The sequence below is a fragment of the Rhodococcus sp. TAF43 genome (assembly GCF_052113525.1).
Taxonomy (GTDB): domain Bacteria; phylum Actinomycetota; class Actinomycetes; order Mycobacteriales; family Mycobacteriaceae; genus Prescottella.
In genome coordinates this window covers 171,526-228,367 of the sequence record NZ_JBFRDL010000006.1, presented here as the reverse complement: position 1 = coordinate 228,367, position 56,842 = coordinate 171,526, and the positions used below count along the sequence as shown (strand labels likewise).

Below are 56,842 nucleotides of genomic sequence, written 5' to 3'. Positions count from 1 at the left end.
GCGATGATGTTCGCCCTCGCCCTCGGCATCGACTACGCACTGTTCCTGGTGGTCCGCTTCCGGGAGGCGCTGCGCGCCAAGGCCGACGCGCGGCTCGCCGTCGCGGAGACGATGGACACTGCCGGCAAGGCCGTGCTGCTGTCCGGGCTGACCGTGCTGGTGAGTCTGTCGGCGGTGCTGCTGGTGCCCGCACCGGCGGTGCGGACGATGGCGGTCGGCATCATGCTCGCGGTCGTGTTCGTCCTCGCCGCGACGCTGACGCTGCTGCCCGCGGTCCTGGCCAAGCTGGGCCGCAAGGTCAACGCCGGTTCGCTGCCGTACGCCAAGAAGCAGCAGACCCAGAATGACGGCTCGCCGCTGTTCGCGAAGTGGGGACGACTGCTGGACCGGCGCCCGTGGCCGTTCGCGGTCGGTGCCGTCGCGATCCTGATCGGACTCGCGATTCCGCTGGGTGGGCTCGAGGTCGCGATGCCGTCGATCCAGGTGGTGCCCGAGGACGCCCCCGTCCGTCAGGGCTACGAACTGGTGCAGGAACAGATGGGCATCGGCGCACCGGGTGCGCTGCAGATCGTCGTGCCCGCGTCCGACGCCCCGGCAGCCGCCGAAGCGGCCGCGGCCGTCGACGGTGTCGCCGCGGTGACACCCGCGATGCCCGCGATGGACGGCTCCGACCTGATGATGATGCAGGCGCTGCCGACAGTGGATCCGTCCGATCCCGCGCTCGGCGGAACGCTCGACCAGCTCCGTGCCGAGCTGCCCGACAGCGCTCTCGTCGGCGGTGCGCCGGCGGAGAACCTGGACCTGCAGCAGGCGCTCAACGACTACCTGCCGCTGGTGATCGGCGTGATCCTGGCGCTCGGCTTCCTGCTGCTGCTGGTCGCGCTGCAGGCCCCGCTGGTGTCGCTGATCGGCACCGTGGTGAGCCTGCTCTCGACTGCCGCCGCGTTCGGTGTCTCGAAGCTGATCTTCCAGGACGGCCACCTGTCCGGGCTGCTCGGTTTCGAACCGCAGGGCTTCCTCGACGGCTGGGGTCCGGTGTTCTTCTTCGCGATGATCTTCGCGATCGCGATGGACTACACGGTGTTCCTGCTGTCGACGGTCAAGGAACAGTACGAGAAGACCGGTGACGCCCGTCGCGCCCAGATCGGGGGCATGGCGCACTCGGGCCGGGTCATCTTCGCGGCGGCCGCCGTCATGGTGGGCGTGTTCTTCAGCTTCGCGCTGGCCGAGCCGCTGCCGCCGAAGGAGATGGGCATCCTGCTCGGTGTCGCGGTGCTGCTCGACGCGGTGCTGATCCGCCTGGTGCTGCTGCCGGTGCTGCTGCGCCTGACCGGCAACGCCGCCTGGTGGTCCCCGCGCTGGCTGCGCCGGGCGCTGCCGAACATCACGTTCTCGCACGGGTGACTCCGGCGCCGGATCCGGCTGATGATCGTTGTCACAGCCGGATCCGGTCGGATACCCCTGTGGGTAATCTGGAAGTAGAACTAGGAGGTCCCATGACCGGAGACGAAGAGAGCATCGCCCTGGTGCTCAACCGACTGCGCCGCGCGCAGGGGCAGCTGGCGGGCGTCATCTCGATGATCGAGAACGGCCGCGAGTGCAAGGACGTCGTGACCCAGCTGGCCGCGGTGTCGCGGGCCCTGGACCGGGCCGGATTCAAGATCGTCGCCACCGGTCTGCGTGAGTGCCTGGCCGGCGACGGGAAGGCGTCCGAGCCGCTGACCGAGGCCGAACTGGAGAAGCTGTTCCTGGCACTGGCGTGATCGCCGGGAAACCGAACCGACAACCGTGAGGAGTCCGTCATGGATCTGGGAATCTCGACCCGCTTGAACACCGAGTTCGACGACGCGATCGCCAAGACGCGGGCCGCGTTGCAGGAGCAGGGTTTCGGTGTCCTCACCGAGATCGACATGCAGGCCACGCTGAAGACGAAGATCGGCGCCGAGATGGAGCAGTACGTCATCCTCGGAGCCTGCAATCCGCAGCTCGCGCACCGCGCGGTCGGGGTGGATCGTCAGATCGGCCTGCTGCTGCCGTGCAACGTCGTCGTCCGCGCCGACGGTGACGGCGTGATCGTCGAGGCCATGAACCCCGCGCTGATGGTCGAGGTGACCAAGGAGCCCGGACTCGAGTCCGTCGCCGACGAGGCCACGATCCGACTCCAGGCTGCCATCGACGCCCTCGCCTGACCGACGGTTCGGCCCGGCTCAGGCCGGGGCCGGAAGCGCCCTGGTCCGAACCTTGTGTGCGGTGTGCACTGCCACCACGCACCAGGCGACGACCAGGGCGCACAGCAGTCCGGCCGACAACACTCGCGGGATCTCGAAGTCACCCGCGACACCGAATGCTCCCATCCCGACCGCGCAGGCACCGACCGGGAAGGTGAAGCTCCACCAGCTCATCGTGAAGGTCAGACCGTTGCGGAACGCGCGGGCCGTGACCACGCCGACCGCGGTCAGCGCGACGATCATGATGGTGCCCATCAGCAGTCCGTACCCGAGCCCGAAGATGTGCAGGGCGTCGGCGACGTCGTGACCGACGGCCCCCTCCGCCGCCGTGCCCAGCAGGTTCGCCGCCGCGATCGACTGTCCGACGATGCCGAGCGGAATCCACATGGTCGGCAGGGCCTGCAGCGGCGGGAGTCCCCGCTCGCCGAACTCGCGTCCGACCATCGTGGCGATGACCAGCGCGAAGACCAGGGCGACCGTGAACAGCGCATAGCAGCCGGTCAGCATCGCCACACGCGGCCAGCCCTCCGGCAGGTGGTTCACCAGGGCGGCGCCGGTCGCGGCCGACACCATCGGCGGCACCACCGGCATGAGCCAAGYGGGCACCGGAGTGCCGCGATCGGCGACCGACCGCAACCGCATCCCCATCACCGCGCTCGTCACGAGTCCTCCCGCGGTGCCGATTGCCCAGAGCGTGCCCGCGATGGCGAAGGCCGCATCGGCGTTGATCACGGTGGACCCGACGGCCGCGGTCCCGGCTCCCACGGTGAGCACGGCCATCGGCAGCGCGCCGTAGAAGGGGAACATGGTGGCGCTGCGGGCGTAACCGCGGGCGTGCTCGGTGTGGCGGACCCAGTGGATGACGAACGCGGTCACCAGCACGACCAGCAGGGCCGTCGCCAGCAGCCAGAACGCGAGCGCGATTCCGCGCCGTCCGGGGAGGTCGACCGGGAGCGACGACGTGGCGACGGCGATGATTCCCGTGCCCATCACCATGGCGAACCAATTGGGGGTCAGGTGTGCCAGACGTGAAGCTGTGAGCATGACACCAACTCTCCCGTCTGGTCGTTGTCCCCGGTAGAAGCCTTGGGGTAGATGGGGTACAAACGCGCTTTGTGGGGCTAGCCTTGGTGGTATGCCGCTTTCGAACCGCGTACCCGAACTCGCCGCGCTGGACGTGCTGGTCGCGGTGGGTCGGCTCGGGAGCATGGGGGCCGCGGGGCGCGAGCACGGACTCAGCCAGCAGGCCGTCAGCGCGCGCGTGCGCTCCGCGGAACGCCAGCTCGGGATCCGCGTGTTCGACCGCGGCTCCGGCGGCGTCCAGCCCACCGCCGAGGGCGCACTGATCCTGGAATGGGCGTCCGCGATCCTCGACTCCGCGGAGGAGCTCGCGTCCGGAGTCGCCGCGCTGCGCGGCGAGATGGAGGCCAACCTCACCGTCGCGGCCAGCATGACCATCGCCGAGTACCTCGTGCCCGCCTGGACGGTCACGATGCGGCGCAAGCACCCGAACGTCGTCACCTCGATTCGGCTGCTCAACTCCACCGACGTCGCCGCGCAGGTACGGGCGGGGGAGGCCGACCTCGGTTTCGTCGAGGGGCCCGTGGTCCCGGACGGCCTCCGGTCGGTCGAGGTGGCCCGGGACGAACTGGTCGTGATCGTCCCGCCCGGCCATACCTGGATCTCACGCGCACCGATCGCCGCGAGTGAACTCGCGGCCACGGCACTGATCCAGCGGGAATCGGGGTCCGRCACCCGAACGACACTCGAGCACGCGGTGCCCGGATGCGTCGAGCCGCTGCTGGAACTGACGTCGTGCACGGCGGTCAAGGCGGCCGTCGTGGCCGGCAACGCTCCAGCCGTCGTGTCGTCGCTCGCGGTCGAAGCGGACCTCAACGACGGTCGGCTCTCGTCCGTCGAGGTGGAGGGTCTGCGGATGCCGCGACGGCTGCTCGCGGTGTGGGACGAGTCCCGCGGACTGCGCGGAGCCGCCCGCGACTTCCTCGAGATCGCCCGCACGGGAAGCTGACCACAGGCCCGGAATCCGGGCGGGAGTCAGATCCCCATCGCACGCGCCAACAGCGGCCACGACTGGTGCAGATCGTCCTGCCAGTACAACCACGAATGCGAGCCCGAGGGTGCGAAATCGAAGGTGGCCGGAATGTCGAGCTGCTGCAAGCGATTCGCGAGGTTGTGCGTGCACATGTTGGTGGCGGCCTCGATGACGCCGCCGACGGCGACCTGCCGCGCGAAGGCAACCAGGTCGCCTTCCACTCCGGGGGCGCCGAGGTGGTCGTACTGTCCCGGCAGCCCCGAGCCGGACGAGACGAACAGGGCGGTGCCCCGGAGTTTCTCGGCGTTCACCACGGGATCGTTGGCGATCCAGCCCGGCCCGCCGACGGGCCCCCACATGTTCGTCGGGTCGGCACCCTTCGCCGATCGGACGACCAGGTCGACGAACGCGCTACCGGCGGGGCTGCTCGTTTCGGCGCAACCGCTGTACGACCCGACACCCTTGTACAGGCCGGGAGCGGCGATGGCCAGGTTCAGGACCGACGTCGCGGTCATCGAGATGGCGGCGATCGAATTGTTTCCGTTGCCACCGAACTCGGCGTCGATGATCGGGGGCAGCTCGCGGGTCAGGAACGTCTGCCACTTGTTGCGGCCCAGGATCGGATCGTCGCGCTCCCAGTCGGTGTAGTAGCTCGCGGCGCCGTCCATCGGGGTGACCACGTTGACGTGCTTGTGGGCGAAGAACTCGGTGACGTCGGTGTTCTCCTGCCACGTCGCGTCCGTATTCCCGCCGCCGGCGCCGTTGAGCAGGTAGAGCGTCGGGCGAGGAGTCGAGGTCTCCGCGGGCAGCAGCACACGAACGGGGATCACCCGGTCCATCGACGGGGAGTAGACCTGTGCGGTGACCGCACGTGAGCCGTCGTCGTCCACTCGGGTCACGCGCGGTGCGGGTTCGGCGCTCGCCGCGGGTGCCTGGGCAAGGAGCCCGGTCACGACGAGTGCCGTCACGGACAGTACCGCGGCGCAGGCGTTCCGCAGACGGTGCACTGCTTCAGTACGCATGGTGACCCCTCAGCCACTCCGAGGGGTGGCACCCGACATACCTGCGACGCGCGCTAACACGCATTCCCCCTGCTAATTCAGGTTTTCGAGGGCACTGTAGCGCGTGTGACCCGGTCGTCGTACACCGGATCGGTCAAGTGTCCAACTCGGGACTCAGACGCCTCCGGCGAATCCGTGCTGACGCCACGCCTCGTACGTCACGACGGCGGCGGCGTTGGACAGATTCAGCGACCGCCTGCCCGGAACCATCGGGATCCGCACGTGTGCGGTCACGTGCGGATCGGCGAGAACCTCCTCCGACAGGCCCGTCGGCTCGGGACCGAACAGCAGGACGTCGCCCGGCTGGTACGCGATGTCGGCGTACGACGTCGACGCGTGCGCGGTGAACGCGAACACCCGGTCCGGATTCAGCGCCGCCCACGCCGCATCGAGATCCTCGTGCACGGTGACCGAGGCCAGGTCGTGGTAGTCGAGGCCGGCGCGGCGAAGCTTCGGCTCCGACAGGTCGAACCCGAGCGGTCCCACGAGGTGCAGTTCGCAGCCGGTACCGGCGACCATCCGGATCGCGTTGCCGGTATTGGGGGGAATGCGGGGCTCGTGGAACATCACTCGGAACACGGCGTTCAGCTTGCCAGGCGCCGGAGGTGCTCCGATACTCGGGCGCGGCGGCCTCGAGTACCGTTTCGGGGATGCGGCCGTGGCGCTCGATCGGGCCGCCGCCGCAAAGGACGCCGACACTGCCTGGGACTTCTATTCGCAGCGATGCCAGGCGGAGATCGGGGACGTCGAGTCTTACCGTCGTCTGCTCGACGCCTTCTATGCAGGCCGGGACCCGCGGCCGACCAGCTGGACCGTTCGCGTGATCGGATCGTCGGGCCAGGTGGTCACGGTGGACGCGGACCCGAACGCACCCGCGCACGCGATGGAGCCGCGCACCTGGACGCTGATCGACGATCGCTGGCAGTTCGACAACTTCTAGAGGACCGGTCGTAATTGTCGGTACCCGAGGGCAGCATGGACGTATGACGGGAGAACTCGTGGAGATCGTCGCGGAGGACTTCTCCGACGCCCGCATGTCGCGGGAGAACTGGAACCGGCAGCACTACACCGCGTGCTCGTTCCGGGACGCCGACCTGTCCGAGCTGCACACCGAGTTCGCCGTCTTCACCGAATGCGACTTCACCGGTGCCGATCTCACCGACTCTCATCATCACGGCAGTGCGTTCCGGTCGTGCATGTTCGCGCGGACCACCATGTGGCACAGCAGCTTCCGTAATTGCAGCCTGCTCGGATCGGTGTTCGTCGACTGTCAGCTGCGGCCGCTGCTGATCGACGAGGTGGACTTCACGCTGGTCTCGATGGGCGGCGCCGACCTGCGCGGGCTCGACTTCACCGACTCCCGGTTCCGCGAGGCCAACCTGGTGCAGGCGGACCTGCGCGGCGCGATCCTGCGGTCAGTGGACCTGCTCGGAGCCCGCGTCGAGGGTGCGCGACTCGAGGGCGCCGACCTGCGGGGAGCCCACGTCGACGCCGGGCTGTGGACCACCGCGAAGCTCGACAAGACCCAGGTGGAACTCACCCAGGCGGTGGCCTACGCGACCGCGATGGGACTCGTCGTCGAGCCGTGGTGACCGCGAAGATTCGGAGCCGGTGACGCGGAGTCACTCCAGCCTGGAACAATGGTCGCCGTGACTGCAACGATCCTGGATGGCAAAGCAACCCGCGACGAGATTTTCGAGGACCTCGAGGCCAGGGTGGCGGCCCTGAAGGAGAGGGGCATCACGCCCGGACTCGGTACCGTCCTCGTCGGTGACGACCCCGGCTCGGCGGCCTACGTTCGTGGCAAGCACAACGACTGCGCCAAGGTCGGAATCACCTCCATCCGCCGCGACCTGCCCGCCGATATCACCCAGGCCGACCTCGAGGCCACCATCGACGAACTCAACGCCAACCCCGAGTGCACCGGCTACATCGTGCAGCTCCCGCTGCCCAAGCACCTCGACGAGAACGCGGCCCTCGAGCGCATCGACCCCGAGAAGGACGCCGACGGTCTGCACCCGGTGAACCTGGGTCGTCTGGTCCTCGGCAAGGAGGCCCCGCTGCCGTGCACCCCGCGCGGCATCGTCCACCTGCTGCGCCGCTACGAGGTCCCGATCGCCGGCGCGCACGTCGCCGTCGTCGGTCGTGGCGTCACGGTCGGCCGTCCCATCGGCCTGCTGCTCACCCGCCGATCGGAGAACGCGACGGTCACCCTGTGCCACACCGGAACCCGCGATCTCGCGGCGCAGGTGCGCCAGGCGGACATCGTCATCGCCGCCGCGGGCGTGCCGGGACTGATCACCGCCGACATGGTCAAGCCGGGTGCCGCGGTGCTCGACGTGGGTGTCAGCCGCACCGCCGACGGACTCAAGGGTGACGTCGCCCCCGACGTCCGCGAGGTCGCCGGATTCATCTCCCCGAACCCCGGTGGCGTCGGACCCCTGACCCGTGCATTCCTGCTCACCAACGTCGTGGAGCGCGCCGAGCAGCTCGCCGGTCTGCGCGACTAGGCTCGCCCAGTGTCCCAGCCTGTGACGCGGTTCGTGCGACAGAACCTCCCGATGCTGGCCGTCCTCCTCGTGGTGGCGGCCGCATTCGTGCTGGTCCTCGCCGACCGCTGGCGGCGTGGCGCCTTCGTGCTCGGAGGCGCCATGCTGCTCGCGGCGTTCCTGCGCGGCATCCTCTCGCCCGACCGGGTCGGGCTGCTGGCCGTGCGGGGCAAGGGGTTCGACGTCGCGGCCATGGCGGTCGTCGGCGTCACGATCCTCGCGCTGGCGGTCTCGATCGATCCGCTCGGCACCGACTGACGCGCCGAGCGGACCGCCGGGACCTGCTCTACCGGATCAGCGCGCCGCGCGCGCCAACTCCATCGTTTCCTTCAGCAGTTCGGCCACCGCGTCGGCCTCGGTGAGGAAGCCGTCGTGGCCGTCCTTCGACTCGAGGACCCGCAGCCGGTCGCAGCCGGGCAGGCCGTCCGCGAGCTCCTTCTGCAGCCGCAGCGGGTACAGCCGATCCGAGTCGACGCCACCGACGATCACCGGAACGTCGGTCGACGCGAGCGCCGCCTCGATACCGCCGCGTCCGCGTCCGACGTCGTGCCGGTTCATGGCCTCGGTCAGCAGCACGTACGTGCTCGGGTCGAACCGGGAGACCAGCTTGTCGGCCTGGTGTTCGAGGTAGCTCTGGACTGCGTAACGTCCGCCGTCCCAAGGGTTCTCGTCGCCCTGGCCGTCGTTCGCGAAGCGCGAGTCCAGCTCGTTCTCCGTGCGGTACGTCAGGTGTGCAATCCGGCGGGCGAGGCGCAGTCCGGTCGCCGGGACGCGGCCGGTGCCGTGATAGTTGCCGCCCTGCCAGTCGGGGTCGGCCTCGATGGCCGCGATCTGGGTGGTCTGGGTGCCGATCTGGTCGGCGGTCGCACGCGCGCCCACCGCGAGGATCAGCGCCGAATCGACCCGATCGGGGCGCCCGACGACCCATTCGAGTGCGCGCATGCCACCCATCGACCCGCCGACGACGGAGGACAGGCGCTCGATGCCGAGCAGGTCCGCGAGCGCGATCTCGGCGGTCACCTGATCGCGGATGGAGATCGCGGGGAACCGTGAACCCCACGGCGACCCGTCGGCCGCGAGTGAACCCGGGCCGGTGGTGCCGCGGCAGCCGCCCAGCACGTTGGTGGCGAGCACGCACCACTCGTTGGTGTCGATCGGCGCGCCGGGCCCGACCATGCCGTCCCACCAGCCGGGGGAGGGGTGTTCGGCGTCCGCCGGCCCGGTCACGTGCGAATCGCCGGTCAGGGCGTGCTCGACCAGGATCACGTTGTCGCGGTTGGGCGCCAGTTCACCCCACCGCTGGACGGCCAGCGTGACGTCGGGCAGCACCGCACCGCTCTCGAGTTCGATCGAGCCGATGTGGACAGTGCCCAACTGCCCGTCCGGCGGAGGGAATCCGGCCGGACGGGCGTTGCGAACGGGGCTGACGGTCAAGATGCCGCCGCCGCAAACCCGGCATCTAGGTCGGCGAGGATGTCGTCGAGGCCTTCGATCCCGACGGCGAGGCGGACGAGACCCGGGGTGACGCCGGAGGCGAGCTGCTCTGCGGGAGTCAGCTGCGAGTGCGTCGTCGAGGCGGGGTGGATCACCAGCGACCGCACGTCACCGATGTTGGCGACATGGCTGTGCAGGGTGAGGGCGTTGACGAACTTCTTGCCCGCGTCCACGCCACCGGCGAGCTCGAACGCCACGATGGCGCCGGTGCCGCGGGGGGCCAGCGTCTTGCCGCGCTCGTGCCACGGCGACGACGGCAGACCGGCGTACGACACCGAGGTCACCTCGGGGCGGGCCTCGAGGTACTCGGCGACGGCCTTCGCGTTCGCGACGTGGCGCTCCATGCGCAGGCTCAGCGTCTCGATGCCCTGCGAGATGAGGAACGCGTTGAACGGCGAGATGGCCGCACCCAGGTCGCGCAGCAGCTGCACGCGGGCCTTGAGCGCGAATGCCGGTGCGCCGAGATCCGCGTAGACGACGCCGTGGTAGCTCGGGTCGGCGGTGGTGAAGTTGGTGTGGCGGCCCTGTGTCCAGTCGAAGTTGCCGCCGTCGACGATCACGCCGGCGACCGCGGTGCCGTGGCCGCCGAGGTACTTGGTGGCCGAGTGGACGACGATGTCCGCGCCGAACTCGAGCGGACGGATCAGGTACGGGGTCGCGACCGTGTTGTCGACGATCAGCGGGATGCCGTTCTCGTGCGCGACCTTCGAGATGCCGGGGATGTCCAGCACGTCGTTGCGCGGGTTCGAGATGGACTCACCGTAGAACGCCTTGGTGTTCGGGCGGATGGCGGCGCGCCACTGCTCGATGTCGTCGGGATCCTCGACGAACGAGACCTCGATGCCCAGCTTGCGCAGCGAGTAGTGGAACAGGTTGTACGTGCCGCCGTACAGGCGCGGGCTCGACACGATGTGGTCGCCGGCCTCGGCGAGGTTGAGGATCGCGAACGTCTCGGCGGCCTGACCGGACGCGAGCAGCAGCGCTGCCACGCCACCCTCGAGCGCGGCGATCCGCTGCTCGACGGCGTCCTGCGTCGGGTTCATGATGCGGGTGTAGATGTTGCCCGGCTCTGCCAGCCCGAACAGTGCGGCGGCGTGGTCGGTGCTGTTGAACGTGTACGAGGTGGTCTGGTAGATCGGCAACGCGCGCGCGTTGGTGGTGCCGTCCGGCAACTGGCCAGCGTGGATCTGCTTGGTCTCGAAGCTCCAGTCGGCCGTCGGATCGGTCGCGGCGTCCGTGATGTCGGTCATGAGTCGTCTACTCCAGGTTGGGGAGGTGATGAGTCGGCGCTGCGGCGTCCGCGCGCCGGAATGACTGGGCTATCTGCGACAACAACACATGAGAAACCTCCGGTGGGGCATGGCCCGGTCAGTGGGTCCGTCCCAGCGGACCCGCGCTTGTCACCCGACTCTCGCCGGGAAACCTGGTCATCACCCGGGGCACCCCACCGCGGTTGGAGGGTTGCCGACCAGCGAGCCGGGGCTTGACGCTGGCACTCATGACCTGCCGCCGATAGTAGCGGTATCGACCGCGCGGTTGGAAGGAGGGCGGGCAAGCGCGTCGAGAAGGGAAAGTGACGAGCCCCACTTGACTTAGCTGTATATACAGGACTAAACATGTGCCGCAGGTTGTGACGCAGGGCACAAAACTCGCACAAAACTGTGGGTTTCCGATCCGCGCTGCGTCCGCCGATAACGCCACCGTCCAGGGAGTTCGATTGTGACAGACACTGCCCCGGCGCTGACCCGAGGTCTCACAGCGCGCCATATCCGCTTCATCGCCCTCGGTTCCGCCATAGGCACCGGCCTCTTCTACGGCTCCGCGGAGGCGATAAGCCAGGCGGGGCCGTCCGTCTTGCTGGCCTACTTGATCGGCGGCGCGGTGATCTACATCGTGCTCCGTGCGCTCGGCGAGATGGCGGTGAGCAACCCGGTCTCGGGTTCGTTCGGCGAGTACGCGAGCAAGTATCTGGGTCCGCTCGCGGGATTCGCGACCGGCTGGACCTACACGTTCGAGATGATCGTGGTCTGTCTGGCCGACGTGACGGCCTTCGGCGTCTACATGGGTTTCTGGTTTCCGGATGTCCCGCGGTGGATCTGGGTGTTGTCGGTCATCTTCTTCATCGGCGCGATCAACCTGCTCAGCGTCAAGGTCTTCGGTGAGGTGGAGTTCTGGTTCACGATCGTCAAGATCGTGGCGATCGTGGCGATGATCGCCGGAGGTATCGCGGTTCTGATCTTCGGGTTCGGTCTTCACGACACCAGCGAGGGAGTGTCGAACCTGTGGAACGAGGGCGGGTTCTTCGCCACTGGGCTCGGCGGGTTCCTCGGCTGCTTCGCGATCGTGATGTTCGCATTCGGTGGCACCGAGATCATCGGCATCACAGCGGGCGAGGCCGAGGACCCGAAGAAGACCATTCCGCGAGCGATCAACACCGTGCCCATCCGGATCATCGTCTTCTACGTGCTCACACTCGCCGTGATCATGGCGATCACCCCGTGGCAGAACATCGGGTCCGAGGGCAGCCCCTTCGTGCAGATCTTCCAGGGACTCGGCATCGGTCCGGCCGCGACGGTGCTGAACGTCGTGGTGATCACCGCTGCGCTGTCCGCGATCAACAGCGACATTTTCGGCGCCGGCCGCATGATGTACGGAATGGCGCAGCGTGGGTACGCGCCGAAGGTGATGAGCCGGGTCTCCCGCAACGGGGTCCCGTGGATGACGGTGGTGATCATGGTCGCCGCACTGTTGGTCGGCGTCTTGCTGAACTACACGATGCCGGACCGGGTCTTCCTCGTCATCGCGTCGATCGCGACCTTCGCGACGGTCTTCGTCTGGCTGATGATCCTGTTCGCCCAGTACCGCTCGCGGAAGCAGATGAGCGCGGACGAGGTTGCGGCACTGAAGTTCCCGGTGCCGTTCTGGCCGTACGGGCAGCTGATCGCGATCGGCTTCCTGGTCTTCGTCATCGCCGTGCTGGCCTTCGACGCCGACTCTCGAGTGGCACTCGTGGTCGGCGCGGTGTGGCTGGTGCTGCTCGCCCTGGCCTACCGCCGCTGGGCGCGCCCGGAGCCCGTAGTCGAGGACGAGATCCTCGTCGATCCCGTCTGACACCGACCACAACTTCGAGCACGACCCTTACTTTTCGAAACGGAGAACAAAGATGAGCACGAACACCCTCCCGCGTACCGCAGACCAGGCAGCGAAGGAGATCGCACCTGTCGTTGTCGGTGTCGGCGCGGTGACGCCCGAGGAAGTCGTGCGCGTCGCACGATTCGGTGCGACGGTGCAACTGTCCGAGGAGGCCCTGTCGGCCATCGGCGAGAGCCGCGCCCGTATCCGGGCACTCGCCGAGGATCCGAAGCCGGTCTACGGAGTGTCCACCGGTTTCGGTGCCCTGGCCACCCGGCACATTCCGCTGGAGTTGCGGGCACAGTTGCAGCGCAGCCTGATCCGCTCGCACGCCGCCGGGTCCGGTCCCGAGGTGGAGCGTGAGGTGGTCCGGGCGCTGATGCTGCTGCGACTGTCGACGCTCGCGACCGGCCGCACCGGGGTTCGCCCGGAGGTGGCGCAGGTCTACGCGGCGCTGCTGTCGTCCGGCATCACCCCGGTGGTCCACGAGTACGGCAGCCTCGGCTGTTCCGGCGACCTCGCGCCGCTGGCGCACGTCGCGCTCGTCGTCATCGGGGAAGGCACCGTGCGGAACGCCGACGGCGAGCTGATGCCCACCGCCGAGGCGCTGGCCGCGGCCGGGATCGAGCCCGTCCAGCTCGAGGAGAAGGAGGGCCTCGCCCTCATCAACGGCACCGACGGCATGCTGGGCCAGCTGGTCCTCGCCTGCCACGATCTGCACAAGCTGCTCTCGCTCGCCGACATCACCGCGGCGATGAGCGTCGAGGGCCTGCTCGGAACGGACAAGGTCTTCGCCGCGGACCTCCAGGCGCTGCGCCCGCAGCCCGGGCAGGCGGTCGCGGCCGCAAACATGACCCGGATCCTCGCCGGCTCGGAGATCGTCGCCAGCCACGCCAACCCGGACTGCACCGTCGTCCAGGATGCCTACTCCCTGCGATGCGCGCCCCAGGTCGCGGGCGGTGCGCGCGACACCCTCGCCCACGCGGAGCGGATCGCGTCCTACGAGCTGGCGAGTGCGGTCGACAATCCGGTCGTCACCCTCGACGGCCGAGTCGAGTCGAACGGCAACTTCCACGGTGCGCCCGTGGCCTACGTACTGGACTTCCTGGCGATCGTCGTCGCCGACGTGGCGAGCATGAGTGAGCGCCGGACGGACCGGTTCCTGGACAAGGCGCGCAACCACGGGCTGCCGCCGTTCCTGGCCGACGATCCGGGCGTCGACAGTGGACACATGATCGCTCAGTACACCCAGGCTGCGATCGTCTCCGAGCTCAAGCGCCTCGCCGCGCCGTCGAGCGTGGACTCGATTCCGTCCTCGGCGATGCAGGAGGATCACGTGTCGATGGGTTGGTCGGGGGCGCGCAAGCTGCGCCGCGCGATCGACGGACTCACCCGGGTGCTGGCCATCGAGGCTCTCACCTCGGCGCGTGGTCTCGACCTGCGGGCGCCCCTGCAGCCGTCGCCGGCGACCGGTGCCGTGCGCGACACCCTCCGCGAGCACGTCGAGGGTCCCGGCACGGACCGCTACCTGGCCCCCGAAATCGAGGCTGCGGTGCAGTTGGTTGCGTCGGGTGCGCTGCTCGGTAGCGCCGAGGCCGTCGTCGGCGAACTCGGCTGATCGGCCGACGGAGGGTCGCCGCGCGCAATCGCGGCGGCCCTCTGCGGAAGTCTGGTTACTGAACGGTAGGGTGTGCGGCTTTCGGCCCGGTGGTTGCGGTCCGGGCGGATAGCAGTACGCTCGTCATGTTTGGATCGGCCCTCACGCGGGAGATCCGGACCGTATACGTTTGATAATTGAACCGTTGGCGGACCCGCCCACAAAGTGGTCCGTGCACGTGGAACCAGGGAAACTTCCTAGGAGGACACGAAGCCCCCATGTCCAAGATCAAGGTCGAAGGTAAGGTCGTCGAACTCGACGGCGACGAGATGACTCGCATCATCTGGCAGTTCATCAAAGACAAGCTGGTCCATCCCTACCTGGATGTCGACCTGGAGTACTACGACCTGGGGATCGAGCATCGCGATGCGACCGACGACCAGGTGACGATCGACGCTGCAGAAGCGATCAAGAAGCACGGCGTCGGCGTCAAGTGCGCGACGATCACCCCGGACGAGGCCCGGGTCGAGGAATTCGGCCTGAAGAAGATGTGGCGTTCCCCGAACGGCACCATCCGTAACATCCTGGGCGGCACCATCTTCCGTGCGCCGATCCTGATCTCCAACGTCCCGCGTCTGGTCCCGGGTTGGACCAAGCCGGTCATCGTCGGACGTCACGCGTTCGGTGACCAGTACCGCGCCACGGACTTCAAGGTCCCCGGCGCCGGCACCGTCACCATCACCTACACCCCCGAGGACGGCTCCGAGCCGATCCAGCACGAGGTGTGCAAGATTCCCGAGGACGGCGGCGTCGTCATGGGGATGTACAACTACAAGAAGTCCATCCAGGACTTCGCCCGCGCCTCGCTCGCGTACGGCCTGCAGCAGAACTACCCGGTGTACCTCTCCACGAAGAACACCATCCTCAAGGCCTACGACGGCATGTTCAAGGACGAGTTCCAGAACATCTACGAGACCGAGTTCAAGGCCGAGTTCGATGCCGCAGGTCTGACCTACGAGCACCGCCTCATCGACGACATGGTCGCCTCCTCGCTCAAGTGGGAGGGTGGCTACGTCTGGGCCTGCAAGAACTACGACGGCGATGTGCAGTCGGACACGGTTGCGCAGGGCTACGGCTCGCTGGGTCTGATGACCTCCGTGCTGATGACCCCGGACGGCCGCACGGTCGAGGCGGAGGCCGCACACGGCACCGTCACGCGCCACTACCGTCAGCACCAGCAGGGCAAGCCCACCTCGACGAACCCGATCGCGTCCATCTTCGCGTGGACCCGGGGCCTCGAGCACCGCGGCAAGCTGGACAACACCCCCGAGGTCATCGACTTCGCGCAGCAGCTCGAGGACGTCGTCATCAAGACCGTCGAGAACGGTCAGATGACGAAGGACCTCGCTCTGCTGATCGGACCCGACCAGGGTTGGCAGACCACCGAGGAGTTCCTCTCCACGCTGGACGAGAACCTGCAGAAGGCTCGCGCGTCACGCTGATGCGTCGCTCACTTCAGCTGAAACGGGACGTTCCCCTCGTGGGAACGTCCCGTTTTCTTTCGGTCGGTACCGTCGAACGTCTGCTGTTTTCACCGTGCCCCGAAAGGCATCTCTTCTTGACCATCTCGGCCCCCGCCCAGACGTCCACGGACGTGTTCCTCTCACCCACCGGCCGCCGCCGCGCGATGCTGGCGCTCGCGATGGGTGGCTTCGGCATCGGCACCACCGAGTTCGTGGCGATGGGCCTGCTGCCGCAGATCGCCGGCGGCCTGGGCGTCTCCGAGCCCACCGCCGGGCACGTCATCACCGCGTACGCGCTGGGTGTCGTGGTGGGCGCGCCGCTGATCGCGGCGCTCACCGCGCGGATGCCGCGCCGGGCGCTGCTCATCGGCCTGATGATCGCCTTCACCGTCGGGAACGCGGCCGCGATCGTGGCCCCGAACTACGGCGGGCTGATGGTCGCGCGTTTCGTCGCCGGTCTGCCACACGGCGCCTACTTCGGTGTGGCCTCGCTCGTGGCCGCCCACCTGGCGGGACCCGGCCACCGCGCGAAGGCGGTGGCGATGGTGATGTCGGGTCTCGCGGTCGCCAACGTCGTCGGCGTGCCGGCCGCCACCTGGATCGGGCAGGGCTTGGGCTGGCGCAGCGCATTCGCGGTGGTCGCCGTCATCGGCGCCGTCACCGTCGCCGCGATCACCGTGTGGGTTCCGCCACTGCACGCGATCCGCACCAGCAACCCGGCCACCGAACTCGGCGCACTGTGGCGGGGCCAGGTGTGGCTGACCCTGGTGGTGGGCATGGTCGGCTTCGGCGGCATGTTCGCCGTCTACACCTACGTGAGCTCGACGATGACGGAGGTCGCCGGGCTGCCGATGTCCCTGGTGCCGCTCGCGCTGATGGTCTACGGGCTCGGCATGGTCGCCGGAAACCTCCTCGGCGGCCGGCTCGCGGACCGTGCCCTCACCCGCGGACTGTTCGTCATGATGGGCGCGTTGGTGGTGCTGCTCGCGCTCTTCRCCGTCGCCGCGCACAACCCGTACACGGCGATGATCGTGCTGTTCCTCGTCGCCGCCGCCGGATCGGCGCTGGTGCCCGGACTCCAGACCCGGCTGATGGACGTCGCCGCGGACGCACAGACCCTCGCAGCGGCCCTCAACCACTCCGCGTTGAACATCGCGAACGCGTTCGGCGCGTGGATCGGTGGTGTCGTCATCGCGGCCGGATTCGGCTACACCGCCCCCGCCCTGGTGGGTTCGCTGCTGGCCCTGACGGGCATCGCGGTCCTCGCCGTCGCGGTGGTGACGGCCCGCCGATAGCGTCGGCCCGTTCGGCTACGGTTCTTCGCGTGCCACATATCATCACCACGGTCAATGTCAACGGCGTCCGCGCTGCCGCCCGCAAGGGGTTGCTCGAGTGGCTCGAGGGCTCGCAGGCGGACGTCGTGTGCCTGCAGGAGACCCGCGCGTCGGACAAGCAGCTCCACGAGACCCTCGCGCCGGCGCTCGATGCCGGCTGGCACCTCGCCTCCGCGGAGCCGTCCGCGAAGGGTCGCAACGGTGTCGCGGTGCTGTCCCGTCGCGCCGCCGACGCCGTGCGGATCGGGTTCGGTGACGACGAGTTCGCCGACGCCGGGCGCTACATCGAGGCCGACTTCGACACCCTGACCGTCGGCAGCCTGTATCTGCCCACCGGTGAGGCCGAGACGCCCAAGCAGGAGCAGAAGGAACGCTTCATGGCGTCGTTCGCGGCGCACCTGAACCGCAGCGCCGAGTCGTCCGCCGCGGCGGGACGCGACGTTCTCGTGTGCGGTGACTGGAACATCGCCCACACCGAGCGGGACATCAAGAGCTGGAAGGGCAACGTCAAGAAGTCCGGTTTCCTGCCGGGCGAGCGTGCCTGGGTCGACGCCCTCCTCGCCGACGGGGCCTGGGTCGACGTTGTGAGGACGCTGCACCCCGAGGTCGACGGCCCGTACTCGTGGTGGTCGTACCGCGGCAAGGCGTTCGACACCGACGCGGGCTGGCGCATCGACTACCACCTGACTACGCCGGGCCTGGCGGAGCGGGCGAAGGAGGCCCGTGTCGAGCGGGCCGCCACGTACGCCGAGCGCTGGTCGGACCACGCGCCCGTCACGGTCCAGTTCCGCTGATGGCGTCACCGAAGTCCAAGAACTCGCTGCTGGCGCTGCTCGTGGCGATCGTCGGCCTCGCCGTGGCGATCGTCCTCGGGACGCAGAGCGGGGGAGACGACACGGCACCGGCCGCAGCCTCGGTCACGTCGGTGACGAGCGGCGTCGCCGCGTCCGGCACCAAGACCACCCCTACCACCAGTACCAGGACCACCACCAGCCCGACCGCCACCACGAGCCCGGCGAAGAAGGCCGCGAACAGCGCCGTCCCCGAGTACGTGTGGACCACGCTGGCCGCGATCGACGCCGGCAGCTGGCCGCCCGCCGACGCACCCGGCACGCAGGGCGGGCGGGTGTTCGGCAATCACGAGGGCCGGCTGCCCGGCAAGTCCGACAGCGGTCAGAAGGTCCGCTACCAGGAGTGGGACGTCAACCGGAAGCAGAGCGGCCGGGGTCGCGACGCCGAACGCATCATCACCGGTGACGACGGCTCCGCGTGGTACACCTCGGACCATTACGAAACATTCGTGAGGATGCGCTGATGACGAGGACGCTGTGATGACACCCGGGTTCCCGCGCGGACTGTCCCTGCTGGTGACGGATCGGGGCCGGGCGGCGGGTATCGAGGAGGACCTGCGCGCGGCCGGGCGTCCGGTGCGGCACGTGCGCGGACGACGGATGTCGACCGTGCCGGCCCTGTTCGACGAGTTCGCGGCCGCACTGCAGTTCCCGTACTACTTCGGCCGCAACAAGGACGCGTTCGACGAGTGCCTCGGCGAGATCGGCGACACCGTCGGACCCGACCCCGTGGTGTTCGTCCTCGACGCCGACGCGTTGCTGGGCGAGCAGGTCTCGGAGCTGGCCTGGTTCGCCGAAGCCGTGGGCGATGTGCCGGGGTCGATCGTGTTGCAGGTGCGGCCCGGCCACGCCGACACTGTGGTCGACCGATGCCTGGCCGTCGGCGTGCACCTCCCTCGCATCGCCGATCCGGACGCGTGAAAGTATCGGGGATTATGTCGAGCACTGCAGAGAACACCGCGACCCCTCCGACCGCGAAGCCTCGCGTCCTGTCGGGCATCCAGCCGACCGCCGACTCGTTCCACCTCGGCAATTTCCTCGGTGCGCTGCAGCAGTGGGTGCCCCTGCAGGACGAGTTCGATGCGTTCTACTTCATCCCCGACATGCACGCGATCACCGTGCCGCAGGACCCCAAGGAACTGCGCATGCGCACCCTGCGGGCCGTCGCGCAGCTGCTGGCCGTGGGCATCGACCCCGAGCGGTCGACGCTGTTCGTGCAGAGCCAGGTGCCGCAGCACGCCGAGCTGGCGTGGGTGCTCAACTGCATCACCGGTTTCGGTGAGGCCAGCCGCATGACGCAGTTCAAGGACAAGTCGGCGCGGCAGGGCAGCGACCACGCGAGCGTGGGTCTGTTCACGTACCCGGTCCTGATGGCCGCCGACATCCTGCTCTACCGCCCGCAGCGCGTGCCGGTGGGCGAGGACCAGCGTCAGCACCTCGAACTCGCGCGCGACCTCGCCGGCCGCTTCAACACCCGCTTCGGCAAGACGTTCGTGATTCCGGAGCCGCAGATCATCAAGGGCACCGCGAAGATCTACGACCTGCAGGACCCGACGTCGAAGATGAGCAAGTCCGGCCCCACCCCGGCCGGCCTGATCAACCTGCTCGACGACCCCAAGGTCTCGGCCAAGAAGATCAAGTCCGCGGTCACCGACAACGAGCGCGAGATCCGCTTCGATAGGGCGAACAAGCCGGGCGTGAGCAATCTGCTCACCATCCAGTCGGCGTTGTCAGGCAAGAGCATCGACGATCTGGTGGCCGGGTACGAGGGCAAAGGCTACGGCGACCTCAAGTCCGACACCGCCGAGGTCCTCGCCGACTTCGTCACCCCGCTGCGCGCGAAGGTCGACGGGTACCTGTCCGACCGGACCGAGCTGGATCGGATCCTCGCCGCCGGCGCCGATCGGGCCCGTGAAGTTGCTGCCCGGACACTCGGCCAGGTCTATGAGAAGGTGGGATTCCTGACCAGTAAGGGGTAGATCTGCACATGACGGACGAGGCGCCGAGCTTTCTCGACAGGCAGCGAGCGGCGCGGCCGTGGCTCGATCACCTCGTTCGCGCGGGCGGGCGCTATCAGCAGCAGAAGGGCGACTACTACGCCGCCGGGATCACGTACTTCACGATCCTTGCGATCGTGCCGATCCTGATGGTGGCGTTCGCCGTCGCGGGCTTCGTGCTCGCCGGCAATCCCGACTGGATCACCGACATCCAGGACCAGGTCAGCAAAAACATGCCGGGTGGGCTCGGCGACACCGTCAACTCCCTGATCGACTCGGCCATCTCGGCGCGTACCGGTGTCGGTGTGCTCGGTCTGCTCGGTGCCGCCTACGCGGGACTCGGGTGGATGGCGAACCTGCGCGACGCGCTGACCGCGATGTGGGAGACCACTCACGAGTCCGGGAACTTCATCGTCACCAAGTTGAAGGATCTCGCTGCCCTCCTCGGGCTGGGCCTGACGATGCTGGTGTCGTTCGGACTGTCCGCTCTCAGCAACGGGCCCCTGTCCGGCAAGGTCGTCGCATGGCTCGGCGCGGAGAACATCACCGGCGTCGGGGTGGCGGTGCGGATCGTGTCGCTCGTGATCGGTCTGCTCGCGACGTGGGCCGTGCTGACCTGGGTGATCGCGCGCCTGCCCCGCGAACCGGTGACGCTGCGCAGCGCCGCCCGGGCCGCCTTCGCCGCCGCGATCGTGTTCGAGATCTTCCGTCAGGTCGGAGCGCTCTATCTGGCGGCCGTCAGTCGGGGGCCCGCCGGTATCGCGTTCGGACCGATCCTCGGCCTGCTCGTGTTCAGCAACCTCACCGCGCGCCTGATCCTCTTCGCGACCGCGTGGGCGGCGACCGCGCGGGAGAACCTCGATAACGCGTTCGTGCCGCCCCCGGACTCGGCGGTCATCCGCCCGCGCGTGCAACTGCGCGCGGGGCCGTCCGTGAAGGAGGCGCTCGCGTTCACCGGCGCCGGCGCGCTCGCGGCCATCGGACTGGCCGGCCTGTGGAAGCGCCGGGGGGACTGACCGACGCTCAGCGACGACGGCGGCGGCGGGTGAGCGCGCGGGCCCAGACGAGGAGCCCGACGATCACGCCCGATCCGACGATTCCCACCGCGACTCGCCCGGCGACGTCCTTGTTCGGCAGATCCGATCCGGACGCCAGATCCATACCGCCGGCATCGGAGCTGCCCGGTCCCGCGACGGCCACCGCCGACCCGTCGGTCGCGGACATCGGATCCACGAGTGCGCCCACGGCAGTGTCGGGATCGAGGGCATAGCCGTAGTCGAGCAGCCGTGCGGCCTGCTCCCACGGACGGATGGGCAGCACGTCGGCGGCCATCAGCGTGACCGCCAGCCGCCGCCCGTCGCGATCGGCGCCGCCCACGAACGTCTGGCGGGCGTCGTCGGTGTAACCGGTCTTGCCGCCGAGTGCCCCCGCGTAGTTGGCGAGCAGCAGGTTGTCGTTGTAGATCGGGTAGGGCTCGACCGGCTTGCTGTCGGGCACAGTCGGGTCCGCCGGGTGCCCGGGGAACATCACCTCGTCGGTGGAGATCAGCTGCGCGAACGTCGGGTTCTGCATCGCCGCACGGAAGAACAGCGCGAGGTCGTACGGCGACGTCGACATGCCTGGACCGTCCAGGCCCGAGACCGACGCCGTCCGGGTGTCCAACGCGCCCAGGGACTGTGCCTTGGCGTTCATCTTGGCGACGGTGGCCTCGTCGCCCCCGAGCTGTGCAGCGAGGGCGTGGGCGGCATCGTTGCCGGAGCGCATCACGAGGCCCTGCATCAGCTGGTGGTTCGTGTAGGTGCCGCCGGCGCCGAGGCCCACCGAGCTGCCCTCCGTAGCGGCAGCGGTCGCGTCCGCGACGACGGTCTTGTCGAGATCGAGTTCGTCGAGGGCGACCAGCGACAACAGGATCTTGATCGTGCTCGCCGGCCGGTAGCGGCCGTGCGGGTCCTTCGCGGCGAGTACCTGGCCGGTGTCGAGGTCCGACAGGATCCAGCCGGTCGCGGACAGGTCCGCGGGCAGAGGCGGGGTGCCCGGGGCGGTGACGATGCCGCAGTTGCCGAGCGCGTCGCCGCCGACGGGGTCGTCCGGCACCGGGACGGGAGCGGGCGCCGACTCGCCGGGGCGCGGCACCTCGGACAGATCGATCGCCGGCGGTGGTGACTGCCGGTGCGGGCAGCTGTCGGTGCTCGGGGTGCTGAACGGGGGAGTGGTGGTGGGCGAGGGGTCCACGTCGGCTGCCAACGGTTGCTGCGCTGCCACGGGAAGGGCGGCGGCGGGGGCGGCCCCGGCGCCGAAGGCGAGCGTGGCGGCTGTGGCGGTCAGCAGCAGACGCCGTCGCGCAGTCTTGTCGAGAGCAGTCATAACGAGAGTCCAGGGTATGCCCTGAAACGCGTTCTGCGCACTCACCGCTGCCCCGAACTGGTCGGGAACAGCGGCAAGTGCGCAGAACGGGTGGTGCGTGGCTTACCGGAACATCACTGGCGGGCGAACAGCAGTGCGCGCTTGACTTCCTGGATGGCCTTCGTCACCTGGATGCCACGGGGGCACGCGTCGGTGCAGTTGAAGGTGGTGCGGCAGCGCCACACGCCTTCCTTGTCGTTCAGGATGTCGAGACGCTCGGCGGCGCCCTCGTCACGGCTGTCGAAGATGAAGCGGTGCGCGTTCACGATCGCGGCCGGGCCGAAGTAGCTGCCGTCGCTCCAGTACACCGGGCACGACGTGGTGCAGCAGGCACACAGGATGCACTTGGTGGTGTCATCGAAGCGTGCACGGTCCGCCTGCGACTGGATGCGCTCGCGGGTCGGCTCGTTGCCCGAGGTCATGAGGAACGGCTTCACGGCGCGGAACGCGTCGAAGAAGGGCTCCATGTCGACCAGTAGATCCTTCTCCACCGGCAGACCCTTGATGGGCTCGACGGTGATCGTGATCGGCGAGCCGTCMTTGGGCAGCATGTCGCGCATCAGGACCTTGCAGGCCAGACGGTTGACGCCGTTGATCCGCATCGCGTCCGAACCGCACACGCCGTGCGCGCAGGAGCGACGGAACGTCAGGGTGCCGTCCAGGTAGCCCTTCACGTACAGCAGCAGGTTCAGCAGACGATCGGTCGGCAGAGTGGGGACCTGGAAGCTCTCCCAGCGCTGGCCTTCGCCGTCCTCCGGGTTGAACCGGGCGATCTTGAGGGTGACCATGACGGCGCCCTCGGGAACGGGCGGCAGCGCGGGTGCGTCCTTGTCCATGACAGGTGCGGACATCAGTACTTACGCTCCATGGGCTCGTAGCGGGTCTGGACCACTGGCTTGTAGTCGAGACGGATGTCGGAGAGCAGACCGTCGCCCACCTTGTAGGCCATGGTGTGCTGCATGTACTCGGCGTCGTTGCGATCCGGGTAGTCCTCGCGGGCGTGTCCGCCGCGCGATTCCTTGCGGTTGAGTGCACCGACGACGGTGACCTCGGCCATCTCGAGCAGGAAGCCGAGCTCGACGGCCTCGAGCAGGTCGCTGTTGTAGCGCTTGCCCTTGTCCTGGACCGTGATGTGGTTGTAGCGCTCCTTGAGAGCACGCACATCCTGCAGCGCCTGGGTCAGCGTGGCCTCGGTGCGGAACACCGACGCGTTGTTGTCCATGGTCTGCTGCAGCTCGGTCCGGATGTCCGCGACACGCTCGTGGCCGTGGTCGGACAGGATGACCTCGAGCCACTCCTCGACCATCTTCGCCGGGTTCTCCGGCAGCGGCACGAAGTCGCTGTTCTCGGCGTGCTCCGCGGCGGCGATGCCGGCGCGGCGACCGAAGACGTTGATGTCGAGCAGCGAGTTGGTGCCCAGACGGTTCGCGCCGTGCACCGAGACGCAGGCGCACTCGCCAGCGGCGTACAGGCCGGGGACGACATCCTCGTTGTTGCGCAGCACCTCACCGCGGATCTTGGTGGGGATGCCACCCATCACATAGTGGCACGTCGGGTACACCGGGACGAGCTCGGTGACCGGGTCGACGCCCAGGTAGGTGCGGGCGAACTCGGTGATGTCGGGGAGCTTCTCCTCGAGCACGTCCTCGCCGAGGTGCGTGACGTCGATGTAGACGTAGTCCTTGTTCGGACCGGCACCGCGACCCTCGAGCACCTCGAGCACCATCGAGCGGGCGACGATGTCGCGCGGCGCGAGGTCCTTGATGGTGGGGGCGTAGCGCTCCATGAAGCGTTCGCCGTCGGCGTTGCGGAGGATGCCGCCCTCGCCTCGGACGGCCTCGGAGATGAGGATGCCGAGACCCGCCAGACCTGTCGGATGGAACTGGTGGAATTCCATGTCCTCGAGCGGCAGGCCCTTGCGGAAGATGATGCCCATGCCGTCACCGGTGAGGGTGTGCGCGTTGGACGTCGTCTTGTACATGCGGCCCGAGCCACCGGTGGCGAACACGATCGACTTCGCGTGGAAGACGTGGATCTCGCCGGTCGCGAGCTCGTAGGCGATGACACCGGTGGCGACGGGGCCCTCGGGGGTCTCGGTCAGCGCGAGGTCGAGCGCGTAGAACTCGTTGAAGAACTCGACGTCGTGCTTGACGCAGTTCTGGTAGAGCGTCTGCAGGATCATGTGACCGGTGCGGTCGGCGGCGTAGCACGCGCGGCGAACCGGGGCCTTACCGTGATCGCGGGTGTGACCACCGAAACGACGCTGGTCGATCTTGCCCTCGGGGGTGCGGTTGAACGGGAGACCCATCTTCTCGAGGTCCAGCACCGCGTCGATGGCTTCCTTGGCCATGATCTCGACGGCGTCCTGGTCGGCGAGGTAGTCGCCGCCCTTGACGGTGTCGAAGGTGTGCCACTCCCAGTTGTCTTCCTCGACGTTGGCCAGCGCGGCGCACATGCCACCCTGTGCGGCACCGGTGTGGCTGCGAGTGGGGTACAGCTTGGTCAGGACCGCGGTGCGGGCGCGGGGCCCGGCCTCGATGGCTGCGCGCATGCCTGCGCCGCCGGCGCCGACGATGACGACGTCATAACGATGTTCCTGCATGAAGTGTCTGCTCCCCTAGCTCGCCGAGATGTTGGGGTCGAAAGTGAAGATGACGTAGGTACCCAGGCCCATGATCAGGATCATCGACACGACCAGGATCGTGTTGAGCCAGAACCGGGTGGAGTCCTTACGCGAGTAGTCCGCGATGACCGTGCGCAGACCGTTACCGCCGTGCAGCTGGGCGAGCCAGAGCATGGTGAGGTCCCAGAACTGCCAGAACGGGCTGGACCAGCGACCCGCGACGAACGCGAAGTTGATGCGGTGCACGCCGTCGTCGAGCATCAGCATGATGAACAGGTGGCCCAGGACCAGCACGATGAGTGCCAGGCCGGAGAACCGCATGAACAGCCATGCGTAGAGCTCGAAGTTGTTCTTCGCGGCGCGACGCGGCGAGCGGGGGTTGTCCAGGCTGGCAGGGCGGTCGTACGCCGTGCCCAGAGACTTGGCTTCTGTCGTCATGTCAGTGCCCCGCAAACATGTTGTAGAAGATGCGACCTGCGCCCGGAATCATCACCACGAACCAGATGGCGAGGATGACCCAGAGCATGATGCGCTGGTACTGGGGGCCCTTCGACCAGAAGTCCACCAGCATCACCCGGATGCCGTTCAGTGCGTGGTACAGCACCATGGCAACGAGCGCGAGCTCCATGAGACCGACAAGGGGGTTCTTGTAGGTCTCGATGACGCGGTCGTAGGTGTCCGGGTTGACGCGCACGAGCGCGGTGTCCAGGACGTGGACGAAGAGAAAGAAGAATGTTGCGACGCCGGTGATCCGGTGTAGAACCCAGGACCACATTCCGGGGTCGCCCCGGTATAGCGACCGGGTGCGCTCCTTCGTGGGAGCGGCTTCCGTCGTGCTGCTCATCGAGTGCTGTGCCTCCAACGTCTTTGGTGGGCGCGTCGAGCCTGCAACACTGTTCGGGAGTACCGCAGCTCGGGCTCGACGAGAACCTAAACCGACTTCTGTGAACTCTAAACCCAACCGAATCCGGGAACTAATTCTCTGTGCGGTTCGTACGGCGTCGAAAATGCTTGTTAGGTTTGCCTTCCCATGGCAAGTTTGGGGGCGCCTGTCGATTCTCTGCATCCATTCAGCCCGTGTGATCGGGTGAGGACCTTCGGCCCTGTTTCGGCGGAAGTTGTTGCGCGACACTGTTGATCGGGTGCGTGGGCGTTTCGTCGGGTTGCATCCGGGGTGGACTGGCGAGTGGCGGCGACGGTGAACGACGGGTATAACGCCGCCATATGCAATGTGGAAAATGTCTCACGCGGGTGAACATTGCGTGTCGATAACCTACTCGCCGGTAACTTTATTTCGCCATGCTTCTGTCACTTCACGTTCCGACATCTGGCATGTCGATGCCACGCGATCGCCGGGATCCGCGGCTACCGTCTAGCCATGACAGCGCCGTTGGATCTGGACTACCTGAGCCGAGCGCCGAAGGTGCTGCTGCACGACCACCTCGACGGTGGTCTGCGGCCCGCGACCGTCGCGGAACTGGCCACCGAGTGCGGCTACACCGAACTTCCCGCGCACACGCCCGACGAACTCGCCGAATGGTTCCGTGACGCCGCCGACAGCGGATCGCTCGAGCGCTACCTCGAAACCTTCGCTCACACCGTCGCGGTGATGCAGACACCGGCGGGTCTGCGCCGGGTCGCGCGCGAGTGCGCCGAGGACCTCGCCGCCGACGGCGTCGTCTACGCCGAGGTGCGCTTCGCGCCCGAACAACATCTCGACGCGGGATTGACCCTCGACGAGGTGGTCGAGCACGTCCTGGCCGGCTTCGAGGAGGGCACGGCGGTGGCCCGGGCCGCCGGGACCGACATCCGCATCGGGTGCCTGCTCACCGCGATGCGGCACGCGGCGCGCTCGCGCGAGRTCGCGGAACTGGCGGTCCGGTTCCGGGACTGCGGCGTGGTCGGCTTCGACATCGCGGGCGCCGAGGCCGGCTACCCGCCGAGTCGGCACCTCGATGCCTTCGAATACATGCGGACCTGCAACGCCCATTTCACGATCCATGCCGGTGAGGCGTTCGGTCTGCCGTCCATCCACGAGGCCATCGCGTTCTGCGGCACCGACCGGTTGGGGCACGGAGTCCGGATCACCGACGACATCACGATCGGACCGGAAGGCGACGTCACACTCGGACTGCTCGCCGACTACGTGCGCGACAAGAGGATTCCGTTGGAGCTGTGCCCCAGCTCCAACGTCCAGACCGGGGCAGTGGCGACTCTCGAGGAGCACCCCTTCGATCTGCTCGCGCGCCTGCGGTTCCGCGTCACCGTCAACACCGACAACCGGCTGATGAGCGACACCTCCATGAGCCGCGAGATGCTGGCGCTGGTGAACACGTTCGGGTACGGCTGGAGTGACCTCGAACGTTTCACCATCAATGCGATGAAGTCCGCCTTCATCCCGTTCGACCAGCGGCTGGCGCTGATCGACGACGTCATCAAGCCCGGCTACGCAGTCCTCATCGGCTGAGCCGGGCCGATTCCGGCCTACTCGGGACGCAGCCGGTTCTCGAACTCGTTCTCGAGCGCCCGCCACGATTCGGACTCAGCCTGGAACGGCGGATTGGGCGTCATCCGGCTCGGGGTGGGCTCGATGATGTACGAGACGTACCAGCCCAGCGGGGTCGACGGTGCCAGCGCGGCGTCGGTCGCGTCGTCCTTCGCGAAGTCCGCCGCATCGGTGAACAGCTCGACGGCGAGTTCGAGCTGATCGGCATCGACGGTGTCGGGGCCCGCGGCGAGGTCGTCGGCCAGGCCCGGCAGCACGTAGACGTTCTCGTCGGTGACCTCGACGTCGAGCGATCCGTCCACCGCGGCGTTCTGCACCTGCTCGTACGTGCTGACCCGAGCCAGCTCGTGGTCGTGGTTGTCGGCGAGGTAGCGGGCGAGCGCGCGCTCGGAACCGAACACCGAGATCCGGCCGCCGTGTCCGAGGAACACCGCGTGATCGTTCAGGTAGCAGCGGAGCGAGTAGTACGTGGTCTCCGACGTGATGATCTTGATCGGGTCGATTCCGACGAGAGTCCAGAAGGTCTCTTCTTCTTCCTCCTCGGTCTCGTCGGTGTCGTACTCCTCGTAGTCCTCGTCCGATTCGGCGTCGTCGTCGGCGTCGACCACGTTCTCCTCCGCCGCGAGGACCTCCGCCTCCGCGATCGACAGGGCGTCGGCGTCGATGTCGGGGGCGGTGACGATCGAATCGATCGCGTCGAGCACGGCGTCCCAGTCCTCGGCGACCGCGGTGCCGATCCGGTCCCACAGCGCCTCGCCCTCGCGGCCGACGAACTCGTCGGCGCCGCCGCGCAGGTAGGCGAGTTCGGGGTGGTTCTCGAAGAACTTGATCACCGGCTCGAGATCGCACACCTCACCGATGTTGCGCACCATCGCCAGCGTGCTCTCGAGCTCCGAGATGGTCAGGCCTTCCGGATCGCCGGCGGCCAGTTCGGGAACGCCGATCAGATCGAACGCAAAGTTCTCGTCCGGCTCGAGCTCGGGCGCGGCCAGCTTGGAGACGACCGGCCACGACGGGTGCTCGACGAGGTCGTTGTCGTTGTTCGTGCGGATGAACGCGGCGAGTTCGGCGACGGAGGGGAAACCGTACAGGTCCTCCTCGTGACCGAGGAACGCCTCCCACTCGTCGTCGCCCTCGCGCCAGCGAGGAGCCCACAGCGTGACGAGGTCGCCTCGGGTGAGACCGAGTTCGATCGGGACGATGTCTCCAGCCATGGCCGGAAGCCTAGCCAGCTCACGCGCAAAGATATAGCCGGACACAGGTCAGCTGTTCGTGAAGTCGGTGAACAGGGCCGCGGTGATCCGGTTCCGTTCCTCGGCGGCGACGGCCGCCGCCCGGTGCGCGGTGTGTGTGATCGTCCGGCCGAGGGCACGGGCGTCGAGCCCGAGCAGGGAATCGCTGAGCCACAGCCCGGTCGGGCTGCCGTTCCCGTCGACCTCGACACGCACCCTGCCGTCGTCGCTGACCGCGTGCGCCCGGATGGATCGCAGCCCCGACAGCGCGTCGTCGAACATATTCAATTGCGCCGACGCCCGCCGCACGATGGCGTCCATGTCGTGTCCGCTCATACCCGTCGCATCCAGCTCGTCGGGGCCTGGTTCTCGTCCTCGGCCTGTTGGGCGACCGCGACCTGCTCACGGGTCGGTAGCCCGAGCCGGTCGAGGACGTCTTCGGGCATGCCGTCGTGCGCGAGCTGCTCGCGTCGGCGGCTGCCGGCCTCCCGCGCGGCCTCTCGGCAGAGCCGGAGGATCTCGTCAGCCAGACGCTCGCCGCCGTAGCGCAGTTCGCGCTCGTCGATCCGAATGTCGAGTGGCAGGCCGGCTTCGGTGGCGCGCACCGCGACGGTCCGCGCGCGGTTGACCGCGGTCGCGACCTCGGGGGCCGGCGGGGACGGTGGTTCGAGGGTCATGTTCCTCCGGTCACTCGGTGGGGCGGTAGAAGCCGTAGAAGCCCATGCCGCTGTTCGTTGTACGGATCGAGCTCACCGAGACCGGGTCGCCGGCCTCGACCATCTGGCCGTTGCCGATCACCATCGCCACATGCCCGTCCCACACGGCGAGGTCGCCGGGCATGAGGCTCTCCTGGTCGACGGGGATCCCGACACCCTGTTCCTGAGCGAGCCGGGGCAGCTCGACACCGGCCTCGCCGTATGCCCACTGCGTCAGGCCACTGCAGTCCAGACCCTGCCCCGGCGTGGTGCCACCCCATTGATAGGGGACGCCCTGCTGCGTGAGCGCATTGCGGACGGCGTTCGCGGCTTCCTCGTTGGGGGCGACGGCGGTGCTGCCGTCGGGCAGCAGGATCTCGATGCCGCTGCCACCGAACCGGGGGTCGTACGAGCTGGACCCGCCGGCGCTCCCGGTCTCGACCGAGCCGGCGGACGACCCGGACCCGTAGGAGACGGTGCCCGCAGGTGCGCCGCCGACCGACGGTGTCGGCGAGCGGTAGGAGCCGGCGAACGCCGACACGAGACGGCCCGCGGCGTCGGACTGCGGGGTGCCGGTCGGCGGCGCGGCGGCCGCAGGTGTGACGGGCGCGGGTGCGCTGGCCGAGGCCGCGACGGTGCGGGCATCGCCGGGTACGGGGTCCGGTGCCGTCAGCTCGACCATCTTCCCGGTGTGCACGGCCAGCTCGCCGCGTACCCGCTCGACCACGGCCAGGGCCCGTCCGAGGTGCTCGATCGCGGCGCCGATCAGCATTGCCTGCCCAGCAGGCGTCGCCAGCATGGGCAGCGCGGACGAGGCGATGGACAGGAAGGAGTCGAGGATGGCCTGCAGTTCGGCGGTACCGGCCCGGACGCACTCGGACGCGGCCTCGACGACCGCCGCGATCTCCCGGCCCCGATCGGACAGGTGTACCGACGCGGCCTGCGTGGCCTCGGCCTTGTCGATCGCCGCGTCGGCGGCGGTCCCGGTCCACACGCCGCCGAGGTCGCTGATCCCGGTGCGACCGAGCGCGTGGACGGCGTCGACCGCATCGGACGCGGCTCGGATGGCGTCGGCGGGGGACCCGCTGGGCAGGGCGCCCGAACCGAAGGCGCCGAGCAGGTCGAGGACGGGTCGCGCGAGCAGGTCGATCACGGCGCGACTCCGGTTGCACCGAGCGACGCCGCTGTCCCGGCGTCGGTCGCGTCGTAGGTGGCGGCGGTGGTCGCCGCGGCCGCGCTCATCGCCGACCAGGCCGCGGCCAGGCGCCCCAGTTCCGTTGCATGTGCGGCCTGGGCGGTCCCGAACGCCGTGACGAAGTCGCCGCCGATCAGTCCGAACACCGGTCCGAGCAGTGCTGAACCTGCGGCTGCGGCACCCGCCTGAGCGGCCTCGGACTGTGCGGCCATGGTCGCGGCGGTGACGCCGAACGCGGTGATTCCCTCCGTCACCGCTGAGAACTCGCTCATTGCATCCCCCCGTGCATCCCCGTCGAACTGATTCCGTCGCAAGGTTGGACGCACGGGCGGTGGATTCGGTTCCGGCAAGTTTCCGGGCGAGTTCGAGTGGCGGCGGCGCCCCACTATCCTGTGAAGTCATGGATACGCACGTGGTCGACCATCCGCTCGCAGCAGCTCTCCTCACGACGATGCGGGACGAACGCAGCAGCAACGCAACGTTCCGGTCCGCGCTGCGTGAACTCACCCAGATGCTGATCTACGAGGCCATCCGCGACGCCCCGGTCGAGGAGTTCGAGGTCAAGACGCCCGTCGCCGTGACGACCGGCATCCGGCTGGCGCATCCGCCGCTGCTGGTCCCGGTCCTGCGGGCCGGTCTCGGCATGGTGGAGCAGGCCAGTTCGCTGATCCCGCAGTCCCAGGTGGGATTCGTCGGCATGGCGCGTGATGAACAGACGCACCAGCCGGTGCCGTACCTCGAGTCGCTGCCCGCCGACCTGTCCGGCATTCCCGTGTACGTGCTCGATCCGATGCTCGCGACCGGTGGTTCGATGGTGCACACGATCGACCTGCTGGTCGCGCGGGGCGCCACCGATGTCACCGCCGTGTGCGTCGTCGCGGCCCCGCAGGGTGTGGACGCTCTCGCGAACTCCGGCCACCCGGTGCGGCTCGTGACCGCCACCGTCGACGAGGGCCTCGACGAGAACGCCTTCATCGTGCCGGGACTCGGCGATGCGGGTGATCGCCAGTTCGGTCCGCGTTAGCTCGATCGTGCGTGGACGGAGGTGGCTACCGGACCGGTGGCCGCCTCCGTTCGGTCAGCGCGTCGTGTTCTGCAGGACGCGGCCGGTGACTGCATCGACGTCCACTGCGCGCTGCACGCCTGAGGCGTCGATCACGTCGGCCTCCCACACGTACGTGCCGCCCTTCTGGTCCTGCGATGATGCTGTCGCCGTCGGGGGAGACACCGACCTCGATCGCGGTCCGGCCGGCGTGCTCGATGACCTTCATGTCGCGACCCCTTGTTGTATTGATGTTTGTCTCAGACTCTCACGTGACCGCATCCTCCAGCTGACGACGCACCAGCCCGGCGCGCACGAACGCGGTCGCCCGCGCCGCAGCGACGTCACCGGCCGGGACGGCTTCGACCACCTCGAAGTAGCACTTGAGTTTCGGTTCGGTGCCCGACGGGCGGACCGTCACGAGCAGATCGCGTCCGGTGAACACGACGGCGTCCGTGTGCATCGCGCCGCGCGACCGACCCAGATCGGTTGCCTCGACCGGGATCCCGGCGATCTCGGTCGGGGGATCGGTACGCAGCCGCGCCATGATCCGAGCGATGTCGCCGAGGTCGTCGAAGCGAATCGACACCTGGCCGGTCGCGTGCACCCCGAACTCGACGGCGAGTTCGTCGAGCACGCCCTGCACGGTGCGGCCCGAACCGACCAGGTCGGCGACCAGGTCGGCCACCAGCACCGCCGCCGAGATGCCGTCCTTGTCTCGCACGACGTCGGGGTCCACGCAGTGTCCGACCGCTTCCTCGTATGCGTAGACCAGGCCGTCCCCGGCGCGGACGAGCCACTTGAATCCCGTCAGGGTGCGGGCCGAGCGGAAACCGCGGGCAGAGGCGATCTTCCCGAGCAGCGTCGACGACACGATCGTGGTCGCGACGAGGGCCCCGTCAGGGGCGTCCTGCAGGATCCGCTGCCCCAGTAGCGCTCCGGTCTCGTCGCCGGTGAGCATCCGCCAGCCGTCCCAGGCGGGAACACCGACGGCGCAGCGGTCGGCGTCGGGGTCGAGCGCGATCGCGACGTCCGCATCGACCTCGGCGGCCAGGGCCAGCAGTGCGTCGGTCGCACCCGGTTCCTCGGGATTCGGGAAGGTCACCGTGGGGAAATCCGGGTTCGGCAGGAACTGCGACGCGACGGTGTGGATGTCGGTGAAGCCGGCAGCACGCAGTGCTGCGACTGCGGTCTCGCCGCCCACGCCGTGCAGCGCGGTCAACGCGATCCGGACATCGCGGCGATCCCCGTACGGCAGTGTGGCCACGCGCTCGAGGTAGTCGTCGAGCAGGGTGTCGTCGGCGAGGGAGACTGGTTGGCGGCGGATCCGCCCCACCCGTCCGATCGCGTCCTCGATCTCCCGGTCCGCGGGCGCGGCCAGCGGCGCGCCGCCCGACAGATACACCTTGTAGCCGTTGTCGGCGGGCGGATTGTGCGACGCGGTGATCTGGACCCCGGCCACCGCGCCCAGGCGGCGCACCGCGAACGCGACCAGGGGAGTGGGCAGCGGTCGCGGCAGCACGGTCACCGCGAATCCCTCCGCGGTCAGGACCTCCGCGGCGGCGCGGGCGAACTCCTCCGACCCGTGTCGTGCGTCCCGGCCGACCACCACGGTCCCGCCGCCGAGGCACCGGTCCCGCAGCCACTGTGCGAGGCCGGCCGTCGTGCGCTCGACGACGCCGACGTTGATGCGGCCGGGTCCGTCCCCGACCGGCCCGCGCAGGCCCGCGGTGCCGAAACGGAGATTCACAACCGCGCCAGCAACTCGCGCAGCAGCCCACCCATGCGTGCAGCGGACGCCTGCCCGGCCGCGAGGACCTCGGCGTGGTCGAGTGGCTGGCCGGTGATCCCGGCCGCGAGGTTGGTGACCAGCGAGACACCGAGCACCTCGGCGCCTAGCGCCCGGGCGGCGATGGTCTCGTGCACGGTGGACATCCCGACCAGGTCGGCGCCGAGGGTGCGCAGCATCCGGATCTCCGCGGGGGTCTCGTAGTGCGGCCCGGGCAGGCCCGCGTACACGCCCTCGCTCAGCGTCGGGTCGATCTCGCGGGCGAGCCCGCGCAGTCGCGGGCTGTAGGCGTCGACCAGGTCGACGAACTGCGCGCCCACCAGGGGCGAGCGTGCGGTGAGGTTGAGGTGGTCGCTGATGAGAACCGGTTCGCCGACGCTCATGCCCTCCCGGATGCCGCCGGCGGCATTGGTGAGGATGACGGTTCCGGCGCCCGCCGCGATTGCGGTGCGCACCGGATGCACGACGCGGGACAACTCGTGGCCTTCGTATGCGTGCGCGCGGCCGAGCATCACCAGCACCGGGGTGTCACCGACACGGATCGACAGCACCGTCCCGGCGTGGCCGGACGCGGACGGTGTCGCGAAGCCGGGCAGGTCGGCCATCGGGACGGCGGCGGACGCCCGGCCGAGTGCGTCGGCCGCGGCCTGCCAGCCGGATCCGAGGACGACGGCCGCGGCGTGTTTCGCGATTCCGGTGCGGTCGGCGAGGACGTCGGCGGCCTGCTGCTCGAGTGTGCCCATGAAGGGACACAGTAGTGCGACCGGTAGCGACGCCACGAAATGTTACTCACGGGTAGTATCCGGAACATGCCATACCTGAATCGCCAAGGCGACGTCTTCGTCCTCTACCTCGGCAACGAGGGGGAGACGGACAACGAGAACCGGTTCCATCCCGACTGGATCGATGCGACGCACGCGTTGCTCGACGAGGTCGAGGCGCACGAGGGACCCGCGGCGCTGGTCACGACGGCCACCGGCAAGTTCTTCACGAACGGCCTCGACACCGACTGGATCTTCGGCAATCTCGACAAGCTGCCGGGCTACCTCGACCGGGTCCACACGGTGTTCTCCCGCATCCTCGAGTTCCCGATGGCGACCGTCGCTGCCGTGCAAGGGCACGCGTTCGGCGCCGGCGCGATGCTGGTCGCCTCCCACGACTTCCGGGTGATGCGCAGCGACCGCGGCTACTTCTGCCTCCCCGAGGTCAACCTGAACATGCCGTTCACGGTGGGCATGTCGACGCTGCTGTCGACGCGGCTGCCCCGTCAGACGGCGGTCGAGGCGATGACGACCGGTCGCCGGTACGGCGGAGCGGACGCGCTCGCTGCCGGGATCGTCGACGACGCGGTCGAGGGGGACCTGGTGCTCGGCGCTGCCGTCGCGCGTGCGTCGGCGCTTGCGTCCACGCACGGCGCGAACCTGGCCGGGATCAAGCGTGGAATCCATCGCGAGACGCTCGAGGCGCTGGGTACCGAGACCGACGAGAGCAACTTCAAGTTCGGATAGGCGGGCCCGGGCGGGCAGGAGTGAGAGACTGGGATCTGTGAAATCAGGATCCCTGTCGGCCTCGCTGTTCGCCTCGGTGTCGGACACGGTGTCGGCGGCGCGATCCGATCTGGTCGCGCTGTCGCACTCCGTTCACGCCGAACCCGAGCTCGCGTTCGAGGAGTACCGCAGCGCGGCCAAGGTCACCGAGGTGTTGCGGGGCCGCGGTTTCGAGGTGCGTACCGGGGTCGCGGAGCTGCCGACCGCGTTCGATGCGACCTTCGGGGACGGGGAACTGGTGCTCGCCGTGCTCGCCGAGTACGACGCGCTGCCCGAGATCGGTCATGCATGCGGGCACAACATCATTGCGGCATCCGCGGTCGGCGCCGGCCTCGCGCTCGCACCGATCGCCGACACGCTGGGGATCACCGTCCGGGTGATCGGAACCCCGGCGGAGGAATCCGGCGGCGGCAAGGTGCTGATGCTCGAACGGGGTGTGTTCGACGACGTGGCTGCGGCCCTGATGGTGCATCCGGGCCCGTTCGACATCGTCGGCGCCACCTCGCTGGCGCTGGCGGACATCGCGGTCACGTTCACGGGTCGGGAGGCGCACGCCTCGGCGGCACCGGAGTTCGGCCGCAACGCCGCCGACGCGACCACCGTCGCTCAGGTCGCGTTGGCGCTGCTGCGACAGCATCTGTCGCCCGGGCAGCAGTTGCACGGCATCGTCAGCGACGGTGGCGTGGCGCCCAACATCGTTCCCGCGCGCGCCGAGATGCTGTACTACCTGCGGGCGCGGACCGCGGAGTCGCTCGACGAACTGGCCGCCCGCGCCGAGTCGTGTTTCGCGGCGGGCGCCCTGGCGACCGGGTGTACGCACGCGGTGCGGACGGTCTCGCCCGCCTACACCGAGCTGCGGCCCGATCCGTGGCTGGCGGACGCCTACCGCGAGGAGATCGTCGACCTCGGTCGAACCACGCTTCCGGTGGAGCTGGAATCGTCTCGCCCCCTGGGCAGTACGGACATGGGAAACGTGACGCACGTTCTCCCCGGCATTCATCCGGTGGTGGGGATCGACTCGGGTGGGGCGGTGACCCATCAGCCCGAGTTCGCTGCTGCCGCCGTGACCGAGTCGGCCGACCAGGCCGTGGTGGACGGCGCTACAGCGTTGGCGCGCACCGCGATCCGTGCCGCACTCGACGAGGGTCAGCGCGTGCGACTGCTCGAGGGGGTGGCGCTGCGGTGAACGAGGGCATCGAGAAGTGGCTCGCCGAGCACACGATCGACCTGTCGCGGTGGCGACGGCACTTCCACGCGAATCCGGAACTGGCGCGGCACGAGTTCGCGACCACCGCGTTCGTCGCGAGCCAGCTGTCCGCGGCCGGCATGTCGCCGCTGCTGCTGCCCGGTGGGACGGGCGTCATCTGCGACATCGGCCCCGGCGGCATGCGGATCGGTCTGCGCGGCGACATGGACGCGCTGCCGATGCAGGAGGCCACCGGTGCGCCGTACACGTCGACGGTGCCGGGGGTGGCCCACGCGTGCGGCCACGACGCGCACACCGCAATTCTGCTGGGTGCCGCGCTGGCGCTGAACGCGTTGCCGCAGTTGCCGATCGGTGTGCGGTTCATCTTCCAGCCGGCGGAGGAGGTGATGCCGGGCGGTGCGCTCGACGTCGTCGCCGCCGGTGGCATGCAGGGGGTGTCGCGGATCTTCGCGCTGCACTGCGATCCGCGGCTCGAGGCGGGCCGGGTGGGGGTGCGCGTCGGCGCGATCACGTCGGCGGCCGACACCGTCGAACTCGTCCTCGACTCGCCGGGAGGGCACACCTCCCGGCCGCACCTGACGACCGATCTGGTGTACGCGATCGGCACGGTGATCACCGGTCTGCCCGGCATGCTCAGCCGCCGCATCGATCCGCGCAGCGGCACCGTGATGGTGTGGGGCGCGGTGAGCGCGGGGCAGGCGCCCAACGCGATCCCGCGCAGCGGCATCCTCACCGGAACCGTCCGGACCGGCGACCACGACACGTGGGCGCTGCTCGAGCCGACGGTGCGGGAGATCGTGCACGGGCTGTTGGCGCCGACCGGCGTGCGGTACGAGTTGAACTACCGACGGGGTGTGCCGCCGGTCGTGAACGACGAGGTGTCGGCGCGCATGCTCGAGGACGCGGTCCGCGCGATCGGCCCCGACGCGCTGGCCGACACCCCACAGTCCGGCGGCGGGGAGGACTTCTCCTGGTACCTCGAGGAGGCGCCGGGCGCGATGGCGCGGTTGGGCGTGTGGTCGGGGCACGGCGAACAACTCGACATCCACCAGCCCACCTTCGACCTGGACGAGCGGGCGCTGACGACCGGGGTCCGGGTGCTGACGAACCTGGTGCTCCAGTCCTGAGTCGACACTGAGCCGGCCCTGTGGCGGCGCTGTGGCGGCCCTACGGGGTGCCGGGTCCCACGTTGCGGCTGTTGCGGGTGCGCAGGCTCCGCACGTAGTCGGCGGGGGCTCCGGCGATCTCCGCGGCGTCGGCCATCACACCCAGGTAGCGGGCGGACGGCAGTCCGCCCTCGTAGGCGTCGAGCACGTACAGCCAGGCCAGGACGGGTCCGTCGGCGGTGTCGACACGCAGCCGGATCTTGCGGTGGATGCCCAGTTCGGAACCCTCCCAGCGGTCGAGGCGCTCCTCGTCCTCGGACGGGACGTCGTACAGGACGACGAACACCTTGGCGTCCGGGTTGTCCGGATCCTCGACGACCGTCGCGAGCGCGCCCTCCCAGCCGATGTCGCCACCGCTGAAGGTCAGCCGCCACCCGCGGAGCCACCCGGTGCCCGCCATCGGCGAGTGCGGGCAGCGCTCGAGCATCTGTTCGGGATGCATGTTGGACCCGTAGGCGGCATAGATCGGCACGGCGGCAAGCCTAATCGCTGTACTCGACGCTCGGGTAGCGGGAGAACCGCCGCGAGCACGATCCGGCGCATTCGGCGATTCCGAGAGCGCATGATGGGGGTCAGAGGGGGGTCGCGGCCTGCGTGTTCCCGGTCACTGGAATAGCGTTGTGCACGGGCCTGGCTGGAGATCCCGGCCGGCGCGGTGAGCTTGGAGGACGAATGACCCGGATCGTGATCATCGGTGGCGGACCTGCCGGATACGAGGCAGCGCTGGTGGCCGCACAGCACGGCGCCTCCGTTTCCCTGGTCGACTCCGACGGTATCGGCGGCGCGTGTGTGCTGTTCGACTGCGTTCCCTCCAAGACGTTCATCGCGTCCACCGGCATCCGCACCGACATGCGCCGCGCCACCGACCTGGGCATTTCCCTCGATCCCGCGAGCGCGACCATCTCGCTTCCGCAGATCAACTCCCGCGTCAAGAACCTCGCGCAGGTCCAGTCGTCCGACATCCGGGCCCGCCTGCAGAGCGTGGGCGTCCAGCTCCTATCGGGTACCGCCGAGCTCATCGACCGGCAGATCGGCATGGCGGCGCACCAGGTCCGCGCCACGCTGACCACCGGCGAGGAGAAGGTCCTCGACGCCGACGTCGTCCTCATTGCCACGGGCGCCAGCCCGCGCGTGCTGCCGGGCGCTGTGCCGGACGGCGAGCGGATCCTCACGTGGCGTCACCTGTACGACCTCGAGGAGTTGCCCTCGCACCTGGTGGTCGTCGGTTCCGGCGTCACCGGTGCCGAGTTCGTGTCCGCGTACACAGAGATGGGCGTCAAGGTGACGCTGGTGTCCAGCCGTGACCGCGTCATGCCGCACGAGGACGCCGACGCGGCCCTCGTCCTCGAGGACGTGCTCGCCGAGCGCGGCGTGACCCTCGTCAAGCACGCACGCGCCGATGCGGTCGAGCGCACCGAAGACGGCATCGTCGTCAAGCTCGCGGACGGTCGTACCGTGCACGGCAGCCACGCCCTGATGGCCGTCGGTTCCACCCCCAACACCGAGGGCCTGGGACTCGAGAAGGTCGGCATCGAACTCGACAAGGGCGGCTACCTGCGCGTGGACCGTGTCTCGCGCACGACGGTCTCGGGCGTCTACGCCGCCGGCGACTGCACCGGCCTGCTGCCGCTGGCGTCGGTTGCCGCGATGCAGGGCCGCATCGCGATGTACCACGCGCTGGGCGAGGGCGTGAGCCCGATCAAGCTCAAGACCGTCGCGTCGGCTGTCTTCACCCGCCCGGAGATCGCGAACGTCGGCGTCAGCCAGGCTGCGATCGACAACGGTGAGGTCCCGGCCCGCACCGTGATGCTGCCGCTCAACACGAACCCGCGCGCCAAGATGTCGGGTCTGCGCCGCGGCTTCGTGAAGATCTTCTGCCGCCCGGCCACCGGCGTCGTCATCGGTGGTGTCGTGGTCGCGGCCACGGCGTCGGAACTGATCCTGCCCATCGCGATCGCGGTGCAGAACAACCTGACGGTCAACGATCTGGCGCAGACGTTCTCGGTGTACCCGTCGCTGTCGGGTTCCATCACCGAGGCATCGCGTCAGCTGATGCGTCACGACGACCTGGACTGATCGGCGTCCTGTTCACCATGTGAGACGATGATTTCATATGGTGGAGCGATCTGTGGGATGATGCGATAAGTCGGTCGAGAACCATCGGCCCATCGCATCGCTCTCCGCCCCGTCGATCCGGGACGACCTGGGTGTATCTGCCTTCGTCCTTCGCCGTCGTGCGCGACGGCAGTTTCCCCGACTGCGGAGTTGCTCTATGTCCCTCGATTCCTCGCACGGTCCGTCTCTCGCGTTGTCGTCACGGATGGCCGGGCTACGCAGCTCGGCCATCCGCGATCTGCTCACTCTCACCGCCCGCCCCGATGTGATCAGCCTGGCCGGTGGACTGCCGGCCACGGAACTCGTTCCGCGCGAACGCATTGCGCTGGCCGCCGAGCGGGCATTCGCCGATCCCCGCGCTGTCCAGTACGGCGAGACGTCCGGCTGGGCGCCGCTGCGCGAGACGATCGCGGCGCGTGAGAGCGAGCGGGTGGGGCGGAGGATCGAACCGGCCGAGGTGGTCGTCACCCACGGATCGCAGCAGGCGCTGAGCCTGCTCGCGCAGGTGCTGCTCGATCCGGGCGATGTCGTCGTGGTCGAGGAGCCCGGCTACACGGGGGCGCTGCAGGTGTTCCGGACCGCGCAGGCCGCGTTGGTGCCCATCGGACTGGACGGCGACGGCATGGACACCGACGCGCTCGAGCGGTCGTTGCGGGAAGGGCTGCGGCCCAAGGTTGTCCACACGGTCAGCAACTTCCACAACCCGCGCGGGGTGGTGCTGTCCGCGGCTCGGCGTGCGCACCTCGCGAATCTCGCTGACCGGTACGGCTTCTGGATCATCGAGGACGATCCGTACGGCGAACTGTGGTTCGGCGAACCGACCCCCGACCCCATCGCGACCCACTCGGCCCGGGTGCTGCGACTGTCGAGCGGATCCAAGACCCTCGCACCGGCGTTGCGGATCGGCTGGCTGCATGGCGACCGCCGGGTGTGCGAGGCCGTCGAACTTCTCAAGCAGGGCGCCGACCTGTGTGGATCGTCCCTCACGCAGCAGATCGCGACCGAACTGCTCGGCGACACGGCGTGGCTCGGCGGGCACCTCGACACGATCCGTGCGGCGTACGGGTCGCGGGCGGGCGCGCTCGTCGGCGCGCTCGAGGAGGCCTTCGGTGACAGGATCGCGCACTCCACGATCCACGGCGGCATGTTCTGTTGGGCCGAGTTCACCGATGGCACAGACACCGCGACTCTGCTGGACACCGCGGTTCGGCACGGCGTCGCCTATGTGCCGGGCGGGGCGTTCGGAGTCGCTGCCGCCCACCCGCACGCGGCGCGGCTCTGCTTCGCGACGTACGACGGCGCGGTACTGGCCGACGGCGTCCGGCGGATGCGGGAGGCCCACGACGCGCACGAGCGCTCGGAGACTGTTTTCGACGCGTGAACGATTTTGTACAAAACCTCGTGTTCTGTACGAATTCATATTCGGGTTGATGAGTGGTTCGGCGGGTTCGTAGGCTCGCACTGTCGGACGGCCCACCCACCATCCGGTCATGACGACATCGCAGGTCCCGTTCGGAGAGGCCCGAGCGCAACTACGAGAACTGGTCTGCCGGGCCGGCTACGGGCGGGAGCGGATCACGATCACCCGCCACGGTGCACCCGCGGCCGTGATGGTGTCGCTCGAGGACCTGCGCAGTCTGGAGGCGCTCACGCAAGCACCTTGCGGCGCCGTCCCTTCCACGTCGCCCGAAGCGGAGGGCCGGGTCGATGAGCGTATCGGCATCACCGGTTCCCTCGGCGCCGTGTGGTACTCCGTTGCCCGGTACCGAGAACGTGTGCAGTGGTGGCAGGACCTGATCCTCGACACGTACGACGGCGGCGACGCAGCCGTCTCGTGGCGTGAACGCCTGGAGGCGTGGAAGGGCTACGTCGAAGGGGCGTCGGCGGTGTCGCCCGAGTCGCCTGCGTCGTCGGTCCAACCGTAGGTACGTTCGACGGCTTTGTTCCACCCGCTGTAGAGGCGTTCGCGGTCGGACTCGTCCATCTTCGGTTCCCACGTCTTGTCCTGCGCCCAGTTGTCGCGGATGTCGTCCTCGCTCTTCCAGAATCCCACCGCGAGACCCGCGGCGTACGCGGCGCCGAGTGCGGTGGTCTCGTTCACGACGGGGCGGATGACCGGGACGCCGAGGATGTCGGACTGGAACTGCATCAGCGTCTCGTTGACGACCATGCCGCCGTCCACCTTGAGCGAGCTCAGTTCGACGCCGGAGTCGGCGCGCATCGCCTCGATGACCTCCCGGGTCTGGTAGGCGGTGGCCTCGAGGGCGGCGCGGGCGAGGTGTCCCTTGTTGACGAAGCGGGTCAGGCCGGCGATGACGCCGCGGGCATCCGGCCGCCAGCGCGGTGCGAACAGACCCGAGAACGCGGGCACGAAATAGGCGCCACCGTTGTCGGCGACGCTCTTGGCGAGCGGCTCGATATCCTTGGCCGACTGGATGATTCCCAGGTTGTCGCGCAGCCATTGGACGAGGGAGCCGGTGACGGCGACCGATCCCTCGAGTGCGTAGACGGCGGGCTTGTCGCCCAGCTTGTAGCAGACCGTGGTGAGCAGGCCGTGTTCGCTGTGTACGGGCGTGGTTCCGGTGTTGAGCAGCAGGAAGTTTCCGGTGCCGTAGGTGTTCTTGGCCTCGCCCTCCGACAGACACGCCTGCCCGAACGTCGCGGCCTGCTGGTCACCGAGGATGCCCGCGATGGGGATGCCGGCGGAGATGCCGGGCAGCGCGAGGTCGCCGTACACCTCGGACGAGCTTCGGATCTCCGGCAGCATCGAGACCGGGATGCCCATCGCCTCGCAGATGTCCCGATCCCAGTCGAGGGTCCGCAGATTCATCAGCAGCGTGCGTGACGCGTTGGTCACGTCGGTGACGTGCAGACCGCCGGTGAGGTTCCAGACGATCCACGAGTCGATCGTGCCGAAACACAGCTCGCCGGCCTCGGCGCGCTGTCGGGCGCCCTCGACATTGTCGAGGATCCAGCGCACCTTGGGACCCGCGAAGTACGTCGACAGTGGCAACCCGGTGACCTCGCGGAACCGCCCGCGGCCCTCCTCGCCGGCCAGTTCGTCACACAGCCGATCGGTGCGGGTGTCCTGCCAGACGATCGCGTTGTAGACGGGTTCACCGGTCTCGCGGTCCCACACCACGGTGGTCTCGCGCTGGTTCGTGATGCCGACCGCGGCTATGTCGCCGGCCGTGAGGTTCRTCTTCGCGAGCACCGAGCCGACCATCTCGCGGGTGTTACTCCACAGCTGCACCGCATCGTGTTCCACCCAGCCCGGTTTCGGGAAGATCTGGTCGTGCTCCTTCTGCGCGACGCCCACGACCTGACCGGCGTGGTCGAAGATCATGCAACGGCTCGACGTGGTTCCCTGGTCGATCGCGGCTATGTACTGGCTCACGGGCATCCTCGTCTCTCGGGCAGTCTGGGCACGAAGCTACTAGCCTGGGGGCAGATTTGCCGACAACCACGGGAGCCCGAGTTGGACAAGCAGCCTGGTGTGCAATTCCTCGGTCCGCAGCAGCGCGAGCAGGCCTGGGAGAAGTTGGGAACCGAGCAATTCGACGTGGTGGTGATCGGTGGCGGCGTCGTCGGTGCCGGCGCGGCGCTCGATGCCGCGACGCGCGGGCTCAAGGTGGCGCTCGTCGAGGCCCGCGATTTCGCCTCGGGCACGTCGTCACGCTCGTCGAAGATGTTCCACGGCGGACTGCGCTATCTGGAGCAGCTCGAGTTCGGTCTGGTGGCGGAGGCGCTGCACGAGCGGGAACTGTCGATGTCGACGCTCGCGCCGCATCTGGTCAAGCCGTTGAAATTCCTTTTCCCGCTGACACATCGGGTGTGGGAGCGGCCGTACATGGCGGCCGGATTCCTCCTCTACGACCGGATGGGCGGCGCGAAGTCGGTCCCGGCGCAGAAACATCTGACGCGGGCGGGTGCCCTGCGGATGGCGCCCGGACTCAAGCGGCACTCGCTGGTCGGCGGAATCCGCTACTACGACACCGTCGTCGACGACGCCCGCCACACGATGACCGTGGCACGCACGGCGGCCCAGTACGGCGCGGTCGTTCGGACCTCGACGCAGGTGGTGGGCTTCCTTCGGGAGGCCGACCGGGTGTCCGGCGTGCGGGTCCGCGACTCGGAGACCGGTGAGACGACCGAGGTCTGCGGCCACGTCGTCATCAATTCCACCGGTGTGTGGACCGACGAGATCCAGTCGCTGTCCCGCCAGCGTGGACGGTTCCGGGTGCGGGCGTCCAAGGGCGTGCACATCGTGGTTCCGCGCGATCGGATCGTGAGCGACGCCGCGATCATCCTGCGCACCGAGAAGTCGGTGCTGTTCGTGATTCCGTGGGGTGGCCACTGGATCATCGGCACCACCGACACCGACTGGAATCTCGACCTCGCACACCCGGCCGCGACCAAGGCCGACATCGACTACATCCTCGGCCACGTCAACAAGGTGCTGGTCACCCCGCTCACCCCCGACGACATCGACGGCGTGTACGCCGGGCTACGTCCGCTGCTGGCGGGGGAGAGTGACGAGACGTCGAAACTCTCGCGGGAACACGCCGTCGCACGCGTCGCGCCGGGCCTCGTCGCGATCGCCGGCGGCAAGTACACGACCTACCGGGTGATGGGGCAGGACGCCGTCGACCTGGCCTCGGAGGACATTCCGGCCCGCGTCGCGCCGTCGATCACCGAGAAGGTGCCGCTGGTCGGCGCCGACGGCTACTTCGCGCTGGTCAACCAGGCCGTGCACCTCGGCCAGCTGTACGGACTGCACCCGTATCGGGTCAAGCACCTGCTCGACCGGTACGGCTCGCTCATCGACGAGGTCCTGGAACTGGGTCAGGACTCACCCGAGTTGCTCCAGCCGATCACCGACGCGCCCGACTACCTGCAGGTGGAAGCCGTGTATGCGGCCGCGGCCGAGGGTGCGCTGCATCTCGAGGACATCCTCGCGCGCCGCACCCGCATCTCGATCGAGTACCCGCACCGCGGCGTGAACTGCGCCGAGCAGGTGGCCAATCTCGTCGCGCCGATCCTCGGCTGGGACTCGGCCACGATCGACCGCGAGGTCGAGACGTATCGGGCGCGCGTCGAGGCCGAKATCATGTCGCAGGCGCAGCCGGACGACGCTTCCGCCGACGCGCTGCGGGCCGCGGCCCCGGAGGCGCGTGCGCAGATCCTCGAGCCGGTACCGGGCACGGTGCTGCCTAGTGGTGGGTCAGCACGATCTTGACGACGACGACCGCGGTGGCTGCGACGGCCAGCAGCCCCGCGGCGATCAGGGTGTCGCGCGAGGGTCGTTCGCCGCGGAGACGGGCGATCACGAAGACCATCGACGCAATGCGGATGAGGATCGTGACCTCGGCGATCACCTGGGCGGTGAACGGCTCGAGCCAACCGAAGACGGCGGTCGCGAGGAGGACGATGGGAAGGACCGCCGAGCTGAGGACCGGGACCGAATCGCGCAGTTCGGCCAGGCGTTCGGCGGTCGTCAGCTGACGACCGGAGCGCACCGATCTGCCGACGCCTTCCGCGAAGGCGTGGGCGATGAATGTCGACACCGCGGTTCCGGCCACGACGGCGATGGTGCGGGAGTCGCTGCGGGAGACGGTCTCCGGAATCAGCGCGGCGAGGATCAGGATGTTGCCGTACACGTAGGCGCTGATGCGACTGGCCGCGTTCTCCCGGTCGAGAGGAACCGAACGACTCAACAGGGGGCGGTGCAGCAGCGAGCGAAGGTCCGGTTCCATGCGTAAAAGCGTCGCATACCTCAGTTGAGGGGTGGAACGTAGTGGCTCGGATCGTTGCGATGCTCGAGCGGCGGAAGGTTGCGCGTCGGCGTGTGCACCAGTGGAGCGTCGGCCGGTGACCGCCCGCTGACCCGGTCGACGCCGCCACGGGCCCGCGGATGCTTGCGCCTGCGCTCCGGAACGAGTCGGAATGCCACATTCACGAGTTCGCCGACGCGGCGGTGCAGCCACGCGTCCAGCGGCCCCCAGCGGTAGCCCAGCAGATCCCGCACAGGCTGGTCGTACATCCCGACCGTGAGCCACACGAACCCCTTCGACACCGGAATCCGGGCGACCCGCCAGATCGGCTCCGGCACCCACATCAGGAACGGGGGACGGCCGATGTCGGACAGGTCGAGCACGTCACGGGCAGCCCTGTTGTCCTCGAGGACGTCGCGGCACATGTGCTCCCAGTACCGCTGGAAGTCCTCCCACGTCTGCGGCACCGGACGCATGCTCATCCCGTAGAGCCGGTACCACTGGATGTGCTCGGTGAACAGTTGCCGCTTCTGGGCCTCGGTGATGCCGCCCATGAAGTTGTCGGCGGTGAGGATCGTGCCCATGAAGAACGTGGCGTGCGCCCAGTAGAACGTCTCGGGGTCGAGTGCGTGATAGCGCCGTCCCTTCGCGTCCACGCCCTTGATGTCGCGGTGGTAGTTGCGGACCTCCTCGGCCGTCTGCTGCGCGCGGTCACCGTCGAACACCACGCCGCCGATCGGGTACAGCGACCGGAACAGGCGTTCCCACCGTTCCTCGAAGAACCGGGAGTGCTGCTCCACTCCGGCGCCCAGACCCGGGTGCATGTTCTGCATCGACCCCGCCCACAGACCCTGGAGCATGCCGCGCCAGTCGCCGAAGTAGCGCCACGTGAGCGAGTCGGGACCGAGCGGTATCGGCGCCGACGTGTCCGAACGGGTCATGCGAGCCGCCTTCCGGGAGCAATTGACTACACCCGTTGTCAGATTAGGATCGGGGCGGTACGCGGTCAAGGGCTGGAGGTGCGGTGGGTACGCAGCGGACGTGGGCGGGCACCGGAATCGAGGAACGCCGTGCCGCCCGGCGCGACACACTGCTCGCCGCCGGCATCGAACTGCTGGGCGCACAGGGCGGTGCGGCCGTCGGCGTCCGCGCGGTCTGCCGCGCCGCCGGACTCACCGAACGGTACTTCTACGAGAGTTTCGCCGACCGCGACCGATTCGTCCGAGCGGTGTACGACGACGTCGGCCGGCAGGCGCACGCCGCACTCGTGGCGGCGGTCGGAGCGGCACCGGCACCACACGACCGCGCGGCCGCGGCCGTGTCGGCCTTCGTGGAACTGATGGTCGACGACCCGGCGCGTGGCCGGGTGCTGCTGCTCGCGCCGCTCGTCGAGCCCGCGCTCGGTGGGCGGGGGCTCCAACTCGCCCCGGCCTTCGTGCTGCTCGTACACGAGCAGCTGTCGCAGATCACCGATCGCGACGAACGGCAGATGACGGCGGTCGGCCTCGTCGGGGCGCTCACGAGTCTGTTCATCGGGTACCTGGACGGCACGATCGTGACATCCCGCGAGCGGTTCGTCGGACACTGTGTCGCACTGCTCGACGGTGCCGGTCAGCGCAGCGGCTGACAGTTGGGGCAGTAGAAGATCGAACGCTCGCGGCCGGGTCCCTCGGCCAACTCGTCGGCCACGATCAGGGTGCCGCAGCGCAGGCACGGCTTGCCGCCGCGCCCGTACACCCAGTCCCGTCGGCCGGGCCGTCGATCACCGGTGGTGACGCGGACGGCGCGGTCGCGGTTGGCCTGGAGCAGTCGGTGCGCCAGGTCGACCACCTTGGGCAGGTCCGGCACCCGGTCGGTGGGGGTTCGCGGATCGACGCCGCGTAGGAAGCAGATCTCGTTGCGGTACACGTTGCCGATGCCCGCCATGATGCGCTGGTCCAGCAGGGCCTCGCCGATCGGACGATCCTCGGCCGCAGCCAGATTCGCGGCCGCGACCGCCGCGTCCCAGTCGGGGCCGAGCAGGTCGGGGCCCAGGTGGCCGACGACGCTCTCCTCCTCGTCGCGGCCGATCACTTCGGTGATGCCGAGTGAGAATCCCACGGCGACGGCGTCATCGGTGCCCAGAACGATGCGGGCCTGATGTCCGGGGCGCTTCCACCGGGCGCCCCGGGGGTACACGTGCCAGGCGCCCTCCATCTTCAGGTGGGTGTGGATCGTGTGGTCGCCGACCCGGGTCAGCAGGTGTTTGCCGCGGGCGATCACCGAGTCGACCGTGTTGCCGGACAGGTCGACGGTCGCGTAGCGCGGGACCCGGACGTCGCACTCGGTGAGCACGTGGCGGGTGAGGGCTGCGTCGAGCCGCTGCGCCGTCCGCCAGACGGTGTCTCCCTCGGGCATCGCCTCACGCCCGCAATCTGTAGCCGCGCGGGGTGGCCGAGAATCCGACCTCGGCGAGCAGTTGTGCGAAGTCGTGTCCGTGAATCGTTGCGCCGTCGACCTTCTCGACCACGACCTTGTCGATGCCTCCGCGTTTGACGGTGCCGGCGAGCGATTCCGCGGCGGTGCGCAGTGCGCCGATGTCGTCGGTGAAGGTGAGGACGGTGCGTCCGCCGCGCTCGACGAACAGCACCAGTTCGCCCTCGACGAGCACTGCCAAGCCGCCGGCCTTGCGGCCGGGCCGGTGCCGCGGTGCGTCCTCGCCCGACATCGACGGCGGCCACGGCAGTGCCGCGCCGTACGGGTTCGCGGGATCGCATGCCGCGAGCGTGACGGCGGGGATGGAGGTGTGCCGGCCTTCGATCGAGTCGCTGTAGCTCCGCAGCCGGTCGACGACGTCGGAGGTGGAGAACTGGGCGCCGCCGAGGGTGTCGACGAAGTAGCCGCGGCGGCAGCGGCCACCGTCCTCGAAGCCGCTGAAGACCTTGTACATCAAGGCGAAGCCGCCGGGAACGTTCTCGCTCACCACCGATCCGCGCGTGACGACACCGTAGCGTTCGAGCAGCAGGTCGGCGGTGGCGTGTGCGCGCAGCGTGGGGTCCGGCTCGGGTTCGGGAAGCAGCGACCAGCGTCCGCCCGCGGTGGGCGGGCCGGGTYTGGTGGGCATGGTGGGCCGGCCCAGCCGCCGGTAGGCGTGCGCGCGGGGTGCGCGCCGCGGCGTGCGGTGGCTGGGTGTGGAGCGCGAGGTGTCCGACAGCAGCGCCCGCAGCGGGGCCAGCGTGTCGTTGCCGAGGTATCCCGCCCACACCAGGTCCCACAGCGCGGAGGTGAGCGCGGGATCGTCCGTCGCGCCGAGTGTGTCCGAGAGTTGCCGGAAGAAGTACGCGCCGCCGCCGGCGAGGGTGTCGAGGACGGCACGGTGCATCTCGGTGAGTTCGATGTCGGCGGGTGTCGCGAGCGTGAGCGGGGACGATTCGGTCAGGTGCAGGCTCACCCAGCCGTCCTTCCCGGAGATCTGTCCGGCGCCCGCCCACAGCACCTCGCCGGTGGAGGTGAGTTCGTCGAGCATCGCGGGGGAGTAGTCGCGGACGCGCGAGCCCAGGATCAGGGTTTCGAGGGCGGACGCCGGAACCGGAACTCCTGCAAGCTGTTCCACGACGGTCGCGACACCGTCGATACCGCGCAGCGAACCCCCGACGTGCTGCCAGCCCGGCAGGAAGCGGCCGAGGGTCGCGGTGCTCACCGGCTCGACGTCCTCGCGGGCCGCGGCCAGCGAACGCCGGCGCAGGCGCCGCAGCACCTCCGCGTCGCACCACTCGCTGCCGGTGGCACCGGGACGGAACTCGCCCTCGACCACGCGCTTCTCGTTCGCGAGCCGGACCAGCACGTCCCGCGCGACGGCCGATCCGATGCCGAACCGGTCCGCGGCCTCGGCCAGCGTGAACGGGCCGTGGGTGCGCGCGAAGCGACTCAGCAGATCACCCAGCGGGTCGTCGACCGGCTCGATGAATGCCGCGGGCGTGCCGATCGGCAGCGGTACGCCGAGCCCGTCGCGCAGCCGTGCGGCGTCCTCGATCGCGGTCCACCACTGGCGGCCCGCGAACGAGACGTGCAGCGCGCGTCGGTGTTCCACCAGTTCCTCGAGCCACGGCAGCGGGTCGGCGGTGGCGCGGGCGGCGGCCTCCTCGGTGGTCAGTGGCCCCAGCAGGCGCAGCAGGTCGGCGATGCCCTCGACGTCGCGGGCGCGCCCTTCCGGGACCAGGCGCTGCAGTTCGTGCTCGGCCTTGGCGATGACGTCGGCGTCGAGCAACTCGCGCAGTTCCACCCGGCCGAGCAGTTCGGCGAGCAGTGTCGAGTCCAGGGACAGCGCGGCAGCGCGGCGTTCGGCGAGCGGGCTGTCGCCCTCGTACATGAACGCGCCGACGTAGTCGAACAGCAGCGAGCTCGCGAACGGCGACGGCGACGCGGTCTCCACCTCGACGATGCGGATCTGCCGACGGGCGATGCGGCCGAACAGGTCCCGCAGCGCGGGCAGGTCGTAGACGTCCTGCAGGCATTCGCGCACGGTCTCGAGCAGGATCGGGAACGTCGGATACTTGCGGGCGACGTCGAGCAGTTGCGCGGAACGCTGCCGCTGCTGCCACAGCGGCGCTCTCTTGCCGGGGGTACGGCGCGGCAACAGCAGTGCGCGCGCGGCACATTCGCGGAACCGCGACGCGAACAGTGCCGAGCCGCCCACCTCGTCGGTGACGATGTCCTCGATCTCGTCGCGTTCGAACGCGAACAGTTCGGCGCCGGGCGGGTTGTCCTCGGTGTCGGGCAGGCGGACGATGATGCCGTCGTCGGACGCGGTGGGGGCGGCGTCGACGCCGAAGCGTTCCCGCAGTCGGGCGCCCACCGCGAGCGCCCACGGCGCGTGCACGCGGAGCCCGTAGGGCGAGTGCAGCACCAGTCGCCAGTCGCCGAGTTCGTCGCGGAAACGTTCGACGACGAGCGTGCGGTCGGTGGGGACGCGTCCGGTGGCCTGCTGCTGATCGTCGATCAGGGCCGCGAGGTTGGTGGTGGCGTTGGCGTCGAGTCCGCTCGCGGCGAGTCGGGTGGCCACCTCGTCCGGGGTGCTGGTGGACAGCTCGCGCAGGAACCCCCCGAGCGCCTCCCCGAGTTCGGCGGGACGGCCCAGACCGTCGCCGTGCCAGAACGGCAGCCGTCCGGGCAGTCCGTACGCGGGACTGACGAGCACGCGGTCGAACGTGATCTCCTCGATCCGCCAACTGGTGGCGCCGAGTGCGAACACATCGCCCACCCGGGACTCGTACACCATCTCCTCGTCGAGTTCGCCCACCCGAGAGGCCTTCTCGCCGACCATGTACACCGCGAACAGGCCGCGGTCGGGGATGGCGCCGCCGGAGGTGACGGCGAGGCGCTGCGACCCGGGCCGTCCGGTGAGGGTGCCGGCGTCGCGATCCCAGACGAGCCGGGGCCGAAGCTCGGCGAACTCGTCGGACGGATAGCGGCCCGCGAGCAGGTCCAGCGTCGACTCGTACGCCGAGCGGGGTAGCGTCGCGAACGACCCACTGCGACGGACCATTTCGTACCACTGCTCCACGTCGATCGGTTCGAGCGCGGTGGCGGCGACGGTCTGCTGCGCGAGGATGTCGAGCGGGTTGGCCGGGATCTCGAGCGCCTCGATTTTGCCACTGGTCATCCGTTCGACGGTGACGGCGCAGTGGATCAGGTCGGTGCGGTGCTTGGGGAACAGCACGCCGCGGGAGATCTCGCCCACCTGGTGTCCGGCGCGGCCGACGCGCTGCAGTCCGCTCGCGACGGACGGCGGCGCCTCGACCTGGACGACGAGGTCGACCGCGCCCATGTCGATGCCGAGTTCGAGGCTGCTGGTCGCGACGACACAGCGCAACCGTCCCGACTTGAGATCGTCCTCGATGATGGCCCGCTGGTCCTTGCTCACCGAACCGTGGTGGGCGCGGGCCAGTAGGGGATCGGCGCCGTAGTTCACCTCGGTGGGCGCGCCGATCTGCGCCGGCGGCCGGCCCTGCTTCTCGACGGCGCCGCCGAGGCGTTCGGCGTAGATCTCGTTGAGCCGTGCGGTGAGCTTCTCGGCGAGGCGGCGGGAGTTCGCGAACACGATCGATGAGCGATGCGCGAGGATCAGGTCCACGATCTGCTCCTCGACGTGCGGCCAGATGGACCCGGCCTGCGGCGCCGGCGACATCGAGTCCGGATCCGGTTCCGCGACGCCGAGTTCGGTCATGTCCTCGACCGGGACCCGCACGGTGAGATCGAAGGTCTTCGCTGCGGGCGGCGCCACGATCCGGATGGGCGCGGCGCCCGCCAGGAACCGGCCCACCTCTTCGTGCGGACGCACGGTCGCCGACAGCCCGATCCGCTGGGCGGGCTTGGTCAGGAGCTGGTCGAGGCGCTCGAGCGACAGCGCGAGGTGGGCGCCGCGTTTGGTGCCGGCGACTGCGTGTACCTCGTCGACGATCACCGTGTCGACTGCCGCGAGCGTCTCCCGCGCCGACGACGTGAGCATCAGGAACAGCGACTCGGGGGTGGTGATGAGGATGTCCGGCGGGGTCTTGATCAGCTTGCGGCGCTCACCGGTGGGGGTGTCACCGGAACGCACACCCACGCGGATCTCCGGGGGCTCCGACCCGAGCCGCTTCGCGGTCTGGGTGATCCCGACCAGCGGGGCGCGCAGGTTCCGCTCGACGTCGACGCCCAGCGCCTTGAGCGGCGAGATGTACAGGACACGGGTGGCCCGGTCGGACTCGGTCGACGTGGACAGCTGGTCGAGCGCCCACAGGAACGCCGACAGGGTCTTGCCGGAGCCGGTGGGTGCCACGACGAGCGTGTGCGACCCGCTCGCGATGGAGTCCCACGCCCCGAGCTGTGCGGCCGTCGGCGCATCGAAGGCACCGTCGAACCACTCCCGGGTGGGCGCGGAGAAGCGGTCGAGGACGGCGTCCATGCGCTCCATCTTGCCCGCAGGCACCGACACGCACTTTCAGCCAGCGTCCCGGCCCCACCGCGTAGTAGCTTCCTGAACAAACGATCGGTCTTCACAAAGAACGGGCGGGGCGGCATGGAGACGTTGAAGATGGTGCTCGAACTCGTGGTCGTGCTGGGCGCGATCGTGATGGGCACCCGCTCGAGCGGCGTCGCGCTCGGCCTGTGGGGCGGCGCGGGCGTGGCCGTGCTGGTGTTCGTGTTCGGCGAGGACGTCGGAACGCCGCCGGTGGACGCGCTGCTGATCGTCCTGTCGGTGGTGCTGGCGTCGTCGATGATGCAGGTGGCCGGCGGCATCGACTGGATGGTGACCATTGCCGCCCGGCTCATCTCGAAGCGGCCGAAACAGATCACGCTGATCGCGCCGCTGGTCGCGTTCCTGTTCTCGGTGGGCGCCGGGACGTCGAACATCCTGTACCCGCTGCTCCCGGTGATCTACGACCTGTCGTACCGGAACGGGGTCCGGCCGTCGCGTCCGCTGTCGTTGTCGGTCGTGTCGACCGGCGTCGCGCTCGCCTGCAGCCCGGTCTCGGCCGCGATGGCCGCGATGGTGACGCTCACCGACGTCTCGCCGTACGACTTCGAACTCATCGACATCATCAAGATCACGCTGCCGGCCGCGATCATCGGCATCGTGCTCTCGGCGTTCGTCGTCAACAAGCTCGGTAAGGAACTGCGCGACGACCCCGAGGTGCAGGCCCGGATCGAGTCCGGGGAACTCGAGGTCGCGGGGGCCGGTGGTCCGGGCGCCCTCAAACTCGAATCGACCACGAAGGGCCGCAACGCTGCGCTGATCTTCCTCGCCGGTGTCGCCGCGATCGTCGTGTTCGGTCTGTTCAAGGACATCCGGCCGGATGCCGCCGACGGCACCCCGCTCGGCATGACGCCGATCATCGAGATGATCATGTTCCTCGTCGGCACCGTGATCCTGCTGGTGTCGCGGCCCGACGTGTCCACGGTGCCCGCCTCGACGGTGTTCCGTGCCGGCATGGTCTCGGCGATCGCCCTGTTCGGACTCGCGTGGCTGACCGACACGTTCATCAGCGCACACAGCGACACCATCACCAACACCGTCGGCGACTGGGTGAACGCGGCACCGTGGATCTTCGCGCTCGGCGTGTTCCTCGTGTGTGTCCTCACCACGAGCCAGTCGACCGCGACCCGAACGATCGTGCCGATCGGTCTCGCGGCGGGCATCGCGCCGGGCGTCCTCAGCGGAATGTGGGCCGGCGCCTTCGCCGGCGTCTACCTGCTGCCCACCAACGGCTCCCAGATCGCGGCCGCCAACTTCGACCTGTCGGGCACCACCAAGCTCGGCACCAAGCTCGTCGACCACTCGTTCTTCATCCCGACCGTGGTCCTCGCGGCCACGACCGTCGCGGCGGGTGCGGGCCTGGGCGTGTTGCTGGGGTGAGGGGTTGATCGCCCCCACGGTCGGTATCGCGCGTGGAGCCTTACGGTTGGACGATGCCGCAGGGACATCTCCCGTTTGCCCTGCCTGCGTGACAAGGAGTGAACCGACGTGGAGGGTGCTGACGACCCGACCGACCGCTCGCGGCTGGACCTGGCGGCGCATCTACCGCGACTGACGGCGCGTGGTGTGATTCTCAGTCTCCTCGTGAGCAATCACCCGGCGCGGCCGACGCCGGCGCAGGTCGTCCGGGCCGCGGGAGTGTTCGGTATCAAGGAATCTGCGGCGCGGGTCGCGTTGAGCCGGATGGTGTCCGGTGGCGATCTCACGCGAACACCCGACGGGTTCCATCTGAGTGCACCGCTGCTCGAACGTCGTCAGCGGGTGCTGCACGAGGTGGAGCAGGGGACCCGCCCGTGGAACGGGGAGTGGGAGATCGTCGTCGTCACCGGCACGGGACGCGATCCCGGCGATCGCGCCGCGCTGCGCGAGCGGCTGTCCCGGCTCCGGTTGGCCGAACTGCGCGAGGGCGTCTGGCTGCGTCCGGCCAACCTGACGCGGGTGCTCGACCTGGCCGCCGAACCGGTGGAGGTGCTGACGGGAAGTCCGGTGCGCGACGCCGGTGAACTCCTCGGATCGTTGTGGAACCTCCCGGCCTGGGAGCGGGAGTCCCGGCGGCTGCTCGAGCTGATGAACCTGGCCGAGAGCACGGTCGACCGATTCACGGTCGCCACCGCGGTTGTTCGACACCTTCTCACGGATCCTGTTTTACCGCAGGAACTTCGACCGAATTCGTGGACGGCCGACCGTGTGCATGCGGCGTGGGGCGCGTACCAGGAGGAGTTCGTGTCGATTCCGGAGGTCGGTCACACGAACTGACCGAATATTACTCATTGACTTCGACTGTTCGGAAAACGTAATGTCCGAATCAGTCGAAGGAGGCAGTCATGCAGACACACGAGGTGTTCAACCAGTCCGTTCCGCTATACGGCCACAACGTCGCCGACGATCCGACGCTGCTCGAGGGGCTCGTCCGTGAGGGCGCGGAATGGGCCGTCGACGACGTCAGCCGCCTCGGCGCGCTGGCCGGAACCGAGCACGTGCAGGAACTGGGCCGGCTCGCGAACGAGAACCCGCCGGTCCTGCGGCCCTACGACCGGTTCGGTCACCGCACCGACGACATCGAGTTCCACCCGGCGTGGGACGAGCTGATGTCCACGGCCGTCGCCAACGGGATGCACGGCGCACCGTGGAGCGACGCCCGGCCGGGCAGCCACGTGGCGCGCGCCGCCAAGTTCTACGTGTGGAGCAATGTCGAGGCCGGCCACACCTGCCCGATCTCGGCGACGTACGCCGCCGTCCCCGCGCTGCGGGAGAACCCCGAGCTGGCCGCGATCTACGAACCGCTGCTGTCCAATTCGTCGTACGAGGGCGGCCTGAGGCCTCCGTTGGAGAAGGCGGGCCTGCTCGCGACGATGTCCATGACCGAGAAGCAGGGCGGCTCCGACATTCGAGCCAACACGACGCGCGCCGTCCTGCAGCCCGACGGCACCTACCGGATCGTCGGCCACAAGTGGTTCACGTCGGCGACGATGGCCGACCTGTTCCTGGTCCTGGCGCAGACCGACGCGGGCGTGACGTGCTTCCTGGTGCCCCGCGTCCTTCCCGACGGCACCCGCAACAACGTTCGACTGATGCGGCTGAAGGACAAGCTGGGCAATCGGTCCAACCCGTCGGCCGAGATCGAGTACGAGAACGCCTTCGCGTGGCGTGTCGGTGACGAGGGCCGTGGTGTGCCGACGATCATCAAGATGGTCAACATGACTCGCCTCGACTGCCTGATCGGGGCGGCGTCGGGCATGCGTCGGGGCGTCACCCAGGCCGTGCATCACGCGACGCATCGGCAGGCCTTCGGCAACTACCTCATCGACCAGCCGTTGATGCGGAACGTCCTGGCCGACCTGGCCGTGGAGTCGGAGGCGGCGTCGCTGCTGATGATGCGCCTCGCCGGCGCCCACGACCGTGCCACTCGCGGTGACGCGGCGGAGTCCGACTTCCTGCGTCTGGCCCTCGCGGTCGGGAAATACTGGGTGTGCAAGCGGTGGCCCGCTCATGCGGCCGAGGCGATGGAGTGCTTCGGGGGCAACGGCTTCATCGAGGAGTCTCAGATGCCGCGCCTGTTCCGCGAGTCCCCGCTCAACGGGATCTGGGAAGGCAGCGGAAACGTCGCGGCGCTCGACGTGCTGCGGGCGATGGGCAAGAATCCGCGCACCGTCGAAGGGTTCTTCGACGAGGTCGCGCTGGCCGGTCCCGAGCCGAGCATTCAGCGTGCGGTCCGCGAGATCCGTTCCCAGCTGACCGATCTGGCGGACGCGGAGGTCCTCGCCCGTCGCGTGATCGAGCGGATGGCACTGGTTCTGCAGGCGTCGCTCCTGGTGCGGCACGGCAATCATGCGGTCTCCGATGCCTTCATTGCCACCAGAATCGACGGCGACCGTGGCAGCGTGTACGGAACGCTGCCCGCCGGCGTGGACTTCGCAGCAATTATCGATCGCGTCACCTCGAAGGTCGGCTGACAGAGCCGACCGCGGCCCGGAACACAATGTCGAAGGAGTCGATCAATGCAGGGAATCGGTGACTGGGCCACCCGGCGGGCCCAATTGAGCGGCGACAAGGTCGCTTTCGTGTCCGGTGAGCGCACCTGGACCTACGGCGAGTTCGACGACCGCGCGAACCGGCTGGCGAACCAGCTACGCGATCGGTTCGGCGTCAGGCGCGGAGACCGCATCGCCGCGGTCGTACCCACGTCCGTGGAGTGCCTCGAGATCCTCTTCGCGGTAGCGAAGCTCGGCGCCGTCTTCACACCGATCAACGTCCGGCTCACGGCGTCCGAGATCGGTTATGTCCTGGCCGATCTCGGAGCACAGCTGCTCTTCGTGCACGGGGCGTTCACCCAGGCGGCAGCTGCGGTGAACGAACCGGGCGTGCGGGTGCGCGACGTGGTAGCACTGGGGGCGGAGTACGACGACCTCGTGGCGACCGCCGATCCGGACCCGTTGCCGGCGCTGACGGATCGCCACGACGTGGCGGTGATCATGTACACGTCCGGAACCACCGGGCGACCCAAGGGCGCCATGATCACCCACGAGAACCTCCGGGCCAACGCGGCCGCCGTCACCTCCGCGTTCGGACTGCGTTCGTGCGACGTCACCGTGACGGCACTTCCGATGTTCCACATCGGCGGGCTGGGGCTCTACACACTGCCGTTCATCTATGTGGGCGCCATGAACGTGATCATGCCGTCGTTCGATCCGGTCGCGGTCCTCGACGCGGTGGTCGCGCACCGGGCGACTCA

The 56,842-nt window shown here is 68.9% G+C and carries 55 protein-coding genes and 1 riboswitch (2 of these 56 running past the window's edge); of the genes, 31 read left to right on the top strand and 24 right to left on the bottom strand.

What is annotated here, in order from left to right; translation table 11 throughout:
* The 3 genes from AB4Z09_RS06915 to AB4Z09_RS06905 form a co-directional block, all read left to right on the top strand.
* Positions 1–1,404 carry the 3' portion of an MMPL family transporter gene (locus AB4Z09_RS06915; RefSeq protein ID WP_174914898.1) on the top strand. 771 nt of this gene lie to the left of the window's left edge, so the window shows 1,404 of its 2,175 coding nt (coding positions 772–2,175); the start codon falls outside the window, past its left edge; its stop codon occupies positions 1,402–1,404.
* Positions 1,405–1,496: 92 nt separating this feature from the next.
* Positions 1,497–1,763 (top strand): metal-sensitive transcriptional regulator, encoded by a 267-nt coding sequence (locus AB4Z09_RS06910; protein ID WP_114724237.1) that lies wholly within the window; start codon positions 1,497–1,499, stop codon positions 1,761–1,763.
* A gap of 39 nt (positions 1,764–1,802) precedes the next feature.
* Positions 1,803–2,189, top strand: coding sequence for a DUF302 domain-containing protein (locus AB4Z09_RS06905; protein ID WP_174912146.1), 387 nt, complete (start codon positions 1,803–1,805; stop codon positions 2,187–2,189).
* A gap of 18 nt (positions 2,190–2,207) precedes the next feature.
* On the opposite strand, the gene AB4Z09_RS06900 is transcribed toward AB4Z09_RS06905, so the two are convergent.
* Positions 2,208–3,272, bottom strand: a complete 1,065-nt coding sequence (locus AB4Z09_RS06900; protein WP_442239402.1) for a TDT family transporter — start codon at positions 3,270–3,272, stop codon at positions 2,208–2,210.
* 91 nt (positions 3,273–3,363) lie between these two features.
* On the opposite strand from AB4Z09_RS06900, the gene AB4Z09_RS06895 reads away from it, so the two are divergent.
* The gene (locus AB4Z09_RS06895; protein ID WP_442239401.1) at positions 3,364–4,257 is read left to right on the top strand and encodes a LysR family transcriptional regulator; all 894 of its coding nucleotides are present in this window, start codon (positions 3,364–3,366) and stop codon (positions 4,255–4,257) included.
* Positions 4,258–4,283: 26 nt separating this feature from the next.
* Here the strand turns inward: AB4Z09_RS06895 and AB4Z09_RS06890 are convergent, their stop codons facing one another.
* The gene (locus AB4Z09_RS06890) at positions 4,284–5,303 is read right to left on the bottom strand and encodes an alpha/beta hydrolase (protein WP_442239400.1); all 1,020 of its coding nucleotides are present in this window, start codon (positions 5,301–5,303) and stop codon (positions 4,284–4,286) included.
* Positions 5,304–5,456: 153 nt separating this feature from the next.
* Complete coding sequence (locus AB4Z09_RS06885) at positions 5,457–5,921, bottom strand: tRNA (cytidine(34)-2'-O)-methyltransferase (RefSeq protein WP_174912138.1); 465 nt, start codon at positions 5,919–5,921, stop codon at positions 5,457–5,459.
* Positions 5,922–6,000: 79 nt separating this feature from the next.
* Between AB4Z09_RS06885 and AB4Z09_RS06880 the strand changes: the two genes are divergently transcribed.
* From AB4Z09_RS06880 to AB4Z09_RS06865, 4 genes are read left to right on the top strand one after another with little or no spacing between them, the layout of a single operon-like run.
* Entirely contained in the window at positions 6,001–6,282 is a 282-nt protein-coding gene (locus AB4Z09_RS06880) for a hypothetical protein (protein WP_442239399.1), read from the top strand.
* 43 nt (positions 6,283–6,325) lie between these two features.
* The gene (locus tag AB4Z09_RS06875) at positions 6,326–6,934 is read left to right on the top strand and encodes a pentapeptide repeat-containing protein (protein WP_442239398.1); all 609 of its coding nucleotides are present in this window, start codon (positions 6,326–6,328) and stop codon (positions 6,932–6,934) included.
* A gap of 57 nt (positions 6,935–6,991) precedes the next feature.
* Positions 6,992–7,852: a bifunctional methylenetetrahydrofolate dehydrogenase/methenyltetrahydrofolate cyclohydrolase gene (locus AB4Z09_RS06870; RefSeq protein ID WP_174912133.1), complete on the top strand. Its 861-nt coding sequence runs from the start codon at positions 6,992–6,994 to the stop codon at positions 7,850–7,852.
* 51 nt (positions 7,853–7,903) lie between these two features.
* Entirely contained in the window at positions 7,904–8,149 is a 246-nt protein-coding gene (locus AB4Z09_RS06865) for a DUF3017 domain-containing protein (RefSeq protein WP_174914896.1), read from the top strand.
* 36 nt (positions 8,150–8,185) lie between these two features.
* Here the strand turns inward: AB4Z09_RS06865 and metX are convergent, their stop codons facing one another.
* Positions 8,186–9,325: a homoserine O-acetyltransferase MetX gene (gene metX / locus AB4Z09_RS06860; RefSeq protein ID WP_254622609.1), complete on the bottom strand. Its 1,140-nt coding sequence runs from the start codon at positions 9,323–9,325 to the stop codon at positions 8,186–8,188.
* A complete protein-coding gene (locus AB4Z09_RS06855) occupies positions 9,322–10,635 on the bottom strand; it encodes a bifunctional o-acetylhomoserine/o-acetylserine sulfhydrylase (RefSeq protein ID WP_114724247.1) in 1,314 nt (437 codons plus the stop codon). Before AB4Z09_RS06855 ends, metX begins: the two co-directional genes overlap by 4 nt.
* A 138-nt stretch (positions 10,636–10,773) precedes the next feature.
* Positions 10,774–10,889: riboswitch (SAM riboswitch) on the bottom strand.
* 215 nt (positions 10,890–11,104) lie between these two features.
* Here AB4Z09_RS06855 and AB4Z09_RS06850 point away from each other — a divergent pair.
* The 9 genes from AB4Z09_RS06850 (at position 11,105) to yhjD (ending at position 20,835) form a co-directional block, all read left to right on the top strand.
* On the top strand, positions 11,105–12,496 hold the full coding sequence (locus AB4Z09_RS06850) for an amino acid permease (RefSeq protein WP_114724248.1): 1,392 nt from the start codon (positions 11,105–11,107) through the stop codon (positions 12,494–12,496).
* Positions 12,497–12,548: 52 nt separating this feature from the next.
* Entirely contained in the window at positions 12,549–14,135 is a 1,587-nt protein-coding gene (gene hutH, locus AB4Z09_RS06845; RefSeq protein ID WP_174912130.1) for a histidine ammonia-lyase, read from the top strand.
* Between the two features lie 257 nt (positions 14,136–14,392).
* Positions 14,393–15,616 (top strand): NADP-dependent isocitrate dehydrogenase, encoded by a 1,224-nt coding sequence (locus AB4Z09_RS06840; RefSeq protein WP_114724250.1) that lies wholly within the window; start codon positions 14,393–14,395, stop codon positions 15,614–15,616.
* A 185-nt stretch (positions 15,617–15,801) separates the two neighbouring features.
* Positions 15,802–16,932 carry an MFS transporter gene (locus tag AB4Z09_RS06835; RefSeq protein WP_442239414.1) on the top strand — a complete coding sequence of 377 codons (1,131 nt, stop codon included), beginning with the start codon at positions 15,802–15,804 and terminating at the stop codon, positions 16,930–16,932.
* A gap of 29 nt (positions 16,933–16,961) precedes the next feature.
* Positions 16,962–17,765, top strand: a complete 804-nt coding sequence (locus tag AB4Z09_RS06830) for an exodeoxyribonuclease III (protein WP_442239397.1) — start codon at positions 16,962–16,964, stop codon at positions 17,763–17,765.
* Entirely contained in the window at positions 17,765–18,286 is a 522-nt protein-coding gene (locus tag AB4Z09_RS06825) for a ribonuclease domain-containing protein (RefSeq protein ID WP_174912125.1), read from the top strand. Before AB4Z09_RS06830 ends, AB4Z09_RS06825 begins: the two co-directional genes overlap by 1 nt.
* Before the next feature lie 16 nt (positions 18,287–18,302).
* Positions 18,303–18,743 (top strand): barstar family protein, encoded by a 441-nt coding sequence (locus AB4Z09_RS06820; RefSeq protein WP_174912122.1) that lies wholly within the window; start codon positions 18,303–18,305, stop codon positions 18,741–18,743.
* Between the two features lie 14 nt (positions 18,744–18,757).
* The gene (trpS, locus tag AB4Z09_RS06815) at positions 18,758–19,801 is read left to right on the top strand and encodes a tryptophan--tRNA ligase (protein WP_174912119.1); all 1,044 of its coding nucleotides are present in this window, start codon (positions 18,758–18,760) and stop codon (positions 19,799–19,801) included.
* Positions 19,802–19,809: 8 nt separating this feature from the next.
* Entirely contained in the window at positions 19,810–20,835 is a 1,026-nt protein-coding gene (gene yhjD, locus AB4Z09_RS06810; RefSeq protein ID WP_174912116.1) for an inner membrane protein YhjD, read from the top strand.
* 7 nt (positions 20,836–20,842) lie between these two features.
* Here yhjD and AB4Z09_RS06805 read toward each other — a convergent pair whose 3' ends face one another.
* From AB4Z09_RS06805 to sdhC, 5 genes are all read right to left on the bottom strand, one after another.
* Positions 20,843–22,183, bottom strand: coding sequence for a D-alanyl-D-alanine carboxypeptidase family protein (locus AB4Z09_RS06805; protein WP_174912114.1), 1,341 nt, complete (start codon positions 22,181–22,183; stop codon positions 20,843–20,845).
* 113 nt (positions 22,184–22,296) lie between these two features.
* Positions 22,297–23,073 carry a succinate dehydrogenase iron-sulfur subunit gene (locus AB4Z09_RS06800; RefSeq protein ID WP_442239396.1) on the bottom strand — a complete coding sequence of 259 codons (777 nt, stop codon included), beginning with the start codon at positions 23,071–23,073 and terminating at the stop codon, positions 22,297–22,299.
* A complete protein-coding gene (gene sdhA / locus AB4Z09_RS06795) occupies positions 23,073–24,824 on the bottom strand; it encodes a succinate dehydrogenase flavoprotein subunit (RefSeq protein ID WP_174912111.1) in 1,752 nt (583 codons plus the stop codon). Before sdhA ends, AB4Z09_RS06800 begins: the two co-directional genes overlap by 1 nt.
* Before the next feature lie 15 nt (positions 24,825–24,839).
* Complete coding sequence (locus tag AB4Z09_RS06790; RefSeq protein ID WP_114721834.1) at positions 24,840–25,283, bottom strand: succinate dehydrogenase hydrophobic membrane anchor subunit; 444 nt, start codon at positions 25,281–25,283, stop codon at positions 24,840–24,842.
* 1 nt (position 25,284) lies between these two features.
* Complete coding sequence (gene sdhC, locus AB4Z09_RS06785; protein ID WP_174912108.1) at positions 25,285–25,689, bottom strand: succinate dehydrogenase, cytochrome b556 subunit; 405 nt, start codon at positions 25,687–25,689, stop codon at positions 25,285–25,287.
* Between the two features lie 534 nt (positions 25,690–26,223).
* Here sdhC and AB4Z09_RS06780 point away from each other — a divergent pair.
* Positions 26,224–27,312 (top strand): adenosine deaminase, encoded by a 1,089-nt coding sequence (locus AB4Z09_RS06780; protein ID WP_442239395.1) that lies wholly within the window; start codon positions 26,224–26,226, stop codon positions 27,310–27,312.
* Between the two features lie 17 nt (positions 27,313–27,329).
* Here AB4Z09_RS06780 and AB4Z09_RS06775 read toward each other — a convergent pair whose 3' ends face one another.
* Genes AB4Z09_RS06775 through AB4Z09_RS06755 form a run of 5 tightly spaced genes read right to left on the bottom strand, consistent with a single transcriptional unit; the run spans position 27,330 to position 30,745 of the window.
* Positions 27,330–28,565, bottom strand: a complete 1,236-nt coding sequence (locus AB4Z09_RS06775) for a primosomal protein (protein ID WP_174912102.1) — start codon at positions 28,563–28,565, stop codon at positions 27,330–27,332.
* Between the two features lie 48 nt (positions 28,566–28,613).
* On the bottom strand, positions 28,614–28,919 hold the full coding sequence (locus AB4Z09_RS06770; RefSeq protein ID WP_114721838.1) for a YbaB/EbfC family nucleoid-associated protein: 306 nt from the start codon (positions 28,917–28,919) through the stop codon (positions 28,614–28,616).
* Positions 28,916–29,260 (bottom strand): hypothetical protein, encoded by a 345-nt coding sequence (locus AB4Z09_RS06765; protein WP_114721839.1) that lies wholly within the window; start codon positions 29,258–29,260, stop codon positions 28,916–28,918. Before AB4Z09_RS06765 ends, AB4Z09_RS06770 begins: the two co-directional genes overlap by 4 nt.
* A gap of 10 nt (positions 29,261–29,270) precedes the next feature.
* A complete protein-coding gene (locus AB4Z09_RS06760) occupies positions 29,271–30,431 on the bottom strand; it encodes a C40 family peptidase (RefSeq protein ID WP_174912099.1) in 1,161 nt (386 codons plus the stop codon).
* Positions 30,428–30,745 carry a type VII secretion target gene (locus AB4Z09_RS06755; protein WP_174912096.1) on the bottom strand — a complete coding sequence of 106 codons (318 nt, stop codon included), beginning with the start codon at positions 30,743–30,745 and terminating at the stop codon, positions 30,428–30,430. The genes AB4Z09_RS06760 and AB4Z09_RS06755 overlap by 4 nt, the downstream gene beginning before the upstream one ends.
* A 128-nt stretch (positions 30,746–30,873) precedes the next feature.
* On the opposite strand from AB4Z09_RS06755, the gene upp reads away from it, so the two are divergent.
* Positions 30,874–31,497, top strand: coding sequence for a uracil phosphoribosyltransferase (upp, locus tag AB4Z09_RS06750; protein ID WP_114721842.1), 624 nt, complete (start codon positions 30,874–30,876; stop codon positions 31,495–31,497).
* Between the two features lie 54 nt (positions 31,498–31,551).
* Here upp and AB4Z09_RS06745 read toward each other — a convergent pair whose 3' ends face one another.
* The 3 genes from AB4Z09_RS06745 to AB4Z09_RS06735 form a co-directional block, all read right to left on the bottom strand.
* A complete protein-coding gene (locus tag AB4Z09_RS06745; protein WP_254622608.1) occupies positions 31,552–31,701 on the bottom strand; it encodes a PepSY domain-containing protein in 150 nt (49 codons plus the stop codon).
* A gap of 82 nt (positions 31,702–31,783) precedes the next feature.
* Positions 31,784–33,265 carry a phospho-sugar mutase gene (locus AB4Z09_RS06740; RefSeq protein WP_174912093.1) on the bottom strand — a complete coding sequence of 494 codons (1,482 nt, stop codon included), beginning with the start codon at positions 33,263–33,265 and terminating at the stop codon, positions 31,784–31,786.
* Positions 33,262–34,047 carry a purine-nucleoside phosphorylase gene (locus AB4Z09_RS06735; RefSeq protein WP_174912090.1) on the bottom strand — a complete coding sequence of 262 codons (786 nt, stop codon included), beginning with the start codon at positions 34,045–34,047 and terminating at the stop codon, positions 33,262–33,264. Before AB4Z09_RS06735 ends, AB4Z09_RS06740 begins: the two co-directional genes overlap by 4 nt.
* Before the next feature lie 66 nt (positions 34,048–34,113).
* Between AB4Z09_RS06735 and AB4Z09_RS06730 the strand changes: the two genes are divergently transcribed.
* From AB4Z09_RS06730 to AB4Z09_RS06720, 3 genes are all read left to right on the top strand, one after another.
* Positions 34,114–34,812 carry an enoyl-CoA hydratase/isomerase family protein gene (locus AB4Z09_RS06730; RefSeq protein ID WP_114721846.1) on the top strand — a complete coding sequence of 233 codons (699 nt, stop codon included), beginning with the start codon at positions 34,114–34,116 and terminating at the stop codon, positions 34,810–34,812.
* A 64-nt stretch (positions 34,813–34,876) separates the two neighbouring features.
* Positions 34,877–36,037 (top strand): M20 family metallopeptidase, encoded by a 1,161-nt coding sequence (locus AB4Z09_RS06725; protein ID WP_441346831.1) that lies wholly within the window; start codon positions 34,877–34,879, stop codon positions 36,035–36,037.
* Complete coding sequence (locus tag AB4Z09_RS06720; protein ID WP_429520008.1) at positions 36,034–37,185, top strand: amidohydrolase; 1,152 nt, start codon at positions 36,034–36,036, stop codon at positions 37,183–37,185. The genes AB4Z09_RS06725 and AB4Z09_RS06720 overlap by 4 nt, the downstream gene beginning before the upstream one ends.
* 40 nt (positions 37,186–37,225) lie before the next feature.
* Here the strand turns inward: AB4Z09_RS06720 and AB4Z09_RS06715 are convergent, their stop codons facing one another.
* Positions 37,226–37,696, bottom strand: a complete 471-nt coding sequence (locus AB4Z09_RS06715) for a gamma-glutamylcyclotransferase (RefSeq protein ID WP_114721848.1) — start codon at positions 37,694–37,696, stop codon at positions 37,226–37,228.
* A 200-nt stretch (positions 37,697–37,896) separates the two neighbouring features.
* Between AB4Z09_RS06715 and AB4Z09_RS06710 the strand changes: the two genes are divergently transcribed.
* The 3 genes from AB4Z09_RS06710 (at position 37,897) to AB4Z09_RS06700 (ending at position 41,264) form a co-directional block, all read left to right on the top strand.
* On the top strand, positions 37,897–39,300 hold the full coding sequence (locus AB4Z09_RS06710) for an NAD(P)H-quinone dehydrogenase (RefSeq protein WP_114721849.1): 1,404 nt from the start codon (positions 37,897–37,899) through the stop codon (positions 39,298–39,300).
* Between the two features lie 196 nt (positions 39,301–39,496).
* On the top strand, positions 39,497–40,720 hold the full coding sequence (locus AB4Z09_RS06705; protein WP_442239394.1) for an aminotransferase-like domain-containing protein: 1,224 nt from the start codon (positions 39,497–39,499) through the stop codon (positions 40,718–40,720).
* Positions 40,721–40,829: 109 nt separating this feature from the next.
* The gene (locus AB4Z09_RS06700; protein ID WP_174912082.1) at positions 40,830–41,264 is read left to right on the top strand and encodes a type II toxin-antitoxin system Phd/YefM family antitoxin; all 435 of its coding nucleotides are present in this window, start codon (positions 40,830–40,832) and stop codon (positions 41,262–41,264) included.
* Here the strand turns inward: AB4Z09_RS06700 and glpK are convergent.
* Positions 41,204–42,742, bottom strand: a complete 1,539-nt coding sequence (glpK, locus tag AB4Z09_RS06695; protein WP_442239393.1) for a glycerol kinase GlpK — start codon at positions 42,740–42,742, stop codon at positions 41,204–41,206. The genes AB4Z09_RS06700 and glpK overlap by 61 nt on opposite strands.
* Before the next feature lie 75 nt (positions 42,743–42,817).
* Between glpK and AB4Z09_RS06690 the strand changes: the two genes are divergently transcribed.
* On the top strand, positions 42,818–44,578 hold the full coding sequence (locus AB4Z09_RS06690) for a glycerol-3-phosphate dehydrogenase/oxidase (RefSeq protein ID WP_442239392.1): 1,761 nt from the start codon (positions 42,818–42,820) through the stop codon (positions 44,576–44,578).
* On the opposite strand, the gene AB4Z09_RS06685 is transcribed toward AB4Z09_RS06690, so the two are convergent.
* The gene (locus tag AB4Z09_RS06685) at positions 44,553–45,095 is read right to left on the bottom strand and encodes a hypothetical protein (RefSeq protein ID WP_174912073.1); all 543 of its coding nucleotides are present in this window, start codon (positions 45,093–45,095) and stop codon (positions 44,553–44,555) included. The two genes, AB4Z09_RS06690 and AB4Z09_RS06685, sit on opposite strands and share 26 nt — an antisense overlap.
* Before the next feature lie 20 nt (positions 45,096–45,115).
* Entirely contained in the window at positions 45,116–46,054 is a 939-nt protein-coding gene (locus tag AB4Z09_RS06680) for an oxygenase MpaB family protein (protein WP_114721854.1), read from the bottom strand.
* Positions 46,055–46,137: 83 nt separating this feature from the next.
* Here AB4Z09_RS06680 and AB4Z09_RS06675 point away from each other — a divergent pair, with 83 nt between their 5' ends.
* Positions 46,138–46,740, top strand: a complete 603-nt coding sequence (locus tag AB4Z09_RS06675) for a TetR/AcrR family transcriptional regulator (RefSeq protein ID WP_174912070.1) — start codon at positions 46,138–46,140, stop codon at positions 46,738–46,740.
* Here AB4Z09_RS06675 and AB4Z09_RS06670 read toward each other — a convergent pair.
* Both AB4Z09_RS06670 and AB4Z09_RS06665 read right to left on the bottom strand, forming a co-directional pair.
* Complete coding sequence (locus AB4Z09_RS06670; protein WP_174912068.1) at positions 46,725–47,510, bottom strand: Fpg/Nei family DNA glycosylase; 786 nt, start codon at positions 47,508–47,510, stop codon at positions 46,725–46,727. The genes AB4Z09_RS06675 and AB4Z09_RS06670 overlap by 16 nt on opposite strands.
* A 4-nt stretch (positions 47,511–47,514) precedes the next feature.
* The gene (locus AB4Z09_RS06665; protein WP_442239413.1) at positions 47,515–52,038 is read right to left on the bottom strand and encodes an ATP-dependent helicase; all 4,524 of its coding nucleotides are present in this window, start codon (positions 52,036–52,038) and stop codon (positions 47,515–47,517) included.
* A 114-nt stretch (positions 52,039–52,152) separates the two neighbouring features.
* Between AB4Z09_RS06665 and AB4Z09_RS06660 the strand changes: the two genes are divergently transcribed.
* From AB4Z09_RS06660 to AB4Z09_RS06645, 4 genes are all read left to right on the top strand, one after another.
* The gene (locus AB4Z09_RS06660; protein ID WP_114721857.1) at positions 52,153–53,490 is read left to right on the top strand and encodes an anaerobic C4-dicarboxylate transporter family protein; all 1,338 of its coding nucleotides are present in this window, start codon (positions 52,153–52,155) and stop codon (positions 53,488–53,490) included.
* Positions 53,491–53,598: 108 nt separating this feature from the next.
* Positions 53,599–54,366, top strand: coding sequence for a PaaX domain-containing protein, C- domain protein (locus AB4Z09_RS06655; protein ID WP_254622607.1), 768 nt, complete (start codon positions 53,599–53,601; stop codon positions 54,364–54,366).
* Between the two features lie 68 nt (positions 54,367–54,434).
* Positions 54,435–56,063, top strand: coding sequence for an acyl-CoA dehydrogenase family protein (locus AB4Z09_RS06650; RefSeq protein WP_174912065.1), 1,629 nt, complete (start codon positions 54,435–54,437; stop codon positions 56,061–56,063).
* Between the two features lie 45 nt (positions 56,064–56,108).
* Positions 56,109–56,842, top strand: partial view of an acyl-CoA synthetase gene (locus tag AB4Z09_RS06645; RefSeq protein ID WP_114721862.1) — the 5' end (the start) only. 775 nt of this gene lie beyond the right edge of the window; only the first 734 of its 1,509 coding nucleotides appear in the window; its start codon is at positions 56,109–56,111; the stop codon falls past the right edge of the window.

Coding starts and splice junctions, on each gene's coding strand:
- yhjD (WP_174912116.1), top strand. CDS start 19,810: ATGACGGACGAGGCGCCGAGCTTTCTCGACAGGCAGCGAGCGGCGCGG.
- AB4Z09_RS06770 (WP_114721838.1), bottom strand. CDS start 28,919: ATGAGCGGACACGACATGGACGCCATCGTGCGGCGGGCGTCGGCGCAA.
- AB4Z09_RS06755 (WP_174912096.1), bottom strand. CDS start 30,745: ATGAGCGAGTTCTCAGCGGTGACGGAGGGAATCACCGCGTTCGGCGTC.
- AB4Z09_RS06805 (WP_174912114.1), bottom strand. CDS start 22,183: ATGACTGCTCTCGACAAGACTGCGCGACGGCGTCTGCTGCTGACCGCC.
- AB4Z09_RS06705 (WP_442239394.1), top strand. CDS start 39,497: ATGTCCCTCGATTCCTCGCACGGTCCGTCTCTCGCGTTGTCGTCACGG.
- AB4Z09_RS06875 (WP_442239398.1), top strand. CDS start 6,326: ATGACGGGAGAACTCGTGGAGATCGTCGCGGAGGACTTCTCCGACGCC.
- sdhA (WP_174912111.1), bottom strand. CDS start 24,824: ATGCAGGAACATCGTTATGACGTCGTCATCGTCGGCGCCGGCGGCGCA.
- AB4Z09_RS06790 (WP_114721834.1), bottom strand. CDS start 25,283: ATGACGACAGAAGCCAAGTCTCTGGGCACGGCGTACGACCGCCCTGCC.
- sdhC (WP_174912108.1), bottom strand. CDS start 25,689: ATGAGCAGCACGACGGAAGCCGCTCCCACGAAGGAGCGCACCCGGTCG.
- AB4Z09_RS06855 (WP_114724247.1), bottom strand. CDS start 10,635: ATGACCGACATCACGGACGCCGCGACCGATCCGACGGCCGACTGGAGC.
- AB4Z09_RS06680 (WP_114721854.1), bottom strand. CDS start 46,054: ATGACCCGTTCGGACACGTCGGCGCCGATACCGCTCGGTCCCGACTCG.
- AB4Z09_RS06865 (WP_174914896.1), top strand. CDS start 7,904: ATGCTGGCCGTCCTCCTCGTGGTGGCGGCCGCATTCGTGCTGGTCCTC.
- AB4Z09_RS06820 (WP_174912122.1), top strand. CDS start 18,303: ATGACACCCGGGTTCCCGCGCGGACTGTCCCTGCTGGTGACGGATCGG.
- AB4Z09_RS06825 (WP_174912125.1), top strand. CDS start 17,765: ATGGCGTCACCGAAGTCCAAGAACTCGCTGCTGGCGCTGCTCGTGGCG.
- AB4Z09_RS06710 (WP_114721849.1), top strand. CDS start 37,897: ATGACCCGGATCGTGATCATCGGTGGCGGACCTGCCGGATACGAGGCA.
- upp (WP_114721842.1), top strand. CDS start 30,874: ATGGATACGCACGTGGTCGACCATCCGCTCGCAGCAGCTCTCCTCACG.
- AB4Z09_RS06685 (WP_174912073.1), bottom strand. CDS start 45,095: ATGGAACCGGACCTTCGCTCGCTGCTGCACCGCCCCCTGTTGAGTCGT.
- AB4Z09_RS06890 (WP_442239400.1), bottom strand. CDS start 5,303: ATGCGTACTGAAGCAGTGCACCGTCTGCGGAACGCCTGCGCCGCGGTA.
- AB4Z09_RS06700 (WP_174912082.1), top strand. CDS start 40,830: ATGACGACATCGCAGGTCCCGTTCGGAGAGGCCCGAGCGCAACTACGA.
- AB4Z09_RS06905 (WP_174912146.1), top strand. CDS start 1,803: ATGGATCTGGGAATCTCGACCCGCTTGAACACCGAGTTCGACGACGCG.
- AB4Z09_RS06670 (WP_174912068.1), bottom strand. CDS start 47,510: ATGCCCGAGGGAGACACCGTCTGGCGGACGGCGCAGCGGCTCGACGCA.
- hutH (WP_174912130.1), top strand. CDS start 12,549: ATGAGCACGAACACCCTCCCGCGTACCGCAGACCAGGCAGCGAAGGAG.
- trpS (WP_174912119.1), top strand. CDS start 18,758: ATGTCGAGCACTGCAGAGAACACCGCGACCCCTCCGACCGCGAAGCCT.
- AB4Z09_RS06730 (WP_114721846.1), top strand. CDS start 34,114: ATGCCATACCTGAATCGCCAAGGCGACGTCTTCGTCCTCTACCTCGGC.
- AB4Z09_RS06650 (WP_174912065.1), top strand. CDS start 54,435: ATGCAGACACACGAGGTGTTCAACCAGTCCGTTCCGCTATACGGCCAC.
- AB4Z09_RS06840 (WP_114724250.1), top strand. CDS start 14,393: ATGTCCAAGATCAAGGTCGAAGGTAAGGTCGTCGAACTCGACGGCGAC.
- AB4Z09_RS06765 (WP_114721839.1), bottom strand. CDS start 29,260: ATGACCCTCGAACCACCGTCCCCGCCGGCCCCCGAGGTCGCGACCGCG.
- AB4Z09_RS06910 (WP_114724237.1), top strand. CDS start 1,497: ATGACCGGAGACGAAGAGAGCATCGCCCTGGTGCTCAACCGACTGCGC.
- AB4Z09_RS06660 (WP_114721857.1), top strand. CDS start 52,153: ATGGAGACGTTGAAGATGGTGCTCGAACTCGTGGTCGTGCTGGGCGCG.
- AB4Z09_RS06735 (WP_174912090.1), bottom strand. CDS start 34,047: ATGGGCACACTCGAGCAGCAGGCCGCCGACGTCCTCGCCGACCGCACC.
- AB4Z09_RS06775 (WP_174912102.1), bottom strand. CDS start 28,565: ATGGCTGGAGACATCGTCCCGATCGAACTCGGTCTCACCCGAGGCGAC.